Genomic DNA, 57,671 nt, shown 5'->3' on the forward strand with positions numbered 1-57,671 from the left:
GGAGGCCTATGCTAACCAGGAAATACCGTTTGAGAAAGTAGTGGAAGCAGTGGTCCAAAACCGGGACTTAAGTCGTAATCCCCTTTTTCAGGTGATGTTTATTCTGCGTAATACCCCCGATGTTCCTGAGCTTCGTTTAGGAAAGATAGAGTTATCCCGCACAGGTTATGAGCATAGTACCTCGCTTTTTGATCTAAGCTTATATCTTACAGAAACCGATCGTGGTCTTCACGGAGCCATAGAATATAGTACAGAACTCTATGATAGGGCTACCATAGAACGAATGTCCGAACATTTTAAGGAGTTACTGCAGTCGATAGTCGCCCAGCCTGATGAAAAGATCGGGAAGCTTAATCTCCTTAGTTCATCGGAAAAAGAAACATTACAAACACACTTCAACAATACGTCATGTGATTATCCCCGGGAGAAAAGTCTGATAGATTTGTTTGAAGAACAGGTCAGTAAAACGCCTCAGGCCACAGCGCTGGTTTTTGACGGGGAGCTACTAAGCTACCAGGAACTAAATGAGCGGTCAAACCGATTGGCCCATTACCTTTTAACCCAAGGTCTAAAACCAACAGAACTTGTACCAGTTTGTATAGAGCGGAGTCTGAATATGATCACCGGCATCCTGGCTATCCTGAAAGCCGGAGGAGTGTATGTTCCTATTGACCCTGAATACCCATCCGAACGCATCCGCTTTATGCTTGAAGATGCGGGTGCAACCCTGGTAGTAAGCAGCAGGGAAAGCAAGCCTAAGTTAGGCGATACAGTGGGGCTGAAAATTATAGAAGTAGATGGATCCGACCAAGGAGCTATCAGCACTCAACCTTTAATGAAGCCGGCAGCTGGCGTAGCACCCGATCAGTTGGTGTATGTCATCTACACCTCTGGGTCAACCGGCAGGCCCAAAGGCGTAAGAATGCCCCAAAAAGGAATGGTTAATTTATTACACTGGCAAGAGCAACAGTTTGAGCGTAAGAACAGGCGGGTTCTGCAATTTGCCAGCTTAACCTTCGACGTTAGTTTCCAGGAAATATTTTCAACCCTTTGTTTCGGAAGTACCTTATACCTGATAAACGAAACCCGGCGAAAAGATATGTCTGCCCTGCTGCAGGACATCGAAACATATAAGATAACACATTTATTTGTCCCCTATATTGTATTAAAAAGCCTGCTGGAATTTTCTTCTACCTTATCATCAGAGCCAGCAGTTCCTGAGGAGATCATTGTAGCAGGTGAGCAGTTAAAATTAACTGAAGATATACAGGCGCTGATACAGAAAAGGGGCGTTAAGCTGATTAACCAGTATGGTCCTACAGAGGCGCACGTGGTAAGCAGCTATAGGATCAGACCCTCTCATTTATCACCATTACCGCCCATAGGAAAACCGATAGCCAATACACAGCTATATGTTCTGGATGGCAGGCAGCAATTATGCCCTATAGGGGTTGCGGGCGAGCTGTATATTGGCGGAGTCCAGGTAGCACAAGGTTACCTGAACCGGCCAGAGCTTACCCGTGAAAAGTTTCTTGCTGATCCCTTTACAACTGAAACCGGAGCCCGCTTATACCGCACAGGCGACCTGGCCCGTTGGCTTGTCGATGGCAATATTGAGTATCTGGGCAGGATAGACGAACAGGTGAAGGTTCGGGGTTACCGGGTCGAGCCGGGAGAGATCGAGAGTGTGCTTCAGCAGAGTGGCCTGGTAAGCCAGGGTGTAGTTCTGGCAAGAGAGGACAGCAGCGGCAATAAGCGGCTTGTGGGTTATGTGGTAACTGAAGGAGTATTCGATAAAGAGGCAGTAAAGAATTATCTTCAGAGTAAGCTTCCTGAATATATGGTACCCGCCTTATGGGTAGAACTCGATAAATTACCTGTTACACCTAATGGGAAAATTGACAAAAAAGCCCTTCCCGAGCCAGATATAAACGGAGACGCGGACTCAGTCTATGAAACTCCGCGGAATTATCTGGAAGCAAAGATGGCCCAGATATGGCAGCAATTTTTAAAGATAGAGTCGATAGGCATAAACGACAACTTCTTTGAACTCGGCGGGCATTCGTTATTAGCTGTAGGTTTGATATCAGTGTTAAAAAAAGAATTAAAAGTTGAATTGACGATAAAAGAGCTATTTTTAAATCCATCTATAAGCGAATTGTCGGGTTTCTTACTGGGCCAAAAAGACGAAAAAATACAAAGTTCTATTTATCTTAAGTATCTTATTCCGATAAAAGATACCGGAAGTAAATTGCCGCTTTATATCGTTAGCGGCGGTGGAGGAACGGTCTTTAAATTTAAAAAATTTGCCGACATGCTGGACCCGGACCAACCTGTATACGGAATACAACAACCCACATTAATTGAAGATATTGAAGACTTCCCGGTAACAATTAAAGGCATAGCCGAACAATACGTTGAAGAGATGCTCATCCAAAATCCTGAAGGGCCATATGCTCTATCAGGGCATTGTCTGGGAGGCACAATAGCGTATGAAATGGCCAGACAATTGGAAGCATTAGGTAAAAAAGTGTCCTTACTAGCACTTTTTGACACGCAAGCGAAAGAAAAGAAGAAAGCCGATGCTGCCAGTATCAAAAATTTCTATCATATCCCGGCATTAATAAAATATTATGCTTCAAAGTTTGTGCTAAAAATGAATTTTGAACTGTTTCTTTTAAGAAAGCATACCAGGCAAGCCATACAATATAAGTTAAAAACGATACAGGTACTACTGGGCGCTAAACCCAAAACTTCCGAGAACGAAGATCTTGGTATCTTTGACAAGATGACCAACACATTTAAACTAGCATCGACTAGTTACACAATGAAACCTTATGATGGCAATCTGTTGGTGTTTTATGCAAAAAAACATTATTACTTTATGGATAGAGTGAATAAGGTAGTTTATAAAGAATTCAGTTTTAGTCCGATTGTTAAGAATGCCTGGAACAGGTATGCTAAGTCTGTCACTATTTATGAAGTAGAAGGCGAACATTCAACAATTTTTGATCCGGTAAATGCCACAGAATTTGCAAAAATTTTACAGGAGCATTTAGATAAGGCAGAATTTAAGGAGCCCGCAGCATAGATCTGAGGTAAAAGTGATTTATTGAAATTGGCGGTTCATCAATTTGACATGTTAAAGAAGTTTTGGAATAATATATTTAATTCAGAAGGTGACCCCCTAAAAAAGGCGGAGAGGTTAACGATGAAGGACCGGATTACAGCCTACCGCAATCTTCCGCAATTCTTTAGGCTTGTATGGGAAACTAGTCCCCGGTTAACTTTTTGCAGCATTTGTATCCGCATTTTTCAGGCATCGCTACCTATTTTGGTGCTTATTGTGGGTAAGCATATCATTGATCAGGTGGACCTTCTCAGGCAGAATAAAAATCTGGAGCACGATTATCTGTGGAACTTGGTGGCTGCAGAGTTCTTGTTAATAATCCTTATAACAGTTTTAAGCAAGTGTATAGTTCTGATAGATGATTTGCTTGGAGACAGGCTCACGAACCGTAGTTGCATAATGATAATGTCTCATGCAGCTACTCTTGACCTGGACCTTTTTGAAGACTCAGTTTTTTATGACAAGCTCGAAAGAGCGAGACAACAAACTGTAGGCCGGACAGTGCTTTTGTCACAGATGTTTAGCCAGTTACAGGATTTAATTACAATTGGCGGCATGGCTACCAGTTTAATTATTTTTAGTCCCTGGGTTGTCCTGATATTGTTGGTCTCGATTATACCATCCTTCCTGGGCGAAGCCTATTTTAACGCTAAGAATTATTCTCTTATCCGGAGTCAAACTCAGGGCCGGCGTGAGCTGGATTATCTGAGTTTTGTAGGGAGCAGTGATGAAACAGCAAAGGAGGTAAGGCTGTTTAATCTGTCAGAATTCTTTATAGAAAGATATCGTAACATTTCAACTAAGTTTCATAATGCTAAGCGTAGTTTGGGTGTAAACAGGTTCTTAATGGGTTCGGCGCTCACCATTCCCGGATCAATCGGATTCTATCTGGTTTTTATCTATATAATTCAACAGATACTTATCGGGGCACTGTCTTTTGGCGGACTTACCTTTTTACTTGGTACTATACGGCAAATGGGAGCACTGGTGCAAAATGTCGCTAAACGTTTCAGTACAGTAGCTCAGGGAGCTATATTTTTAAAAGATTTTTTTGATTTCTTCGAGATCAAGCCAAAGATAAGTATTCCGAACGATCCCAGACCTTTTCCAAATCCAATTCAAACAGGCTTCACTTTTGAAGATGTTGGCTTTAAATATACAAACTCCAATCGATGGGCTAATCGCCACCTGAACTTTACACTTCGTCCCGGAGAAAAGTTAGCCTTAGTTGGTGAGAACGGTGCAGGAAAAACAACGCTGGTGAAGTTGTTGGTCAGATTATACGATCCGACCGAAGGGCGTATTCTTCTGGATGGTTATAATTTGCAGGATTACGATCTGACAGAACTGAGAGCTGCGATGGGTATTATTTTTCAAGATTTTCTTCGCTATCAGATGACCATGGCTGAGAATATTGCGGTAGGCAACATCGCCGAAATTGGTAATTCTGCACTTATTGCCAATGCAGCTAAAAAAAGCCTGGCGGATTCTATTATAGAGAAGTTACCCAATAAGTATGAGCAGGTTTTGGGCAAACACTTTAATAAGGGAGTTGAACTGTCCGGTGGTGAATGGCAAAAAGTTGCGCTGGCGAGAGCGTATATGCGTGATGCCCATATAATAATACTGGATGAACCCACCGCAGCTCTGGATGCAAGATCTGAATATGAAGTTTTTCAACGATTTGCTGAGGTCACCCAGAACAAAACCGCCGTACTAATTTCTCATCGATTTTCCACTGTTCGAATGGCGGATCGTATCATTGTATTAGATAAAGGGGAAATACTCGAAGTTGGAAGCCACGAAGAATTGCTGAAGAATGAAGCCCGATATGCCGAGCTGTTTCATTTGCAGGCTTCCGGCTATAGATAAAATAACTTACCATCCTGATGAGTTTAAGGTTTTTTCAGACGCTATAGAATAGAGTAAGAGTAATTCATACGGCTCAAAGTAAAATACTACTTTAAACATCTGAGGCCGGTCATGGATATTTAATGGATTTAAATCTGGGTAAAAAAAAACCTCATGCCTGTCAGCATGAGGTTTGATGATGTTTAAAAACCTGATCAATTAAGGCTTTGTTTCTTCCACCTGTTTTGCTCTGGATTTTTTATTGGTAAAAATAGCATGATCCCTTGGTATAAAAGAGGATTTTTGACTGCTTGATGATTCCTCTATTTTGTGTGGCGACTCTCCTTTGCTTGTAGTTTGGTAGGATTCTTTTTTCGTGTGTTTTTCGGTAAAACTTCTGGATCCGAAAGTATACGTGAGGCCTATTCTACCAAACAAGTTGCCTTCAATGGTATTTTTAAACAAGTCCTTATTTACCAAATTATTCTGATCAACGGTATACAAATTATAAAGGCCTAGCGCTCCCTTCAAATGCAGGGCAGATTTTTGAATACCAAACTGCAGGGCCGCCGAGCTACTTGCAGCATATGTCGCTTTAACATCTCCATTTAAAATCATATTTGTAGCGATAGCGTGATTATAGGTTCCACCAGGGTGGGCACGGTCATAGTCTCTCCTCCATTCCCGGTTTCCGGTTTGAGAGGTGCTTCCAGGAGTGATTGTCCGGTTTCTGAATCCAGTATTGTTAGTCTCGCCCGCCATGTCAAGATCCAGAGTCAAATTAGTTCCATTTCCCTGATCCGTTTTGCCTAAACCAAAATTAAAAATATGCGTTAGAAAACTAAATCTATATAGGGTCATTCCCTGAGATATATCGAAAAATTGTTCATTCGGAGTTTCTCCAGATTGTGAAGAAAGATAAGTCGCATCGGCTGCCAGCAAGAATGGTCCTCCATTGAGCCCAAAATGCCCGCCCCAGTTAACATAAATACTCTTAAATTGTGGAACCGCGCCGTGCTGTCCTAATGTTGTACTATTGTCATAACCAACCTTTCGTCTCCCTACTCCTGCAATAACCCCAAACTGTGGAAATATTCCGGGTTTAACACCCTTGTCGATAATTCTTTGTGGGTTTGAGAAATACAAATCAGACTCAATACGCATTTCGACTCCGTTCTGCGAGATCTTGGATCCTCTTTGATTAATTTCTTCACCGTTCACTATTTCAGGAATGTATTCAACAGGATCGAAGGCCGCTCTATATTGAGTGTGCCGACTAGCCAGAGTAATTCTGGGACTAAACATCACTATGTTTTTAGTTTCCACAGTAGAATATTGATTAAAGATACTCACACCTACCATTTGCGTGGTTATAAATGCAGTGGGAGTGATTTCAACTGGAGTCTCCGGAGCCGATACCGCTACCAGAACAAGGTCTGAACTGCTCATATCCCGAGTCTTATCAGGTCCATATCCCAGAGACTTCAGCTTTTCTGTTCCATGATCGGTCAACTCTGCCAAACGCTTGGGAGTAAAATCTCCGGTCTGTTTAGCGGGAGCGGAACCATTTCCGTTGATTAACTGCCTAAAAAGTTTTACAGCATCCCGTTCTCCGTAATGTAATGCGGTAAGCATAATCAATTCCATAGCCTTTGCTTCAGCATTATTACGAACTTCCTCAGGACTGATGACCTGATCTTCTGTTAGTAACACCGGGCCGAGATTGCCGGGAACATTGGCGTCAAAAAACGGGTTGTTTTTTAACGAGTTTATTACGTTGCTTTCTTTCCCCTTTTTAAGGTCGTTTGTAAGATCCTCAACTAATTTTCTGGTTAGAGGATGTTGTCTGATATCCCCTTCCTGCAAGCGGATTAACTCGAAAAGCGCCCGTTTATAGTTTTCATTGGCATTAGCTTTCGAAATTCTTGAGCTTGGAAAGGTTAAAGCACGGAATTCTGCGACAGCGGCTTTTTCTGCTTCATATTTATTTGAAGTACCCGCCTGGTGTTTTTTCAGAATTTCGGCAAGTGTTATAGTTCTTCCATCAAAATTGATGATTTCGAGTCCGGGAGTTTCACGGATTTCTCGTGTTGCAGAAGTAATCGTAATGGTATTATGCAATTTCGTTCCATAATCGCGAGCCATGTAGGCGTGATAAACATTTTCTTTCCATTGCTGTGGATCATGGATGGTTGCCGGCTTTGATGCTACCATGGCACGTAGATCTTTAAGTACCAAAGGATTTTCAGCAATCTTTACATTTTGTTGTTCTTCGGTCCGAAAGGTAATAGTCTGATCATCAGGAAGGTGTTTATTAACCAGTTCGAACAAGGCTACAATAGTATTTACGCCCTGCGAAGCTAAATACTCGAGATCTGTTTTCTCAATAAGCGTCTCAACCAAAATACCTTTCTTTTGATCGTATTTAGTGGTATCCTTAAGCATTGACGCAACCTTAACTGCGATTCCGAGTATATGTGAATTTGGACTGCCAGGCTGAGTGATTGTTTTGTAAGATGTGATCGACTCGCCAGGGCTACGTTTAATTTTTACAGTGTCCTGTGGTGCTACATAAGGCTCGGATGTTTGTGCCTGTGAATTTACCATTAAAACAACAAGACAGAAGACGGTTAATACCGCTTTTATCATTGGTCTGTTGTTATAAAAATAATAGCAGAGAGTAGAATGTTTTATCATATGAATTAATTTATTGGTTTTGAAGGAATGAATATGTCTCTAATGTCAAATATCGGGCCAAAGGCCGTTTTTATGTAATATACAATATGTTTTTAAATTTTAATAATTTACAATAAAACAACTTTTAATAAATGCGATATTGGGACATGCTCCAGGAAAATTAAAGAATTTATGACGAGCAACCAATCAGGTTTAAAATTGTTACTTGCCTGGAGGTTCCCAAACTTAAGGGTAGTTTATAGTTCTTGCATTTTTTACGAATAGAGATTATTTAATTATTATCTTCCGAAATTCAAACAAAGAGTGCAAAGGATTACTTTACCAATGAAATTATGTAGAAAATACTTCACCTTTTGAAGTATTTTTTTCTAATTGAGACTGATAAAAGATCAATGCGAGCATTGAATACTGGCGATAAAATTGATCAGAATGAAGAAGAGAGTTTTGCTAATTAGTTATAATTTTAGTCCTGAACCGACTGGGATAGGGAAATATAATGGCGAAATGGTTGACTGGCTGGTGGGAAATGGTTACGACTGCGCTGTAATTACTACATATCCTTACTACCCTTTTTGGAAAGTACAGCCTCCCTATCATAAACAGCGGTTTAGTTATATGACAGAAAGAACCACTATTTCTGGTTCTGAACTTATAGTTCACAGGTGTCCTCAATATATCCCTTCAGCCCCATCCGGCTTAAGGAGGATTCTCCAGGAGATATCATTCTTTATTTCTGCTCTTTTAAGGTTACTTCCGATGCTTTTTGGAAAGAAATATGATCTGGTAGTTACAGTGTCCCCGTCTTTTTTGCTTGGATTTTTAGGAATATTAGCGAAGAAGATCTGGAAAACTAAATTCTTATATCATATACAGGATTTACAAATAGAAGCTGCACGAGATCTAAAAATGATAAAATCTGACCGGGTGATCAAATATCTTTTCAAGTTGGAGAAGTTCATTTTGAGTAAGGCCGATTTTGTTAGCAGTATTTCAGAAAGCATGGTCGCAAGGATTGCAGCTAAGGCAAACGATAATGTTTTGTTATTTCCAAATTGGGCCGATACTAATCTATTCTATCCGATTGAAGATAAATTAAAAGGAAAGCAGGAATTTGGGTTTAGTAATTCGGACAGAATAATTTTATATTCAGGAGGAATTGGCGAGAAGCAAGGTTTGGAGGCGATTTTATATGCCGCCAATGAATTAAAATATCATACCGATCTGAAATTTCTTATTTGTGGCTCTGGTCCTTACAAATCAAAGCTTGAGGAAATGGTTAAGGAAATGAAGCTCGTCAATGTTATTTTCTTTCCCTTGCAGCCTTTTGAAAAATTCAATGCTTTTTTAAATATGGCCGATGTTCATTTAGTTATACAAAAAGCGAATGCGTCTGACCTGGTGATGCCTTCAAAGTTAACAACCATTTTGGCTGTGGGCGGGCTGGCCCTGGTAACTGCTAATGAAGGATCGGGTTTACATTCAATGATTAAGAAGCATAACATGGCTATTGTTGTCGATGCAGAAGATCAGCAGGTATTAAATCGGAGTATTTTAGAATCAGTTACAAACAATAATGACGAATTTAGAAGAAACGCAAGAGTGTATGCTGAAAAATATCTTTCTATTGAAACAGTAATGCATGATTTTGAAAATAGCGTTTTAAATAAACATGTAAAGAAACCAGGGTATTCAATCCTTGGGTAGACCGTAAATGTTTGGGTTTTGCGAAGTGTCACCTTAAGCTCTTCTGATTCCATAATTGAGCTATTTCCAGAGAAGCTTTTAAGTATCCGGTTCCTTATCCCTTTTAGATGGACCGGTTTCTGCTCAGCAGTATAAATATATTTTCATTTTTCCCGAAAAACTAGTCCCTGGATTCTCAATGAAACAAATCATTCAAGAACCAGGAATTATAATGTTTGATTTAACAATGGGTAATCCGTCAATAATCTATAAACATAAGGTTGCTGCAATGCTAGTTTTAATGCTGCAGCGTGTTTTAAATGGTGCATATCAGAACCCAGAAAATCTATCAGCATATTATCGACGAGTTCTTCAGCAGCTTTCTGGACAGGTTTGCCATAGTATCCTGTTAATGAAATAGTATTTAATTGAAAGTAGCAGCCAGCATCTTTAAGCCGTTGATAATCGGTAATCGATCCGTGTAAGTAAGAATACCTTTCAGGGTGCGCCAGTATCGGCACATATCCTTTTTTGATGATCTTTTCGATGATATCGAAGATGTTGAGAGGATAAGTACTGAACGGTATCTCAAATAATAGATGGTTATTTCCTAAGGTTAGAATATCCCCCTGCTCTATTTTATTCTCGAAATCCTCATCAAAATAATATTCAGCTGCTGCTTCAATCAGTACGTCAATTTTTTGATTTTTGAGTTCTTCCTTAAGAATTGCCAGGCCGGTATTAATAGTTTCAGGTGTATTACGATAATAATCTATCATAACATGTGGGGTCGTTATGATTTTTTGAAATCCAGCACTAAGCAGACTCCGGACTAACTCGATCGACTGTGTCAAATTCTGAGCGCCATCGTCTATTCCCGGAATCAGATGAGAGTGCATATCTGTTCCAAGTTTCGCGAAGTTAATTTCCGGTATTACAGGTTTTGATTTGAAAAAAGATAACATTAATTATATTCAGTAATATTATCAAAAGTATGTTTGAATTCTAAGGTCTAAGTTGATTAATACGTTGCGGCTTTCAGAAAGTTCTATTATTCTGGAATAAATTAACCCGGGATCTTTATTTACCGCTATTCGCAGAAAAGCCAATTGTTGGCTTTCCAATGGATTTGTATGAGCCGTTCCCTTGCAATATTGAAGAGTATGTGTTTGAATTTCCTAAGGTATTAAAAGCGGTTTTCAAATCCGTATCATAGTTAAATCCATTTTCAAGACGTCCTTTTTGAAAATAATAGCGGCTCGAAATTTCATTTTCAAGAAGCTGTCGAATTTCGTCTTTAAATTGTGAAAGGTCGTTTTTTTTGCTGACAGACACCTTGTTTTTAAGTGCATCATATTCTGCCTTGATCTCAGATAGTTTTTGCTCTTTTTCTGCTTCAGCTTTTAATTCCGTTAACAAACGTTCTGTGCGTGTATTGTAATTATAATCTTTGTCGGACAAATAATTCACAAAATCGGCATACTCTGCATCGCTTAATTTAAATATCTTAGGATCAGGGATGCTGGTTTTCTGCTTCCGGTAAAGAGTGGCATAGTCGAAAATATAGAACTTACTTAGTAAGGTTTGGCTTATCGGACTAAGCTTTAATGCAGGTACCATAATATCAGGGTAGATCCCGCTACCATCATAAACTGAACGGTTCCCTTTAGTTTTATATTCGGTTATTAAGCTATCCGCAACTTTTTCAACTGTACCGTCGGAGTTTCTGTGGGTGTAATCAAGTGCCTGTATGCATCTTCCAGAAGGAGTATAATATTTGGCTACGGTAACTTTAACAAGAGTATTGTAAGGTAAATTGAAGGTCTGCTGCACAAGACCCTTCCCATAACTGCGCTGGCCGATAACAACTGCCCTGTCGAGATCCTGTAAAGAACCTGCTACTATTTCTGAGGCCGAAGCTGCCCTGTTATTAATTAACACTACAAGCGGGGTGTTTGGAGCCAGAGGCTGGGAAAAGGTTTTATACGGGATATTTTTTTCCCGATTTTTTCCTTTTTGGGTTACCACTGTAATATTAGGGGCGACAAATAAATTAACAATTTTTACTGCTTCCTGTAAAATTCCCCCGCCGTTAGATCGAAGATCGAGAATGATTCCGGATGGATTGCTTTTTTGTAACTGAACGAGTGCATCCTGTACTTCTTTGGCAGAACTTTCTAAAAACTTATCCAGTTTAATATATCCAATGTTATTATTAAGAATTGCTGAGTAACTAACATTGGGTTGGGTAATCTCATCTCTGTTGATGTTTTTTACTATATTTTCACCGTACCGGTTAATCACTAACTTTAAAGGAGTGCTTTTGGGACCCTTTAACAATTGGCTTGCCTGTTCATATTTTTTGCCTTTCAGAATAACGCCGTTTATTTCTATAATCTCGTCTCCAGCTCTTATATCTGCTTTTTGAGCAGGGAAACCTTCGAGGGTTTCTGAAACTATGATTTTGCCATTGCGTAAAAAAGTCAATGTGCCAATACCCCCGTATTGGGTACTCACATATTTCATTTTATAGTCTTCGATTTCTGATTCAGGTACAAATTCTGTATATGGATCCAGGCTGTTTAACATCGCGCCAATACCCGTTTCCATTAACTGGGAGGAGTTTACATCATCAACATAGCTGATGTTCAGCTCTTTATAAAGGGCCGAGAATATATCCAGGTTCTTAGAGGCTTGAAAAAGGTCTTCACGAAATGAGAACGACAGTATGCCCGTTAAAAGTAAAACCGGAACTGCCAGTTTTTTAAGTTTATTTCTCAACCTTAGCATAGTATAATAAATTAATTAGTATAACGCCTGTATCCTTAAAAAGATACATGCGCATGAGTGGATGAGTATTTAATCATTACAGATACTCAAAATACTCTGAAGTTTTACCTAAAAATAAGAAAATTGGTTTATAAATAGCTGGTTAAGTTTGATCTTTTTACTGTTACAGTCTATTATTATCAATATTGGCCAAGCCTTTTTTTAAAGTAAACAACACATATTCCCTGCTTCGCTTCAAGCGTGCCATAAGCCTTGTAATCAGTTGCTCCTCTTCTCCGGGTAAATAAGCTAAATCATCGTCGCTAAGATCGCGGTATTTGCGTTGTACCTTCAATTTAAGTCTATCCCAATCCTCTTTACTGATAGTTATATCTGCCATAATTTTCTTTGTTACAAAAGTATGAATTTATACGTCTTCTCTAAACAGGATTTCATCAGCAACATTTTAATAAATTTGCTGTTTGAAATAACACACACACATTAATCAGATTATGAAAAAGAGTATTTTATTAGGTTGTATGCTGCTGGCAGCAGTAACAACATTTGCGCAGTTACCGTCCTTTCATCTTGGCTTAAAAACGGGAGTCAATATGTCAAGCTTAAAAGGAAATGTAGGAGATGAAAGTAACCGTTTAGGATATCAGGCCGGGGTCTGGGCCAGGGTAGGTGGGGCTGGCTTTTATGTACAGCCCGAAGTATATTTAGGAAGTAAAGGCGGTGAGTTCGGATCAATACAGCAGGACGGAACCACATATGAGGGTGATGCTAAGGTGAATTTTACCACTCTTGACATTCCTGTTTTGATCGGGAATAAATTCGGTTTTGATAAATTGAATTTCAGAATTATGGCAGGACCGGTTATTTCATTTCTTTTAAATAAAGATTCTAAAGAAAATTACGCGGTGGCTACAGACTTCGACAATTACAAAAACCAGACTATTGGCCTGCAAACTGGTGGTGGTGTAGATTTAGGGAATCTGTCTTTTGATCTGAGGTATGAAAAGGGTTTGTCAAACATTGATAAGAGTGGCAAATACGATCAAAAGCAAAATTTGTGGCATTTAAGTTTAGGATACAGGATCTTTTAACCTTAATGCAGGTTAAGCCACAAATTATTGTGGCTTAATCTTTATAGATAAGTCTCAGGTAAGGATTTCCTATTCGGGCAAAGAAATTTTTCCCATCATAACTCTTGGTCCGGCATTTGTTTCCAAAGCCGATCCACAAATAGTTTCATTAGCAAGTAGAGCAAAGAGTACCGCTTCTTTAGCATCAGCTGAAATACCTAACTCTTCCAGTTTTTTCACCGCGTTTTTCGGAAATTTCGCGACTATTTTTTCCACCAGGAATGAGTTGTTGACACCTCCTCCACTCAGGTATAAAGTGCAGTCAGTATCCCCAATGGCCTTTTTTAAAGCAAGCGCAAGGGCTTCGACCGTTAGTTGGGTAACAGTGGCGATTAAATCTTCATTACGTATGTTTTCAATATCTGCTGACATTAAAGACTGTTGAATGAAGGTCTGATTAAATAATTCTGGTCCGGTTGTTTTTGGGAGATCTTCATAAAAGAAAGGATGTTTCAGCATCGAATTTAATAAACCGATGTTTATTGTCCCTTTTTGAGCTATGCCCCCATCTTTATCGTAAGAAATGTTAAAATGTTTTTTGCAGAGGCCATCAATCAGGGTATTACCCGGACCTGCATCTGTACAGATAATAGCCTTGTTACTACCTGTTTCAGGCAGGTAAGTAAAATTAGAGATGCCGCCAATATTCAATAAAACTCTGTTTTCTGAGTTCGAAGAAAATAGAATATAATCTCCGTATAAAGCTAATGGCGCGCCTTCGCCGCCTGCCGCAATATGTTTTTGCCTGAAATCGCTAAGAGTGGTGATTCCGGTTTTAAGAGCTATATGATCCGCATCGCCGATTTGAAGTGTTGAATTCGGGTATTCTTTCAATTGATGTAGGCGTTTAGGAGCATGATATATTGTTTGTCCATGGCTGGCTATGCAATCGATATGTTCACGAGGTATATTGAATTTTTTTAAGAATCTGTTTATCAGTTCTGCATGAATAAGTCCGATTTTCGAATTAAGTAAAGTCACTTTTTCCAGATCTGCCTGTTTTTTCGAAAAGATGGTTCTTAAATCTTCCTTGAACTCATCAGAATAATCCGCCGTTTCAAATTGAAGAACCTCGGCTCTTGTATTTAAACCACTTCCACTAATTTTACACAAGGCAATATCTAGTCCGTCTAATGAGGTTCCGGACATTAAACCAATAATCATACGCGATTCTTTGCGAAATAAATTTGCCAGGCGGTTTAAGGATTCATTCATTTTTGTAAATTGAGACGGTAAACAAATCTGTTTTATGCGAATATCCTACATTTATAACGGTTTTATCACATGAAAGAAACATTGCTATGAAAAATTCAAGATTACTTTCTCTCGATGTTTTCAGAGGTTTAACAGTAGCCGCTATGATCCTGGTTAACAATCCTGGCGATTGGGGAAATATTTATTCACCTTTAAAGCATTCTGAGTGGCACGGTTGCACTCCAACTGATCTTATTTTTCCATTTTTCTTATTTATTGTTGGGGTATCTATAGCTTTTGCTTTGGGAACTAAACGGGCGACACAAATCGCAAGCAAGGAGGTTATTCTCTCCATTGTGAAACGTTCTATTATTCTGTTCGTTTTGGGGATCGTCCTGGCCCTTTTTCCTGACGTGTTTTTAGATCCGGTTAAAACGTTTAGTACTGTAAGAATTCCCGGGGTTTTGCAGCGAATTGGAGTTGTATTTCTGGTTTGTGCTATCCTTTTTTATAAAACGAATGCAAAAATTCAGCTAGTCGTTTTTATCCTAATTCTTTTCGTGTATTGGGCTCTTCTTACTCTTGTTCCGGTACCTGGGGGAATAGAGCCGAACCTTGAGAAAGAAACAAGCTTGGCTGCGTGGATTGACCGGGCATTATTTTCAGAAAATCACTTGTGGAAATTATCCAAAACCTGGGACCCTGAAGGCCTTCTCAGCACATTGCCTTCTGTTGCAAGTGGTTTGTCAGGAACACTTGCAGGAATCTGGCTGAGGAAAAATGATATCAATAATTATAAGAAAGTTGTTTGGATGATTGTTGCCGGAGTTCTTTCGGTTGCTGCTGGGCTGATATGGAATTCTTTTTTTCCAATGAACAAAGCATTATGGACAAGCTCTTATGTATTGTTTACAAGTGGATTAGCTGTCATCATTCTTGCTGCATTTTATTGGCTCATCGATATTAGGGAATTTAAAAGTTTAACAAAACCCTTTGTTGTGTATGGTGTAAATGCCATTACGGTATATTTCATGTCAACGATCATGGCCAAGTTGTTTAATTTTATAAAAGTTTCGCAGACCGATGGTACCGAGGTGAGTTTAAAGACCTGGTTGTTTCAGTCGTATTTTGCTCCGAACCTATCGCCGCTAAATGCTTCTCTGGCCTGGGCACTATGTTTTGTTTTATTTTGGCTGATAATTTTATGGTGGATGTACAATAGAAAAATAATTATAAAGGTTTAAAATTTAATTACTCGAATGAAACTAATAAGCAATCACCTTATCTAATTAATATGAAAAAAATCATTGTTCTGTTTTTAGTCAGTATCACCGTGTTTTTTGCTGAGTACGGGCTGGCTCAAACAAAAGCACCTGTTACATCAAAAGCAGCAAAAGCCGAGATTCTGCCACTCGATACGGCGATAAAAACCGGTAAACTCAAAAACGGGTTCACATATTATATCCGTCGTAATACCGAACCTAAAAACCGTGCTCAATTATATCTGGCTGTTAAGGTTGGTTCTATACTCGAGAATGATGACCAGCGCGGGCTGGCCCATTTTATGGAGCATATGAGCTTCAATGGAACTAAGAACTTTCCTAAAAATGAGCTGGTAAACTATCTTCAAAAATCTGGTGTTCGTTTTGGGGCTGATTTAAATGCCTACACCAGCTTTGATGAAACGGTATATCAGTTACCTATCCCAACCGACGATCCGGAGTTATTTAAAAATGGAATGCAGATTATGCGCGACTGGGCCCAGGATGCAAGTTTGGATCTTTCCGAAATTGAAAAGGAAAGGGGAGTTGTTTTAGAAGAAAAACGTTTAGGGAAAGGTGCGGGAGAAAGGATGCAAAACAAATACCTGCCGATGATGCTGAACAATTCCCGGTATTCTAACCGGCTGCCTATAGGAACCGAAGAAGTATTAAAGGGCTTTAAGCCCGCAACATTAAAACAGTTCTATAATGACTGGTATCGTCCCGATTTACAGGCTCTGATTGTTGTTGGAGATATTAACGTTAAAGAAGTTGAACAGATGATCATTGCTAAATTTTCTGATCTTGCGAAACCTTCAAATCCCCGTCCGCGTACCGAATACAGCATCCCGCTTTTAAATAAAAATCAGTTTATCGCTGTCACCGACAAAGAGTTTCCGTATACGGTTGTCCAAATCCTTATTAAACATCCGGAAACGAAATTAAAAACCACGACCGATTTAAGGAATGGAAACATTCGGTCGTTATATAATCAAATGATGGGAGCTCGTTTTTCGGAATTAATGAAACAGGCTAATCCTCCTTTTTTACAGGCAGGAAGCAGCATCGGTAGTTTCCTTGCTGGATTGGATGTAGCTTCTGCTGTAGTTTATGCGAAGCCAGGGGAACTGGAAAAAGGTTTGAAGGCGGTGCTTGCCGAAACGGAAAGGGTTAAGCTTTATGGCTTCACACAAACAGAGTTGGACAGGGCAAAGCAGTCCTATCTTACTTCGATGGAAGCTTCATTTAAAGAAAAAGATAAAACGTCATCGGAAACATATGTTGATGAATATGTTCGGCTTTTCCTTGATGGCGAAGCGAGTCCGGGTATCCAGTATGAATATAATTTCGCTAAGGATGTAATACCAGGTATAACGCTGGGCGAGATTAACGCTCTTGCTAAGAAATATTTGGTGGATAAAAACCGCGATGTGCTTATTATGGCTCCTGAGAAGGACGCGGCTTCTCTGCCAACAGAGGCTACAGTTAATAAATGGCTTTCGGAAGCTAAGAACGACAAATTAACAGCCTATGTTGACCAGGTATCTGATAAGCCATTACTTGAAGTAAAGCCCAAAGCCGGAAAGGTAATTTCTGAAAAAAATATCAAAGAAATAGGTGTTTCTGAGCTGACATTGAGCAATGGTATAAAGGTAATACTAAAGCCTACTGATTTTAAAAACGACGAAATTAACTTTAACGCGTTTAGTCCGGGAGGAACATCTTTATACTCTGATGCCGATTATCAATCTGCAGCATTTGCTTCGACTATCGTTGCACGCGGAGGAGTGGGAGAGTTTAATTCAATTCAGCTGCCTAAGTTTCTTAGTGGTAAAAGAGCATCGGTGAGTCCGTATATCAGCGAAAGAACGGAAGGGATAAACGGTTTTGCGGCACCTAAAGATTTGGAAACAGCTCTTCAGTTAACTTATCTGTATTTTACCGCACCAAGAAAAGATGCAGAAATGTTTCAATCAATGATCTCTCAGCAGAGGGGTGCTTTGGCAAACAGGAGTTCTGATCCCAACAGTGTTTTTGCTGATACAATTTCCGCCGTTTTAGGTAATTATAATATCCGCCGTACCGGGCCTACACTTGAGAAACTTGAGCAGATCAACCTTGACAGGGCATTTGAGATCTATAAGGATCGTTTCGCGGATGCCAGCGATTTTACTTTCACTTTTGTCGGAAGCTTTAAGATAGAGGAGATAAAACCTTTATTAGAGCAGTATTTGGGTTCCTTGCCATCAAAAACCAGAACAGAGGCAGCCCGGGATCTTGGCATAGTTCCTCCTGCGGGAAAAATTTCAAAAGTTGTTTATAAGGGTCAGGAGCCAAAGGCGACGGTTAGACTTATATTTAGTGGCGATTATATTTATAATGAAGATACCAATAATCAGTTAGATGCTTTGGGTGAGGTCCTTCAGATAAAATTAATCGAGCGTTTACGGGAAGAAGAAAGTGGTGTTTATAGCCCCGGAGCCCGAATGAGTTATTCCAAATCACCCCGCAACAGATATTCATTTACGGTTTCGTTTGGTTCTGCTCCGGAAAATGTAGATAAATTAGTATCCGCAACTTTAGATGAAATTAATAAAGTAAAGGCAAATGGCGCTCAAGCCGGAGATATAGAAAAATTCATAGCAGAAGAAAGAAGAAGTACAGAAACCCAGTTAAAGCAAAATGGTTTCTGGTTAGGATATTTATCCAGTCAATATCAAAATAATGAATCGCCTGTACAGGTTTTAACGTATTTGGATTCCCTAAAGAAAATTACCCCCGCTGGCTTGAAGGATATTGCTAATAAATATCTAAGCGGTAACAATTTAATAAAGTTCGTTTTGCTGCCGGAGAAGTAATGATCAGATATACTGCTCCTCTATGATAAATACAAAGCCGGTTAACTAACCGGCTTTTGTGTTTATGACAATGTCTGCTAAGTTACAATGCAATTCTTGTTCAATAAAATATCTGTCTAGACAGTCATTCAACTCAGGCATCAAAAGCCCTTTTTCGCTTCCAAGTACGCTAAATAAAGGTCGTTTTGCGGCGTAATTAAATTCGGAAAGCGGTGTGGGAGTTATCAGGTTGGGATCATAGTCTCCCCGTTTTGCAACTTGCATTGCAAGGGAGGCCCAGGAGATTTGTCCCCTGTTTGCAAGATGCCATATACCGCATTCATCATCCAGTAACAAATCGAGACTCGTATTTACCAGATCCGGAATGTATGTTGGAGAAATGAGAACATCATTGGCCGCTTTAACAAATTGCTGATTTTTTAAAGAGGATAATACATTAGTTATAAAGTTATAGTTATCCCAGGGACCGAAAAATGCACTGGTTCTAATAATTAATGCTGAAGGATCTTTATTTAGTACGAATTCTTCAGCTCTTGCTTTGCTTTTGCCATAGATATTGAGAGGGGATACTGCATCGCTTTCAAAGTAAGATTTGCCTTTTGACCCATCAAAAACCAAATCAGATGAGAAAGTCAGGAGTTTAAAATTATATTTTGAGGATAAATTGGCTAGGTTTGCCGGTCCCTGGGTATTGGCTATGTAGCAGGTGTTTCTATCATCTTCGGCATCATCTACGCGCACATAGCCTGCTGCGTTCACAATTGCCCAGGGGCGTTTTTCTCCAACAACCTTTTCTATTTGATGTGGGTCACCTAGGTTAAGGTCATTTCTATCCAATAATTGATAACATATCCCCCTAAGCTCACATAAACGGGCAAAGGCATTCCCTAAAGTGCCCGTTTTTCCCAGGATTAATAAGGGTTGGGACGTTTTTAGTTCAGCGCTTATTTTCCGGATATTATTTCGGAAATATAAAACCCGTATATCTTTTTGCCACCAGCCTTTGCTTTCCAATACAGGATGTTTAAAATCCTCGCCCATGGATAATGATTTTAGCATTTTAGCAAGAGCTGTAGGGCGCGGTTTTCCGAGGCTTAAATCAAATATCCCGGTTTCATATTTTCCCTGAGGTGTGGTAAGCAATTTATTCCATCCATAACAACCTAACATTGCCCATGCAGTTACTGCCTGTATGTTAATCCCTTCCGATTTAAGTTTTAAACCGGTGTTCCAAATTTCTTTGAACCAGCGCAATTGCTCGTCCCGCGTGCAGCCCAAATGTACTTCAGTAATTGCTATAGGCAGTTTAAAATATTCCCAGGCCTCTTTTAACAATTGATACGCGCCCGTTTTGGTCTCCAGATCTACCCGTACGGCTTCCACATCAGCATAACGATGTCTTGAATTTCCGCCACGATTTTGGTTTGGATATTTAAATACATTCTCATCAATAAATCGTTCTGATGTTATGTAATAATTAAAGCCAATTATATCAGGTGGACAGGGATTTTTTAGAAAAAAATCGAGTTCTTTTTCACTTATGCCTCCCTGAATTGTAAGATATTTCCATAAAGGATGTTTTTTACCTACTCTTCCCATAAGTAAATCTAAACTCAGCCAGCGACGTTTATTTTCAAAATTCGCCTGATACCTTAATGACGGAGTACTGTAGGTTTTACCCAGGTCTTCCGTTTGAATAAGCTTTGCCGCAGGGTTTATTTTGCGAATAGCCTGCATAGAAAGCACGGTGGCTTTTGTTTCATTTAGTAATAAGCGAATAAAGCTGTGGTCTGACTTTAAGTGCGGGTACCAAAAGCCATACAAGCCACAGAAGCGAGCAGTGGTTAAAGGCTCATTTACGGGCGTATAGTATTGAATCCAGGGAAACTTTTGAGCTACCCTGAATGCATATTCTGCTAACTTTATCGCAAATGTTTCGCTTTCAATCGGGGCGTAAACAGGGCCGCTACCATGGTGTACCAAACCAGCAATAGGATCAATCCCTAATTCTTTGAGGCGATTAAGGGAGGTTTCTGTTGCTGACCAGTCGATCTCAGTATCCGATGCAGGTTGATGTTTTTCCCAAAGCACCGGATATCTGAATTTTTTTATTCCCAGGTCAGCACAAAGGTCGATATCGGTTTGCCTGTCATAATGACCTGAGAATTCAAGTTGATCAAAATAAGAGTCCTTTACACGGTTTATTGTGCATTCAATTCCGCCCCAGATCTCTACATCTGTAATCGTACCCATAAAATTTGATTTAATTAAGCACTTAGCGGCACAGAAACTTTTCTGCCCATCGCTTTACGTATCAAATCCATCATGTCAGATGCTGTTTGATCCCAGGATTTCTTAGCGAGGAAGATATCTACATCTGCCAGCCACTCTTTTTTAGGAGCTGTCAAAGCAATTTCGGCTGCTTTAACTAATTCTTCGGCCTTTGTTATAATACTTACCAGGTTCTTTTTCCCGTATGGGTTTACAACGTCTCTGATAGGAGTAGAAATAACCTGAATACCTGCTGCCAGGTATTCCGGCGTTTTTGTTGGGCTGATAAAACGGGTTGATTCATTAAGCAGGAAAGGAATCATTGCGATATCCCAACTGGCTAAATAAGAAGGGAGCTCATCATATGATTTGCCGCCTAAATAATGGATATTTTTGTTTTTCGGTAGAACTGCAGGGTCGATTTTTACTGTCGGGCCTATTAAGATGAATTGCCAATCGGGACGTAATGTAGCCGCATTGCCAATTAATTCATAGTCAAAGCGCTCGTCAATTACCCCATAAAAACCAAATTTGGGGCCTGTAATAGCTTTTTGGTCCGCTGGTTCAGCGATTTTTTTACGTGCTTTTGCGAAATGATCTTTATCTATACTGCTTGGAAAAGGATAAATATTTTGATGTTGATGTTTTTTGGCTTCATATAATGACTGACCGCCTGTAAATACTACATCAGCGCGCGTTAATAGCTCTTTCTCCAGATGTATTAATTCTGGTGGTGCATATTTGAATGCTGAAAGCTCGTCCATGCAGTCAAAAATTGTTATATCCGGATTGTAATCTCCGGAAAATTCGAGGGCCATGGGGGTATAGTACCAGAAAATAAAATCTGATAATGATTTGTTGGTGAGAAACGACTTGAGGATTTCTTTTTGAATCTTTAAGCTTTCTTTTTTATTTATGTCCTTTGGCAGATGCGGAACAAGTACCCATAATTTATCAGAACGTTTACTGATAGAAAGGTGACTATCCTCGTTTTCCTGAACGTCATGTATCGGTTCTTCGAGAAAATATACATTAAACTCTTTTGAAAAACGAGTCAATAAGTGCTGAGGGCGCTGGAAAACAAAATCCCATCTTAAATGGGAAAACACTAGTAGATTTTCAGGTACACGTTTCATTGATTCATTGTTTTTTTGTACAAGATTTAACACGAATCGTAAAAAAACGTTTTTGATTTTACATAGAATGTTGAAAAATAAATTAGGATTTCATTTTTATTAACTGTAGTATAAAAGATTTTTTTTAATCATTTCAGGATTTTCTGCCCGGGAAATATTTTTAAGGAACGAACGCGTGCGCAATATTAGAAGGCAGGCTTTCATTCTTCAATCTGTCGATGGCCGTTACGAAATAATTATACTGGGCACCTTTTTGAGCTGTCTTATCAGAGTATGTAGTGACACTATTGTCAAAACTGATTTTAATGATTTTAGAAGCATCCTGAAAATTAAGGTCTTCACCTGCTTTAAAGCGATAAATTACATATCCATATGCCGTTTCCCCATCCCTTGCTTTTAGGGGCTCATCCCATTTTAATTGTATAATATTCGGAAACTGTAAATAGGCAGAGAGCAGTAATGGCGCATGCGGTGTGACATCATCTATCCATAGCATGGCGGGTTGCAGCGCAGGATACCGGTATAAATCATACCTCAGCGAATCGCGAAATCCGGCAAGGTTATTTGTTAAAGATTTTGAACTAAAATAAACACTTCCCTGAACTCGGGAATTGTTTCTTAAAGCTCTGACCTGGTTCGGAAGTTCACGGCGATTATTGAAGCCCTGGACTTTCTCAGCTGCCCGGTAAGCAGCCTGACCTATATACAAATGTCTTCCGTAGGCATTATTACTCCACCAGTCAAGAAGGTTTTCAAATGGAGCCAGTCGATGTTGATTTGGCCAGTAAATTTGTGGGTTTATATAGTCTATCCAACCTTTTTGTAACCACTTTCTTGTATCTGCATATAATTCAACATAGGAAGATCCCCCATTTGTAAGTGAGCCCTCAGGATCCTGGCTTTTATTTTTCCAGATTCCAAACGGACTGATTCCAAACTTTACATGTTTTTTTGCAGTGTGAATGCTGTCATTTAATGTATGGATAAGAGAGTCTACATTGCTTCTTCTCCACTCCGTTATATTTTTAAATTCACTTCCGTATTTTATATATGCCTCAGTATCCGGGATTGGCCGCCCACTTTCAGGATAAGGATAGAAGTAATCGTCAAAATGTACACCGTCTATGTCATAATTTCTTACAACATCCATAATTACCTGCACAATGTAAGCCCGGACTTCGGGTAATCCAGGATTAAATAGTTTTTTACCTCCGTAATTAAAAAACCACTCAGGTTTTTGCCTGGTAATATGTTTGGGACTAACTTCTTTTTCGGACAAACTAAACGCTGCTCTATAAGGATTAAACCATGCATGTAATTCCATGCCTCGTTTATGTGCTTCCTTTATAGCAAATTCAAGCGGATCGTAAAATGGAAATGGAGCCAATCCCTGTTCTCCTGTAAGCCATTTACTCCAAAGTTCTCTTCCCTTAAAATAAAAGGCGTCAGTGGTAGGTCTTATCTGAAACATTATTGCGTTCATTCCTGACTTTTGATGTTCATCAAAAATTTGCAATAATTCTTGCTGCTGAGTGCCCGAATGCAGCCCCGGTTTACTAGGCCAGTCTATATTGGTAACCGTAGCAACCCAAACACCCCTGAACTCTCTTTTATGGGCTATTTCCTGGGCTGAACTTTGTGTTGTGACGAAAATGTAAAATGCAAACAGTAAAGTGGTAAATATTCTTTTAGACATATCTTTTTAACTGGTCAAAGATACTTAAGAAACAGTACGGAGACAGTTTTATTATGTCTCATTTTAATTTGTGACGATTAATTGATGACTAGAATCAATGTGCCGTTGTTTATAAAATATTATATTTGTGATAATTGTGAGGATGTTTTTGTAGTTGAAATGCAATAATCCACTTATTTAAAAGTTATAAAAAACGTAAGAAAATTTTAGTGTCACGTCTTTTTATTAACTGTAATTAATTTATTTTGCTCATAATGGAAAATACCTATCCCGATCAAGCCCCCAAAAGAGATTCTAATAAAATTTATTTTTTGATTGTTGTAATTATCGCCCTGGTTGGTACTAACGCCTATCTTTTTTTCCGGGATAAAAAAGCTAATGAACGCATCGTAACTATTACAGATGAAAAGTCAAGGATGGATGTTGAAATAGATAAAATTGAAGCAGAACTTGACAAGGCAACAACCGCAAATATACAGTTAACGGCAAATATGCAGGAGGAGCAGGATTTGGCGCGTCAGAAAATTTCTGAATTAAGAGAGCAGCTGCAGAAGGGCGAGTTAACTCAGGGAGAACTGGCTAAAGCAAAAGAGGATGTAAAGCAATTAAAATATTTTGTTAATAAGTATACCGCCGATATCGAGGGATTAAGGAAAGAAAATAAATCATTATCTGTGGAGCGCGACAGCCTGCGAACAACCGTAGGCAATGTCACAGCCAAAGCAACCCAGCTCGAATTGCAAAATACTGAGTTAAGTTCCAAAGTGCAGGCTGCCTCGGCTTTAAAGGTTGCTAACATAGCAGTTACCTCTTTAAGAATTAAAAACAGCGGAAAGGAAAGCGACGTGACTCGTGCCACTTCTGCGAAGAAATTACGTGTAAGCTTTACAGCAGCGGAAAATCCTATAGCTTCTAAAGGAATGCATGATATTTATATAAGAATAATGGATCCGAGCGGCAACCTTATTATCTCTGACAACAGTAGTTTGTTTTCCGCTGATGGAGAAGAACTGCAATATACTTATAAGACGGCTATTGAATTTGCTAACGATGGAAAGGTGTATAATATTGATTGGACCAATCCTTCAGAATTTCAAAAAGGTACATATTCTATTGTGCTTTATTCTGATGGGTATACCATGGGAAGAAGCTCTATTACCTTGAAATAGTTTTGGCAAAGTATAAGGTCAGGTTGTCTCAAATTTGACCTCATGCTGAATTTTAGCATCTTCTTATGATGATTCTTAATTTATTGAGCCCCTCTGAAGTGAAGTAAAGTTATAGTCTACTTCATTCATGATCTTTCTACCTGGGGCAGCCACAAGCATGGAATCACCTGCTTGTGTGATTTTAATGTAATGCCTTAATCTTTAGCTGGTAGCTAAAGGCAGTGTAATATAAAATGTAGTACCCTCATTTGGTACGGTTTCAAAACGTATTGTGCCATACATGTTTTCAATTGCTTGCTTTACAAATGCAAGACCTAATCCCGTACCTGAACTTTTTGTGGTAAAGTTGTGATTGAAAATACTTTTCTGTAATTGTTCGTGAATTCCTTTTCCGTTGTCAGAGATTTCTATAAGCACATTTTTCCCGGTTGTTTCCAGATTGATTTGAATCTTTCCTTTCCGGAAATCGGGGATGGCTTCTATTGCATTTTTGACCAGGTTATTAAATATTCTCAATAAATGATCCTTGCCCCCTCTTACAATTACATCTTTATCGGTATTAACAGTATAGCTTATTTCTAAATCTTCTGTCTGATCGAAGACATTAATAGTTTTTTCAATTAACTTAACCAGATCCACATTTTCGAAAGGAGTATCAGGCATTTTAGCGAAGTTCGAAAACTCAGAAGCAATAAGACTTAAGCTGTCTATCTGTTCAATAAATGATTTGCTGAATTTTTCGAACTTTTTATCAAAATTAGGATCATTTTCTCTCCATGATTTATCTAGTAGCTGAACTCCTAATTTTAGTGGCGTAAGAGGATTTTTAATCTCATGTGCTACCTGTTTAGCCATTTCTCTCCAGGCACTTTCTCTTTCGGACCGGGCTAGCTTCTGGGCGCTTTCTTCCAGGGCAGCTATCATTTTATTATATTCCTGAATAAGAGAGCCAATTTCGTCGTTGCTTTTCCAGTGAATTGGTTCGTGTTTATGGCCAATAGCTATCTCGCTCAGGTTTTTGGCTACCAACGATAGTGGGTGGGTAATTTGATTGGCTAAGAAGATACCGAAAAGAGCGATAACCAATAACACAAGCGCATACACATTTATTAAAGCATTTAAAAAAGAGCCAATTCTTAGCTGATATTCTTTTTCATTCGAAAATTGCGGTAAGCTTAAGTAAGCGACGGTTTCGTTATTTTTGTTCCTCACAGGTTTGTATGCTGCAATATATTTCATGCCGCCAATGCTCTCGTGACTTAAAAATTCTGAGCGCAGGTATTTATTTAAATAAATAAAGGATATTTCATCCATTCGCCTTTCAATAAAACCCAGTTCATAGATTTTAGGTTGGGTTGAAAAAATTAACCTTCCGTTTATATCGTAAAGATTCAAATCGGTGGCGTTTATTTCTGCAAACGACTTTAAGATAGTTTCATTAGTGGTTAATTGCGTGGTATTATAGGTGTCATTCGTTTCCAGTGCTTCATTAATGCGGGTAGCATGAATAAGTAAATCTTCCTCTTGCTGCTTTCTGAACTGATTACCAATACTAAAATAAGTAATACCCCCCACAACAATTAAAGTGAAAATTATGGCGATAACCATTGATGCCTGAATGCGTGTTTTATATAAGATTTTATTTCTCGATAGCAAATATTCCCAACTATAATTATTCAGCCTGAAATTATCATCATGAAAAACTATCCATAACTGGTGCGTTATGACCAGTATTACAGAAAAGGTAATTAACACCAGAAAAAGAAATGAAACAGATGCCAGCTGCATCACCGGAGTTGTAATCGGTCTGCTTACTATAACCAGTTTGTTTTGATTCGGTTGATAAAGAAGGTGATTAAATCCTTGAGCTTCGATAAAAACAAACTGATTTTGCTTTCCTATAAAATTATTGTTTATAAGGCTGTAATTGTAATTACCTTTCTGGCTAAGAAGTTTTCCATTTTTATAAAATGCAAAAGAATAATCATTCAGTTCAGGAGTGCTGCTTATTTTTCCGTCAGCAAGAATTTCTGGAAATGAGCCAGAATCTGCGAACGTTTTGGCTTTAAGTTGAATAACTAATGTTCCAAGATCTCTATTCCCCTCTTTAATGGGTAAAAGCGCAAAATAATTTTGATAACCGAATGTGTTGTTCACCCGGTAAAAATATTTTGAAACCTTAATGGAACCTTTAAGGACCAAACTCTTAAAGCTGTTTAAGCTGGTACTGTCATTGAAAAAATATTTCTGATTCTGTGTGAAAGGAAGTGATGTAATCTCATATCGGGACAAATATCCGTCAAAGTACGACTGGCGTAATTTATGCTGAAGCAGGGATTTGTCTTTAGGTTGTGCTTTAAAAAACTGGGTCAGAAATTCATCTTTCAAAATGGCTTGTTCCACAGAAAAAAACAATAAAACAGCATTGGGGTCATCAGCAGACTGAATTTGTTCTGCCAGAACCTTTCTGTCTTCTTTTTCTTTTATAGATTGGAATGTTGAAAGCTTAATGGAAGAAATAATAGAATACAACAATAAGCTAAAGAGGAATATCGCAAGCTTATAATTGTGATTTTTATAGTAAAAGGACCAGCCCCTTAAATAGATAATGATGGCAAAGAATGTTATAATAATACTGAATCCATTAAAAATAGCGGTTACAACAAAAACAACAGATAGACTCAGGGTGAAAATTCTAAAGCGCTCTTTGTTTGTTAAAGGCAGTAAGTCACCAATTACTAAGGCAATTTCTAATAACAGGTAAATATTGAAAATTGCAATGCACATTAAAAGAATACCCAGCCAGCTGTATTTATTGAGATACAGGATGTTTGTAACATCAAAGTTTATATCCGAGAGAGTAATGAGCTGATAAAAAATTTCATTATGCTGATAGGCAATTAAATAAAGTATTGTTTCAAGCAGAATAAAAACTAAAATCCCGCCCAGTTTTGAAATTGGCTGATCAGTAAGTCTGATTTCATAACGGTAGCTATAGATAAATGCTAAAAACCAGCTTACCATGATAGCATTCAGAAGGAAATCTCCTAAAGAAGGGAAAAAATAACCCGCATTAAAATGACGGGTATCGAATATGGGGAGGTTGAAATACGTATCAATCCAGGCATATTCCAGCGTGAGGATGCGGATAGCCAGAAAATAGAAAAAGAAGATTGATATGGATGATTTAACATATCCATGATTCGCCAGGGAAATACATAAATAATTGATAAATACTGTACCGATAACAACAGAAATCATCCAGAGCCATAATTCTAATTTAGAATAGAAGGAATTGGTAATGGATGATTTAAGCTTTACCGAGAATAAATATTTTCCGTCAATATTCCGGATATTATAAGTGTTTTTATCGTTTATGGTAGCTATATCAACATTGTTTTCTTTGATAAGATCTCTAGAAAAGGTATTGCTTAAGTGCTGGTTCTGATAATTATACTCTGATTTTAAAGGAATAATCGCTAAAGCAGAGAAGTTGCCTGACGTTCGCTTTATAGCTTCAAAATACCCATTTTCGGTGATTAGTAAATTGCTGCCTTCTTTTAAACCCGCATCAGTTGATGGGGCAATTCTAATGGAACCCCATAGAGTGAGCTGATGATTGAAATAGGTATGGATATAAATTTCACGGTCATTCCTGAATTCAGAAATTAAATTAACAGCTTTACCGGGTAGGTTATGGAGGGTTTTCAGTGAATCGAAGGCGGGGCTATTCAAAAAGCTCTTAATAAACTTTTCTTTAGTGTGGAGTTTGCCTTCAATGTATTTACCATCAAATTCTAAAACTTCATCTTTATCAAAAGTGAAATTTATAGTTACAGCTGTAAAGGCGAAACTCACCGTAAGCATGAAGAGTAAAAGCCTTATTTTAAACGTAGCACTCACAAATAAAAGTGTTTTAAGAAAAAACTTAGAAGGTTAAAATGCCATCTAATTACACTGCTTAACTAAGTGTTGCGCTTTTAGTTTCAACAGAGCGGTTAACTTTTTTAACTAATCCCTGCAAAACGTTGCCGGGCCCCACTTCTGTAAAAGATGTAGCACCATCTTCAAGCATCTTTTGAACAGTTTGTGTCCAACGAACCGCCCCGGTCAATTGCGCACTTAGATTATGTTTAATACTTTGCGGATTAGAATACGGCCTGGCATCGATGTTTTGATAAACCGGGCAGACTGGTTCTTTAATTATGGTCGATTCGATAGCAGATTCTAATGCTGCTCTGGCTGCTTCCATTAAAGGTGAATGAAACGCACCTCCCACGTTTAACTTCAGGGCTCTTTTGGCGCCGCGTTCAGTTAAGAGTACACACGCTTTATCCACACCCTCAATACTTCCGGATATTACTAATTGTCCCGGGCAATTGTAGTTTGCTGGGACTACAATTTCGCTAACCATCTGGCAAACATCTTCTACCGTGAAATCGTCAAGGCCTAAAATTGCGGCCATGGTAGAAGGTTGTATCTCACAAGCTTTCTGCATAGCATTTGCCCTTGCTGCAACCAGCCGTAAGCCATCTTCAAATGATAAAGCGCCAGCTGATACAAGAGCTGAAAATTCTCCAAGTGAATGTCCTGCAACCATGTCCGGTTTAAAATCTTTTCCAAGTGAATCAGCTAGAATAACAGAATGAAGAAAAATTGCGGGCTGTGTTACATTTGTTTGTTTTAGGTCTTCTTCTGTGCCATTAAACATGATATCTGTTATTCTAAAACCTAAAATTTCATTAGCTTTTTCAAATAATTCTTTAGCCCGGTCAGAATGCTCGTAAAGATCCTTACCCATACCTGGAAATTGGGCTCCTTGTCCTGGAAATATATATGCTTTCATACGTTTATTTTACACAAAGGCATAAAACTTTACTGACGTTTTTTGCCTTCGATGTCTGTTAAAAGTGTTTATAAATTAGTTTTTTGGTGGACTTGATCCGCCAATTAATCCAAACTTGCAGTAATTAATCTTAAAAATTCAGCCCGTGTTTTTTCGTCTACGAATGCACCTGTAAATGCCGAAGTTGTGGTTACTGAGTTTTGCTTCTGAATTCCCCGCATTGACATGCAAAGATGTTTACATTCAATTACCACAGCTACACCAAGGGGTTCTAAAGTGTTTTGAATGCAGTCTCTTATTTCGTTAGTTAAACGTTCCTGTACCTGTAGCCGTCTTGAGTAAGCATCCACCACACGCGGGATTTTACTAAGGCCAACGATATGTCCGTTTGGGATATATGCCACATGTGCTTTCCCGAAAAACGGCAACATATGATGCTCACACATGGAATAAACTTCTATGTCTTTTACTACGACCATCTGGCTGTATTCTTCTTTAAACATAGCACTTTTCAAAATCTCTTCAGGTTTTAAATCATAACCGTGAGTTAAAAATTGTAAAGCCTTGGCTACACGTTCGGGGGTTTTGATAAGTCCTTCACGGGATGCATCTTCACCCAGATCGGTTAAGATTGCACCGTAATGATCTGCTATCCGGTGAATCTTGTCCGGATTATACCTGTCAATTTTACTATAGCCATCCAGTTCATTACCTTCAGCAGTTTGATTTATCTGGTCTTCGTTCATTCTTTTAAATGCTATTCGCCAAAATATTCAACATAATTATTCTCTGTTTCACAAAGTTTAATTTTATGCATTTGCACTCCTAATGCTTCGATATGTGGTTTCAGCTGATTGAAAATTTCAATAGCTAAAATTTCTGTAGAGGCCATTTTCCCTTTCATGAAATCCACATCCAGATTAACATTTTTATGGTCAAGTTTATCCGTAACATATGTAAGTATAATCTGCTTAAGCACTTTTAAATCAATCACAAAGCCCGTTTTTGGATCAACTTCACCTTTTACAGTAACGAAAAGCTCATAATTATGTCCGTGCCAATTAGGATTTGAGCATTTGCCGAAAACTTCCATGTTTTCTTCAAGGCTCCATTCTTCTCTGAATAGTTTGTGCGCAGCATTAAATCGTTCTCTGCGTGTAATGTATATCATTTTTTTCTGTTAAAGAGGCAAATATACTTAAACTGTACCCAAGCATGGCAAATCAAATATCTGCATTTTGTAAATTGCGACCTGAAATCGTTAAATGCATACCGCTTGCGCCACCGACAAATACAGAGTGCAAGTAAACGAATGAGTTTTTTGCATACAGCATAAGCTTAATAATTATACTTTGAGATGAAAATATTGCTGGTAGCAGCCACGGCTTTAGAAATAGACCCTATTTTATCGGATATAAAATCTTTGGAATTAAATGGCAACATAATTGATTCGCTTATAACAGGGGTTGGAATGACGGCTACTGCATATGCCCTGGGGAAAACCCTGGCTTTAAGTAAATATGATTTAGCCATTAATGCGGGTATTGCCGGTGCTTTTGATCGTTCATTAAAAATCGGGGACGTCGTTTTGGTTTCTTCGGATTGCTTTGCGGAGCTGGGAGCAGAAGATGGAAATGATTTTTTGACACTTGATAAGCTTGGTCTGGGTAAATCTGATGTAGAGGGATTGCTCCCTTTTAAAAATTCCTTTACAGCTAGCTTGCAAGAGGTTAAATCGATTACCGTAAATAAAGTTCACGGCAATGATGAAAGTATTAATTCTACAATTAGCCGGTTAAATCCGCATATTGAGAGTATGGAGGGTGCCGCTTTTTTCTACTCATGTAACCAGGAAAGCATTCCTTGCATACAATTGAGAGCAATTTCTAATTATGTAGAACGCCGCAATTGTAATAATTGGAATATACCTCTTGCAGTAAATAACCTAAATGATACCTTAATGGACTTGTTAAAAAAGATGTGATGAAATTAACTTTAGGATTTTCTCCCTGCCCAAACGACACCTTTATTTTTGATGCTTTAATTCATAAAAAAATTGATACCGAAGGACTGGAATTTAAGATATCTTATGATGATGTGGAAACCCTTAACAAAAAGGCTTTTGGCAATGAACTTGATATTACCAAACTCAGTTTCCATGCGTTTGCTCATGTTGCAAACAATTATGCCTTATTAGACGCCGGGAGTGCATTGGGTTTTGGTGTTGGGCCACTCTTGCTCTCTAAGCGTCCGGTCAGCGATCACCAGTCTCTGGTCTCCAGTCTTAAAGTAGGTATTCCAGGGAAGTATACTACCGCTAATTTTCTTTTAAGTTTGGCATATCCGCAACTTACTGATAAAGTAGAGATGGTGTTTTCTGAAATAGAGGATGCCTTGCTCAATGGTGAAATTGATTTGGGACTAATCATTCATGAAAATCGGTTTACATACCTGGAGAAAGGCCTCTATAAAGTTCTTGATCTGGGAGAGTTTTGGGAAAAAGAAACAGGAGGCGCTATTCCTTTAGGTGGTATTGTGATAAAACGCGAACTCCCGGAAGATGTTAAATTAAAGGTAAACAGAGTTTTACAGCGTAGTGTTGAATTTGCGTTTGCAAACCCGAAATCAGGCCTGGCATTTATTCGTTCTCATGCCCAGTCCATGGATGAAAGTGTGATGTATAAACATATAGAACTATACGTGAATAAATATTCCATAGATTTGGGGCAGGAAGGCCGAAAAGCAATTGAACTCCTTTTTGAGAAAGCTCAAAGTTTGGGGATTATTCCGGAAATTAAAGAAGACTTATTTTTAAATCACTCTCCTTTTAAGGGGTTATTGAACTTATGATAATAATTACAGGTGCTGCCGGATTTATAGGAAGTTGTTTAGTGCATAAACTTAACAGCGAAGGGTACAATGATTTGGTTCTGGTCGACGATTTTTCAGATGCGGAACAAAATAAGAATTTTGAAGGCAAACGTTTTTCAAAAAAGGTTGAGCGCGATGATTTTGTAGAATGGCTCAAAGAAAATCATCTTCATGTACAGTTTGTATTCCACTTAGGCGCAAGAACAGATACTACCGAATTTGATTATGATTTATTAAACAGGTTGAATCTGGACTATACAAAGGACGTTTGGCGCACCTGCGTTCAATTTGGGCTCCCTTTAGTTTACGCATCTTCAGCAGCGACATACGGTTTAGGTGAAGAAGGATATGATGATGATGAATCCAGACTTGAGCAATTAAAACCGCTTAACCCTTACGGTGATTCAAAAAATGATTTTGACATCTGGGCTGTAAAGCAAGAGCGTAAACCATTCTTTTGGGCTGGATTAAAGTTCTTTAATGTCTATGGTCCTAATGAATATCATAAGGGCCGCATGGCTTCAGTTATATTTCATACCTATAATCAGATAATTAAATCAGGAGAGATGAAACTGTTTCAATCTCACAATCCTGAATTTAAGGATGGGGAGCAAATGCGTGATTTTGTTTATGTAAAAGATGTGGTTGAGGTGATGTATTTCCTTATGCATCATCGTAAGGATTCTGGGATTTATAATCTTGGTTCCGGGAAGGCCCGTACATTTTTAGACCTGGCTAAGAATACTTTTAAAGCATTAGGAAAAGAACCAAAAATTCAATTTATTCCAACACCAGAAGATATCCGCGACAAATATCAGTATTTCACTGAGGCAAAGATGGATAAACTTACCGTGATCGGATATCATAAGCCTTTTTCAAGCCTGGAAGAAGGCGTTGATGACTATGTTAAAAATTATTTGAGTGAAGGCAAATATTTATAAATTGTTTGCCTTAAGATTGTAATCAGCTGAATTTGAGGTAATAAAAAAGGGAAAAATGATTTGTCATTTTTCCCTTTTTTATTCAAAGTTTTAAGTGTTATTTAATTTTTTTCGGCGCTTTAGAAGCGGGTTTTGAAAATTGGGGTTTCCCTTTAGAACTGATCTCAGCTGATCCAACCATACTCATAGCACAACGGAACCCGATTTCGGCGCTGGTTTCATCTTGTTGTAAAAAGCGGCGTGTTCCAGGATTTAACCAGTATGCTCTATCGTTCCATGATCCTCCTTTGTAAACTTTAGAACGATCATTTACAAGAGTTGTAACTCCATATAAATCCTGGTTAACAGAATCCACATGTCCCCTGAAATCAGGATTGTAGGCTTTACCTGCAATTGCTGACTTAGCAGCCGTACTATCAACACCGCCGTTCAATTCGGCCCATGTTTGTTTTTTTCGGGATGGAGCAGGATCTTTTATAGGGCGTCCGTATTTATCCTTAGCATAAATGCCTTTGGATTTATCCTCTAAACGCTTGTCTACATACTGATTTCCCCTGAAAGGGTTAAAATCTTCAACATCTTCAAAGGATAGCTTGCGATAGGTATCGCCTGTCCATTCGCTGACATTTCCTGCCATGTTATACAGCCCAAAATCATTTGGCATAAACGCGGTAACTGGTCCGGTTATTTCAAACTTATCATTCAAATAGCCTCCGGTTCCCATGTTATCACCATTACCACGTTTAAAGTTGGCCATAATTAAACCCTGGGTTTTCTTTTTATTAGACCTGACACCAAGACCATTCCACGGATAAATTTTTCCGTCTTCAATGTTTTCAAATTCTGTATTTCCGGCAAGTGATAAAGCAGCATATTCCCATTCAGCTTCAGTTGGTAAGCGGTAAGGTTGCTTTAATACACCATCCTCGAGCCTGACAGGTCTGCGGGCTCCGCCTTTACCTTGAGCTGCAGCACTTGGATTAAGATCTTTAGGCATTTTTTTACCATCAATACCTTCACCCTGATATTGCCCATTTAAATAGATGTCTGTATTGAAAGGTTCTCCGGATGCAGAAGCGGTAGTAGTAGATTTGCCTTTACCCCCGCCAGCCAGCGTTTTATAATCAACTAGAATTCCTCTCTCCCTTAAAATGTTTTCGTTAACCCGGTCTGTCCGCCATTCTGTATAAGCATTAGCCTGTTCCCAGCTGATACCAACTACAGGGTAATCCTGGAATGCAGGGTGACGCATATAATTATTTACATAAGGCTCATTGTATGAAAGAGGTCTGCGCCAAACCAAGCTGTCAGGTACCGCATTGTAATAGTATTCAAGATCCTCAGGAAAGGTCCTTTTAATCCAATATAAATATTCCAGCCAGTCAACATTCGCTACTTCTGTTTCATCCATATAAAAAGAAGCCACTGTTACACGGCGCCTTAAATTATCGTATTCGTAAGCCAGATCCTGATTTAAACTTCCGCCCATAACAAAAGTACCACCTTCTATGGCAATTAATCCCGGACCCGGCCCTGGCTTCGTTTTTTTAGCTACCGAAAATCCACCATTATACTTGTTGTTGTATTTCCAGCCGGTTTTTGAAGAGCTTTCACTACTTTTTTTGCTTTTACACGCTGTTCCCAAAATCCCCAATATCAGCAGTCCCGTGGTAAAAATTATAGATATTCTTTTCATCTTGAATAAATGAGCATTAATTTTTTAAAAATAACCATTAATCATTGAGCTACCAAAATTGATAAATTATTGATATTTCAGTTTAATAGAATAACTTATACGACTGAAGCGTTTGATGAGTTACAAATAATCCGATTTAAACATTTTGTCCAAAAAAAGGGATGATTTTGCAGCATATGCTTAAGTTTGGGTGCTAGTTATAAATTTAATACTTTTAATGCATGATTATTCCTTATGTGAAACTTTTAATTAGTTTTTCGCTTTTAATTGTTTCTTTTAATTGTTTCGCACAAGTTGGTGGACCAGATGAGCCTGAAACGGATGGTAGAACAGGTTCTGGTCTCATTATCACAGGAGTTCCCTTTCTGTTAATTGCTCCGGATGCCCGTTCGGGAGCAATGGGAGATGCAGGAGCTGCCCTGTCTCCGGACGCAAACTCCATTCACTGGAACCCCGCAAAGCTGGCTTTTATCGAAGATAAAAATGGGATATCGCTGTCTTATAGTCCCTGGCTTCAGCGTTTGGTACCTGATATTAATCTTGCATATCTTTCTGCTTACCATCGGATTGACGACAGAAATACTGTTGGAGCGTCATTACGTTATTTTTCGCTTGGTCAAATACAATTAACTGATATAAACGGTACTGCTACCGGGGAATATAACCCTAATGAATTTGCACTCGATGGAACTCTGGCACGGCAGTTCGGCGAGAATTTCTCACTGGGTACCGCGATCCGGTTTATTTATTCAAATCTTGCTAACGGACAATTTTCTTCGGGTCAGCAGACTAAGCCGGGAACTGCTTTGGCTGCAGATGTCTCCGGTTATTTTAAAAAAGAGACTTTGCTTTTTGGTTCCGATGCCAGAATCGCTCTTGGACTTAATATTTCTAATATCGGGAATAAGATAAGCTATACAGATGGAGGACAGAAAATATTTCTTCCCACCAATTTTAAATTGGGAGGTGCAACTACCTTTCTGAATGGCTTAAGTGAATTTACACTTGCACTGGATTTCAATAAATTATTGGTCCCCACGCCACCCATAATTGACAATGAAGGAAAAATTATTGCCGGAAAGGATCCTGACCGATCTGTACCTGCGGGTATATTTGGCTCCTTTTCTGATGCACCTGGCGGCTTTTCTGAAGAATTACATGAAATAAACTATTCGCTTGGTATGGAGTATTGGTACAATAAGCAATTTGCCTTACGCACGGGTTACTTTTATGAACATCCAGATAAAGGAAACCGTCAATATGTGACAATAGGGGCGGGGTTGCGATACAATGTGTTTAATCTGGATTTCGCCTATCTTTTGGCGAATCAGCAAAAAAGTCCGCTGGCCAATACCCTGCGTTTTTCCCTTGTCTTTAATTTTTCCGCCGATAAAAATGCGAATTAAAGTAGGTTTCGGATTTGATGTACATCAGTTAAAGAAGCATCACCCTTTTATTTTAGGCGGCGTTAACCTTGAACATCATTCAGGGGCATTCGGTCATTCTGATGCTGATGTATTAGTACATGCCATATGCGATGCTTTACTGGGGGCTGCAAATCTTAGAGATATCGGGTACCATTTTTCAAATACCGATGATCGGTGGAAAGGTATAAGCAGTTTAATCCTCTTAGCTGAATGTGTTAGACTGCTTGATGAAAAAGGCTGGAGAGTAGGCAATGTGGATGCTATGATCTGTCTTGAAGCCCCAAAAATCAATCCTCATGTTCCTGAAATGAAAAAGAACATTTCTGAGGCTATGAATTTATCTTTAGATGATATATCAATAAAAGCAACAACCAATGAAACGATGGGTTTTGTAGGCAGACAAGAAGGGATTGTAGCTTATGCTGTTTGCCTTATAGAAAAATAAGGATAAGCCGGAACCACTTACAAATCTTCCTTTAAATCATAAATCTTATTGACACTGAGCCTTGAAGAAATACCTGATGCTATGATTGATATTAGGGTAACCGTCAAGAATACAAGTCCGAAATCCCTTACTTTTAATGCTACGGGATAAAAATCAGTGATAAATGAATCCTCTCCCATTGTAATCATGCCAAATTTTTGCTGAAGTAAGCAGAAAATAAGTCCGGAAAGCATTCCTGTCAGACATCCCGTCAGAGCAATCATCATCCCTTCGATAAAAAATATTTTACGGATAAGTGAAGTTCCTGCACCGATGCTGGTGAGGATGGCGATATCTTTCTTTTTATCAATCACCAGCATAGTTAAAGTTCCAACTATATTAAAGATTGCGATAATCATGACAAACGTAAGGATAAAGAAAATAGACCATCTTTCTATATTCAGCGTTTTATATAACTGCTGGTCTTGCTGAATGCGGTTTTTAACAATGAAATCTTTCCCCAGCTTATTTTCAATATCATCCTGTAAGTCGTCAATATCTTCTCCCGGTTTTAAGTAGAGTTCAATAGCTGAGATTTCTTTTTCTTCTTCGAGTAACTGCCTGCTGAATTCTATAGGGACAATTACCGATTCATCAAATGCTTGCTGAATCTGAAAAACACCTACAGGATGGATGGTTCGTGCCATGAATTCTTCAGCCGGGTTTATGGAAATACCCGCGTTTTTTCTGGGAGAGAATACCTGCAGATCTTTGAAATCATCGTTTATATTTACAGACAAGTAAAGCTTTACGGCAGATCCTATGGCAGCGTAATAAGTACTATCTGCTTTTAAACGAAAATCTCCTTCTACTAAAGTGCTGTCGAGTTTTTTACGTTTGAAGAAATCTGTACTCACACCTTTTACCAGGCCTATGAATTGAGCATCACCATATTTTAGTAATGCTTTTTCCTGTAAAACTTCTGTATAGTTGGCAATGCGATGGTCTTTTTTTAAGCTATTAAAGACCGGGGTATTTGGATTAAAGGTTTTGCCTAGTGCAGGCTCGATTTTTATTTCCGGAGTGAAATTGTTATACATTGAAAGCACTACATTTTCAAAACCGTTAAATACAGATAAGATTATAACCAAAGCAGCGCTTCCGACAAATACACCAAGCATAGAAATGCCCGATATGAAGTTAATCGCGTTCAGCGATTTTTTTGAGAAAAGATAACGTTTGGCTATATAGAAGGAGGTATTCAATCCGTTTATTTCAAGTAATAATTATGAACTCTTTCAAATCCGATGGTTGTTTCACCTCCATGACCAGGATATACAGTAACATCATCAGGAAGAATTAAAATTTTCTCCTTTATGTTTTTTATCAGTGTATCATGGTTCCCTCCCGGTAAATCTGTTCTTCCGATGGAACCATAAAATAATACGTCACCCCCAATTAGAAATTTATCAGCTTTGCTGTAAAAGCACAGATGAGCAGGGGAGTGTCCGGGGGCAAAAATAAGTTCTAAGATGCTTGTTCCGAATGTGACTTCACCTTTTTCTTCCAGGAAATTTTCAGGAACCGGTGATATATCGTACCTGATTCCCATTTGCGGTGCATATGCGGGTACAGCGGTTAATACCGGTAATTCCCCTTTATGGAACTGCGGAATCAGGCCGAAGGTGTCATAAATAAACTTATTGCCCAGAACATGGTCGATATGACAATGAGTATTTAATAATAATACGGGTTTTAAATTTTCGGATTTAATATAATTCAGCACTGCATTTTGTTCCGGGCCGGTGTACATTCCCGGATCAATAATTACGCATTCCTTACTATCGTCAAATAATAAATAGGTGTTTTCCTGGTAAGGGTTGCAAACAAAAGATTTAACCTGTATCATGTTGTTCAAATTAACAACAAAAGCAGCAAACAAGAGATATCTTTGTTTTAATAAAAACGGATATTCTTAAAAAATGAATATTGTCTTTCAAATAAGATCTCATATCTCACAACTATCTCATGCGCAGAACAATTGTTTTTTTTGATAATACATGCTCAATGTGTGTTGGAGTTACCGGCTGGCTTAGTAAAATAGATCATCAGAAGCAGTTTGAACTGATTCCTTATCAGGATTCGGAATATCTTAAGAACCATTCTGAATTAACTCCGGAGAATATGGAAAAGCAAATTCATGTTGTCACATCAAAAGGAAGAATCTTAAAAGGCGCGGATGCTATGATGGAAATATGGAAAGAAACCGGTCATTTTACGAGTTTTTTGGCCTATATATTTAAAATTCCTCCATTTATTTGGCTTGCGCGCCCCTTATATAATCTTATTGCAAAATATAGAAGGGAGCTTTATCCCAACCGCTGACCAAATTTTTTATCATTTATATTTAAATGTATATTCGAACTTAATCTGCCAAGAGAATGCCTGTAAAAACCTTTGGAAGTTCTGTTTACGGAGTCGAAGCGACAACAATAACTGTAGAAGTTAATATAAGCAGCGGAACAAAATATTTTATTGTGGGCTTGCCTGATAATGCAGTTCGTGAAAGTTTATTGAGGGTAGAAAGTGCAATAACTAATTCGGGGTATCGCATGCCCAGGCAAAAAATTGTTGTCAATCTGGCCCCGGCCGATATCAGGAAAGAAGGGTCTTCCTATGATCTGGCTATTGCCATTGGTATACTTGCCGAGTCAGGTCAGATAGAAACTGCATTACTCGATAAGCATCTGATTTTAGGTGAACTGTCACTGGATGGTGATATTCAATCAGTAAAAGGAGCTTTGCCTATTTCCATTCAGGCAAAAAAAGATGGCTACAATGGTTTATTAATACCCAAAGCAAATGCTCGTGAAGCTGCAATTGTAAAAGATTTGCAGGTTTATGGAGTAAGCACTCTCAATGAAGTTGTGGATTTTTTTAATGGTGATACTTCACTTAAAACTACTGTTGTTGATGCCCGGGATGAGTTTTTCCATAATATAAATAGCTATGACAGCGATTTTTCGGATGTAAAAGGTCAGGAAAATATAAAGCGTGCTTTGGAAATCGCAGCAGCCGGGGGGCATAACGTTATTTTAATTGGGCCTCCGGGAGCGGGCAAAACAATGCTCGCTAAAAGACTGCCTACCGTTTTGCCTCCTTTAAATTTGCATGAAGCGTTAGAAACAACCAAAATACATTCTGTGGCTGGTAAGCTTGCCGCTTCAGATTCTTTGATGACAATCCGGCCATTTCGTTCACCGCATCATACCATAAGCGATGTGGCGCTTGTTGGAGGCGGCGCGCATCCACAACCCGGAGAAATATCGCTGGCTCATAATGGCGTATTGTTTCTGGATGAGTTACCTGAATTTAAGCGCACCGTTCTTGAAGTAATGCGCCAGCCACTTGAAGAACGAAGGGTAACTCTTTCGAGGGCCAAATTTAGTGTTGATTACCCGGCAAGCTTTATGCTTGTCGCTTCTATGAATCCCTGCCCGTGCGGATTTTATAATCATCCTGAAAAGGAATGTGTTTGTGGTCCGGGCGTTGTACAGCGATATCTTAGTAAAGTCTCAGGGCCATTGTTAGACAGAATTGATTTGCATGTAGAGGTTACTCCGGTTGACTTTAATGAATTATCTTCTGACCGTAAAGCTGAGGCCAGCGAATTAATACGTGAACGAGTAATTAAGGCCAGAGAAATCCAGACCGAAAGATTTAAAGAGAAAACAGATGTGTATTCAAATGCGCAAATGAGCCCTAAAACTGTAAGGGATATTTGCAAAATTAATGATGCCGGTCAGCTACTCTTAAAGAGGGCTATGGAACGATTGGGACTCTCGGCCAGAGCATATGATAGAATTCTGAAAGTTTCGAGGACCATCGCTGATCTGGATGCAAGTGAGGATATTAAGATTGAACATTTAGCCGAGGCAATTCATTACCGTAGTTTAGACCGGGATAGTTGGGCCGGATAAATCCGGGTACGTCCTTATTTTAATGTTATTTTATTTGATAATTATTAGCCGGCTTGTATACTTTTTCGGTTTTTATCCAGTTAAAGTATAGATTGTTCATCTTGAAAAGGATGTTTTCATAAGTAGAAGTCAGGTTTTAAACCTGGCTTTTTTTATTCTTCTAATTCACTGAGTATTCTTTAAATGAAATCAAGGATATCCAGCTCAATCTGAAATCTTTTATCTTCTCATATAGTTTTTTCTGAAATTGAATATAATGGATGTAAACTTTAAATATGTTAAGCTATTTTTAGGCCTTGAACAGAGCCCAGCAAATTTTCTTGCATTTCATTATATGGGTAGCTATACTTGTTTGCTTTGTTTTTCTAAGCAGTAGAAATGGTAGCTTTCATCAGGCTATAATCATTTTTGTATACTTCGGCGCTTTTAATATCGCCATTTTTTACTTTAACTACTTGTATATCCTCCCCAATTATTTAAGCCTGCGCAAATATTGGGAATGCACGACCATTATTCTCCTTCTAATATTAAGTTCCGGATTATTAAAGTATGGACTTGCCCTTCTTTTCAAGGACATTATTCTGTTAAGAGATGAGAGCGAAATATCTTTTAGTCAGTATTATATAGCTACTATCCTTACAGGCATATTTTTTGTTTTTCTCAGTACTGCTTTTAAATTCTCTGTAGACTGGTTTTTAAATGAAAAGGTTAAAAAGAATCTTGAAAACGAAAAGCTGGTTGCCGAACTTGCCTTTTTAAAGTCTCAGATAAATCCGCATTTTCTTTTTAATTCGCTTAATAATATCTATTCACTGGCATACCAGAAGTCGGATAAGGCACCGGAAGCAATTATGAAGCTTTCTGAAATAATGCGGTATATGCTTCAGGAAAGTAACGAGTCGAGGGTGAAATTGTCCAGGGAAATCAGATATCTGAAAAGCTATATGGAATTGCAAAAGTTGCGTTTTAAAGGCGAAGCATACATAGATTTAACAATTACTGGTGATTATCTGGATCAAAGTATCGCGCCTTTAATTTTAATTTCATTTGTCGAGAATGCATTTAAACACGGGGTCGCTTCGGATCCGGAAAATCCTATAAGCATTCTTATTGCAGTTGAGGATAAATACTTGACATTCGATATTTCTAACAAAAAAAGTCTGCTTAATAAAGATGAAAGTAGTGGTATTGGCCTGAGCAATGTCAGGAGACGTTTAGAGTTACTTTATTCCGGAAAGTTTGATTTGACTATAGAGGAAAACGAAACTATGTATTTTTGCAAACTATCTTTAAGTATTTAGATGTGTATACTATTTATTGGATTATAGGTGTTAAAGATTGAACACAAATCCATTTTCTGAATGTTAAGAAATCGTTTTGTACAGTTTTGCACATATAGAGGTTCATATATCTAAAATCAATACCTTCGCGCTATGATGAAATTTGCTGAAGAATTTCTGGAAGCTTCTGAAAATAAAGCATTTAATTTAGACCACAGACGCATAATAAATTTTAACATTGGCCGCTATGATACAGCCGTTAAGCGCGGCTTGTCACGATTGGCAAATCTTGACCATTCAAAACGGAAGGCTCATGTGATCAAATGGAAAGTAATGGAAAATCTTGATAAGCTTTTACCAGAGTTTGAGTCAAATTTCCAGAAAAGGGGAGGTAAAGTTATTTGGGCGAACGATGCAGAAGAAGCTAATACAGAGATTTTAAAAATCCTTCGTAAGGCAAATGCAAAAACTGTTATAAAAGCAAAATCAATGACCACAGAGGAAATTCATTTGAATGAATTTCTTGAAAAAAATCATATTGAGTCTTTAGAAAGTGATTTAGGAGAATATATCGTTCAGCTTCTTGGACAAAAACCCTATCATATAGTAACTCCTGCAATGCATTTAAGTAAGGAGGATATTGCTAAGCTTTTTCATGAGAAGTTTGGAACGCCTGCAGATGCAACTCCTGAAGTTTTGACACAGAAAGCAAGAGAGCTACTTCGGGAAAAGTACACTTCTGCCGATGTGGGCATAACCGGCGGAAACTTTTTGATTGCAGATACGGGGGGTGTTGCGCTAACAGAAAATGAAGGTAATGCCCGTTTAACCACAACTTTTCCGAGAATACATATCGCTATTGTTGGAATAGAGAAAATAATCCCTTCTCTGAGCGATCTTGATCTTTTCTGGCCTTTACTTTCCACACATGGAACCGGGCAAAATCTTACAGTGTATAATAGCATCATGAGTGGTCCCCGCCAGGATGATGAAACTGATGGTCCGGAAGAAATGTATGTTGTTCTTCTGGATAATGGGCGTACTAACCTGCTTGCGCAAAAAGAGCAGCGACAAGGTTTATATTGCATACGATGCGGGGCCTGCTTAAATGCCTGCCCTATTTACAAGAATATTGGTGGTCATACTTATGAAACAACTTATAGCGGACCGATTGGCTCGGTAATAACTCCTCACTTACGTGGGATGGAAGATTTTAAGCATTTAAGCTACGCTTCAAGCCTGTGCGGAAAATGCTCGGAAGTATGCCCTGTGAAAATCGATATTCATAAAATGCTCTTGTTGAACAGGAGAGACGCTGTGACCGAAGGATTGACATCTAAAGCAGAAACACTTGGTTGGAGGGCCTGGAAGACCGGAATGTTGAAAAGGAAATTTATGGATTTTGTGAGTGGCAGATGGAAGAACATTTTTCTAAAAACGTTCTTTAGAAAAGCCTGGGGAACCCATCGTCAAATGCCGGTTGTGAATAAGAAATCTTTTAGCCAGCAGTGGCAGGAGAAGGGCATTGACTGATGATGTTTATCAGATGGGACACTACTGTTCTGTAAGCCATACATGTTTCGTAATATTTGGTGTGACGCCCTTATTTATTATCCTTTGAGGTAATATGTTATCTTATTCCCCTATAATCGCATTAATCAGTGATTTGGCATAAAGTTTTCTTGTTAGATGGCAATGCGCCTTTCTATTAAGTATAATTTGTTCCCTTGGGTTTTATTGATAGGTTTTAGCTCTTCTATAGTTTCCTGCGACAGAAATTATTCCTGCCAGCATTCTGGGGAGGAACAACGAATTCCTTTAGTGGGAGACTTATCAACCGAGCAGGAAATAGAAGAGTATGCTGATTCCATAAATTTACTGTTATCCTCTTGTGAGGAAAAGACTAGCATGGTTTATACCTTAAATACCTATACTTTTCAGGTTAGAAAATTCGTGCATAACGGAGAAACGGTTTTGTATAGTGAGAGAGGTGATAATGGTGAATACGGGTCTATTCACAGACTCTATTTTATTAAAGATGATATGCCCGTTCTTTTAAAAGAGAAGTCTGTTAATAAAAACAATCTTAAGCCTTTCCGATATACCCATGTCTATTTTCACGGCGGGAAAGCATTTCACTCTGAATATAAAACAGGGTCGACTGCATTAACAATTCAAAAAGTCCCATTTGAAAGTAGCAGCGCCTACATAGATCATAGCTTAGCCTTAGAAACGTATGAAGATGCGCTAAACCAGCGAAGAAAATTTGATTTGGTTTTTGAGGGCATCACCGAGTGTCCTAAAGCAAAGTATCTCATCCTTTCCAGAAAAGAAATTAACTCCTACCGGGCTCCTGTAAAAGTTGAAAAGGAGGATGAATTTATTCGGGAACTATGCTCAAATCCTATGCGCTATAGAGGCGAAAAACTTGAAATTAACTGGAGTACAAATGGTAGTGAAATTGTTTACGCCAAAGGACGGCTTAAAAACAGAGATTAATCCTCCTTTACAGGAAAAACTTCTGCCATAGGGCTGAACAAGTATATTCTTCTGGTAGTTAATTCAAGGCATTTAAATCGTTTCCTTACTAATTCATCTTTTCTGAAGGTTCTTCCATCCTTCAATTTAAAAACAGTGTTCATAGCCAGCAATTCTACAGGAACCCCATGTGAAGCCGTGTCATACCTTTTTAATGCTCTGAAAAGGTTTAAATCACTGCAGCTTGATGCTGCCGGGTTTTCCAAATAAAGATTGATAGCGCTTTTTAAATCAGTCGGAAATACCTCTTTCTCAAAAAATGGCTTCATCATTTTTTTAAAATTCGACTTCCATTCAAAGCCGTGAGGCTTGGCTTTTCCCTGATGTTCGTTCCAGGTTTGCAAGTGTGCGAACTCATGCACGGTGGTTACAAGAAATGCATATGGGTTAAGATTGAAGTTTACTGAAATGCGGTGGTTATCTCCATCGTAAGGAGGCCGGTAGTCGCCGAATTTTGTGTTTCTCCCTTTTGAAATTTTAAAGTCGCATTTGTAATAATCTATCCAACGGGCAATAATTGGAGCCGCTTCATCAGGGATATATTTAGCCAGAATTTTCGTTTTATCCAACATTCAACCTGATTATTTTAATATGTTATATACAAGCAGACTCGCCAGATAAGCAAGAGCGGTCATATAAATCAGCTGAATTAAAGGCCATTTCCAACTCTTCGTTTCCCGGTAAACTACGGCAAGTGTACTCATACACTGCATCGCGAACGCATAAAAAATCATTAAAGAAAAAGCAACAGCAAAAGTAAATACAGGTTGCCCGGTTTCGGGATTTTTAGCCTGCCGCATTTTGTCTCTCACCGACTCCAGTTGAGAATCATCGCTGCTTACGCTATAAATGGTCGCCATGGTCCCAACAAAAACTTCACGTGCAGCAAAAGAGGTAATTAAAGCAATTCCAATTTTCCAGTCAAAACCTAAAGGCTTTATGGAAGGCTCAATAGCTTTACCAATCACCCCAGCATAAGAGTTTTCTAATTTGTCTGCGGCTTTAAAACGTTCGAGCTCATCGGGTGAATAGCTATCGGTATATTCTTTAGATTGATATTTCGCGGTAATGGCGCTTTGTTTGTCAGAGGGGCCGTAAGATGCTAATACCCACAATATAATTGAAATAGCAACTATTACCTTTCCCGCTTCAAATACAAAAGCCTTTACTTTCTCGTACATAGTATAAAGTACATTATCCCATCGAGGCATGCGGTAAACAGGTAATTCCATAATGAAGTACCCACGTTCTCTTGATTTAATCATGAACTTCATCACCCAAGCAACCAATATTGCAGAAACAATGCTTAAGATATAGAGTCCCATCAGGGCTAATGCCTGATAATTTAACAGTCCCAAAGCTTTTTGGTCAGGAACAACAAGGGAAATTAAAACCGTATAAATGGGCAGTCGGGCAGAGCAGCTGACCAGGGGGGTCACCATAATTGTTATAATGCGGTCCTTCCAGTTTTCGATATTTCGCGTACTCATTATAGATGGAACGGCACATGCAAATCCCCCGATTAAGGGTACAACTGATTTCCCGTTCAGTCCTACTTTCCGCATAATTTTATCCATCATAAATGTGACCCTGGCCATATAGCCGGTATCTTCCAGGATGGATATAAAGGCAAATAAGATTGCAATTTGGGGTATAAATACAATTACTCCACTTAACCCGGCTAATATTCCGTCTACAAATAAATTTGTTAGTACACCTTTAGGTAATATGGCATGAGCGGTTTGTGTCATCCATACAAAAAGATTTTCAATCAATGTCATCGGGTACTCTGACCAGGCAAAAATTGATTGAAAGATCAAAAATAAAATGACAAAAAATATGATGAACCCCCAGATTTTATGGGTGAGTATCCGATCTATTTTATTGCTGAAGGTTTCTTCCTGCGCTGCTCCCGGCCGAAACTTAACCGTGTCAAAAAGGACATCATTAATAAAATTATACCGTGCTATGGTTTCTGCAGCTTGTGTTTTTTGAGAGTGGAAAGAAAACTCCTGTTCAATCTTTTCTATCCTGTCGCTTTCGGCCGGAGAGAGGAAATTAAGATTTTCGTGCTGATGGGCTAACTGTAAAGCTGTATAGGGAAGATCTACCTGCAATTCTTCCCTGATTTTATTAATTAACCCGGGTGCCAGAACCTCAACCTCTATAGTATCTGTTTGAAGAGCGACAGAAGATGTAAAAGCGATAGCCTCTTTGAGTTTTTGGATGTTGTCACCCTGCCTGGCGCAAATTGGTATAATTTGGACGCCTAATCGTAGAGCCAGCTCATCAATATTAATTTCTGTACCTGCTTTTTTGGACAGGTCAATCATATTTAAGGCGATAAGGACGGGAATTTTCAGATCAGCAACCTGTGTGTACAACAGAAGATTGCGTTTCAAATTAGATGCATCGGCAACTATTACTATGATATCAGGGTGTGATGGATTGTTTTTGTCCGCAAGAACTTCAAAAACGATAGTTTCGTCTTTGCTTTTTGGGTAAAGGCTATAGGTTCCCGGGAGATCTGTTATTTCTACATTTCTGCCGTCCGGTAATTTGCAGTGGCCGGTTTTTTTGTCAACCGTTACACCGGCGAAATTCCCAACTTTTTGGTGCAGGCCGGTTAATCGATTAAATAATGTAGACTTTCCAGTATTGGGATTTCCAACCAGCGCAATTCTTAACTCACCCTTCACTGGTAATTACTAATGCAAAATGATTGTTGAAGCTTCCATTTTACGGAGACTTAGCTGATAGCCCGAAACGGTAATAGCCATTGGGTCGCCGAGTGGAGCAAAACGTTCAACAACTATAGATTCACCAGGCAAACAACCCATCTCCATTAGTTTTACAGACATTTCAAGATCTGTAAACTCTTTTATTACTCCAGTTTCGCCTGGTTGCAGTTGTGAAAGCTTCATGAATAAATTTAGTTCAGGCAAAAATAGATCTTATTTTTAATAAATCCAAATAAGCTTAAGATAATGAATCACTGAAATTTTTATCGCTGTAAAGAAGTTTCCGGGTAGTCTTTACTTTTAAATTTGGGACAATTACAATCCTTTTTGAATAGTCTGCAGGATGAGAATGAGAGAATTCCTGCCAACAACAATACTTTAAATAAATTTTTCATGCCCCGTCCTATGTAAAAAGATATAACTGAATATTCCCATGCCGACGCCTGTCATATCTGTAAAAAAATCCCAGAAATCGGCAGACCGGTAGGTAAATACTTTCCATTGTAAAATTTCAATTCCTGCACCTAAAAAAGATGTGACTAAAAGTATTTTAACAATGGTCATTATACGGAAGGAATAACTGTGTTGTTGTCTGATTTTTCCATAAAATAACAAGACAGTCAGCACAAAGAAAAAACCGGTATGAACCAGCTTATCAAACCCTTCAAACAGGGGAAGATCTCCGGGTACACTGTTTAAGGGCATATCACAAAGGATAAGCACAATAATCGCCCAGATAATTGCAAGGTATTGGTGCTTTAACGTATTCAGCATTAAACTCCTATAAGCTCTTTGTATTGATCTGCAGAAAGCAAATCACCAACTTCTACAATAGATTTAACAGAAAGTTTTACCATCCATCCTTCTCCATAAGGATCCTGATTAACCAGTTCCGGAGCTGCATCTAACTTTTTGTTGATCTCCAGGATCGTTCCGGCAACTGGCATAAATAAATCAGAAACAGTTTTTACAGCTTCTACAGTTCCGAAAACTTCATTTTCTGCGACTTCCTGACCTACAGTATTAATATCGATATATACAATGTCCCCCAGTTCTCGCTGAGCAAACTCTGTAATACCAACCGTAGCTTCGTTGCCTTCAACTTTGATCCATTCGTGATCTTTAGTGTATTTTAATTCTGATGGGAAGTTCATGCTTTTTTATTTTCGCCAAAAATAGGAGTATATCATGGTATAAGCAAAGTTTATAACGGCTATTGCAAAGTAAACCTTAAACTCATGCCAAAATTACTAAAGGATGTATTAAAGGTTTGCGAGGTATAGGGTTTCGTGACATTTCCATCGTAAAATATTCTCAGGTTAAAACGCTGATTTAACACGTAATCTATTGAAGGACGAACGGTAATATTTTTTGCTCCTGACGATATTTCAGGGTCTTCAACATCTGCCCTGTAAATTACAGTCTTGCGATCGTTTAAGGCGAAATCCATTTTAAAATTCATATCATTATTAAGTTTCCTGCCACTGAATAATCCGAGTGGAAAACGGAATTTGGTGGTACGGAAGCCCAGACCGAACGTAATCCCATTATCTCGCTGCTGTGCAAGCTGACTGTTAGCAAGACTAAGACTTAAGAGCCTGGATTTCCTGTATTCAAAATTCGCGGTCAGGTTGTTTTTTAGTCTGAAATCTACTCCAAGCAAAGGAAGAAATTGTTCTGCAAGCGTTATTTGTGAAAACTGGTATGCAGGCAGGAAATTGTTGTTTACATCTTTAAGGTTTGAAAATCCATTCAATTCCTGATATCTGGCAAGCGAATTGAAACTATTGATATTATAGCTGGATCTGTAAGTATGGTTTACATCAAATGAAGCAAAAAGATTATTAAAGAAGTCGTATTTGGTTAGCCCATTATAGGTAAGGCGCCAGTTAGGTATAGGGATTTTCGGAAATCCGCTTAGGCGGACTTTGTCAGGATTTTTGCCGCTATATGCAGCCATGAAAGCTGCGATGACAACATCCTGTGAGTTTTTGCCATAGCCATCTGCATAGGCTCCGTTCAGGCCTGTAGAATTAGGATTCAAAGCGCCCAGTTTTCTTGAAATAACCTCCCGGTTCGCTTCAAACTGTCTGAACAATCTCGATCCGCTGTTTTTATCATCTTTGGCAAAAGCTGTCCGAAATAATATGTGAGAAATACTGAAATCGCCTGTAGTAATCGGACTTTGATTTTCGAAACTGTTGTTTGTCGGACTAAAGCGGAAATTAGTTGAATAATTAAAGCTTTGACTTTTCGATGCGGTTAATTCAATTCGTAAATCTGCTATCGGCTCGATTGTTCCTCTGATATTCAGATCCTCTTTTTGAGTGGTTATATACAACTGATTCATTAAACTGTCACGGGTTATCCAGCCATTTGTAATTGCTCTTCCTCTTATATCCTGCTGGCCTCCAAAAATAAAATCCCAGCCTGGCGCATTGGCATCTAAATCGTAACCTAAAACTTTGGTGTTGGGCAGATAGCCCGGTAAAAATGTTCCCTCGGTTTTGGTATAGGCTCCGGTTACATTCTTGAGACTGGTTAAAATACCCACCAAATATCTGCCTGCGTTTTTATTGTTGGGGTCATTGGCTTTACGTACAAAACCAAATTTGTTGTATAATGAAATAAAGTTCAATGATGGGTTAAGTTGAATGGTCCGGGCATTCTGTATGGTATTACCAAGATCAATTTTGGGGTTTCTTAGTGTTGATAATGGTTCGGTCCTCCAGTTAAAATTCGTTCCATAGCGTGCAACCAGATTGGTCCAGCTTAGTCCCGGTATTTTATTAATAGGAACTGTATAATTAAGATTAAGGGTATGATTATAATCTGTGTTTCTGCCAAGCTTTTTAAGATTGTTCCATACAGTATCACGTTTTAAGCCGTCTATCCTGCCTTCAGGCTCGTCAATTACAGAATAATTGGTTGCATTGAAATCTAATTTTAATGATTTTGAGAGATCCCAGCTTATGCCGTAAAGTCTCGACATTTGGAAGTTTTTATTAAAATTAGTAGTAACGGGAATAAAGTTATTCGGATCGTTATTTCGTAATGTATTTTCCGAATATAATCTGTCCACATCTATCCGGAAATTTAACATTGAGGGTAGCAGGGAAAAATTAAAATCCCTAAGCAGAGTTAACATGTTTGATTTAATAATTTTCTCGAAGGGAGCATAGCTTTTTGGCTGCCCTGCAAAATTATATGCTAACCCGCCCCGATATGTTTTTTGCAATGCCACTTCAGTAATGAAATCTCGATGATTATATTCTGTGTAAGCATAATTGGCACTCAGGTTTTCGATGTCCCAAAGCCTCGATTTACTATTCGGATCGGTTTTGATTTTTCTGACGTTGGTGAAATTAATACTCCGGCGCTTAGTAAAATCATTTACAACACTATTTATTTCTCTTTTTTCATTCCTGGATAATCCCTCAAGAGCAGTGTTTAATTCAATATCCTGGGATCTTGGATCAAACTGTGGTGTGCTTAGCTGTCTTGAGAAGTTAAAGAACATCGGAACTTTAATTCCGGTGCGGGAAGGAAAAAATTTACCAAGCTCCAAACTTGTTGATAAGTCGAAGAACATGTCCTCGTTCCTGTTACGTTCGCTTACTTTTTTATCGATTGAGCCAAAACCCACGGTACTTGAACTGCCGGAAATAGTAACATCGCCAAAGTCTGCAAGTTTTGTATTCATTCTGGCAGTAGCTGCCCAGCCACCGCGTTCGTCGAAGTCTGTCAAACGTAATTCATTAAACCAAACCTGCGCATTTTTGTCCAGACCATCGTCAACACCCGGACTCGAGGAGCTCCTTAATGGATTTAGAACTCCTACCATGTAAATTCTGACTTTACTCAAATCGGGTTGTCCAACAATAGTGATGGTGTTTTTCCCATCTCTGAATATAAAAGGAATATTTGTGCCAGGATGAATCCCTCGTTCAATTGCGGTGTTTCTTGCAGCTTTTGCTGCCTGGAATAATTTCAGCTCAATATCCAGTTTATTAACCTCAGGCCAGATGGCGTTAGCATCTCTGGAACCAGGTACTGTCACTTTTAAAGGAATTTGGTATTCATAATAATTATCCTGGTTGTCAGTTCCTATACGCAGGAATGCGCTTACATCATTGTCATTTAACTGCTCACCTTCCGCATGGACAAACATTTCGATTCTTCTGTAAGAACGGAAATCGTTATAAGTGGTGCGAAAGGAAGCTCTTCCATAGCCATCACGCAATGTTTTTACATTCAGAGCAAGCGACTGTTCATTCTGCCTTGTGTCGCCTCTAAAGTTGCTGAAGTCGCGCTCACGCTCTATCCCTGGCGGAACAACATAGGGGATAGGAGTGCGTCGGCCATTTTCTTCGATATTAACCGTGCTTACATCAAGCGTTGAATTATCTAATCCCGGATTTGTGCCTAAAGCCGGATCGGCTATTACTTTTGTAGGTGTGTTTTCAGAATTATACCTGCGCCATTCTCCGCGTACTAATTGCAGTTTTGCCATTCTCAAAATGGTTGTATCCGCGAAATCTGTCATAAACATTCTGGCGAAACGTATGGATTTAAAATCCTGAATATTGCCAACTTTTTGCTGGTATTGGGCAATAGGAATTTTAAACTGGTACCAGGATACCTGCTGACTTAAACCGTTCGGTAGTTTTACTGTGGACGTTACCTTATCTGTGATATAGTTTTGGCCGACAAGCATATCTTGAGGGCGAATGGAAACTTTATACTGGAAATATTCATCGGCTAAAGATGAGTTATTGTCGCGGTTGATATCTTCACCATCGGGCAAAGAAGTAGAAGCAGAGTTATCTATGCCTAATTCAGATTGCGATTGTGCATTGGTTTTAGAGTTGCCTTCGGTTCCGTTATAACGTTCGTATCTTTTTAAGATTCCTGCATTAATATTATCCAGATCGCTACCGCGATAATATTGAAAATCATCCGAAGAAGGATCACTTTGTAACTGCGCAGCAGCCTGGGGATTTAACTGGTTTAGAAAAGGTGAAAAAAACTGACGCTCATCTGTGCTGCTCAATCCATCCAAGCCCACATCCTGAAATTCTCTGGCCGATGGATCGTTATCGAAAGCCTGAATAACCGGCTGTAATTTTGGAATTCTTCCCCATGTGGTCTGATCCGTTTTAGCTGCATCGCCATCACCAGGCAGGCCGTTTTCCAAAGATTTTCTTCCGTCTTTTAAAATGTCTTCAGAAATACTTCCAAGGTTAAAATACAAGTCTCCTCCTAATGATCCGGGTTTATAGATAAAGGGGTCCATAACCCACATTTCAATAAACTCAATGTTAAGAGCTTCGAAATCGGTACTCTCCAGTCTCCGGAAAATCCCTCCCCAGCGGTTTCTGGGATTATTCAAGGTTCCATTCGGGTTGATTCCTGAGGTAGTGTAGTTATACGGACCGCGGAGCATCGGATAATAAGCGAGGTCGAAGGTTGGAAGTGTTAAAGGTTGTCCGGTTGTCGATTGTTTAAATGGAAAAACTTCCTGTTCAATAACCTCTCTTACAAAATGATTCGATTGCTCATTCTTGTTGTTTTTGATATTGTCTGGTGTGAGCGAGTTATTACGGTTAAAAAATATGGGGTCAATATTATAAAATGCTAATCGGGCCCTGTTAAAACCATAAGCTGTGCTTAGATCCTGTGATTCGGGGAATAATTGCGGCGTGCCTGCAATTTGCCAGCCTGTGGGGCTTTTGATATCAATAATGGATCGGCTGCCTTCGAAATCATCCAGGTAACTGGCGCCATTATTACTTCCTGCAAAATTTAAAGCATTTGGATGTCCGGGAATAAGTTTCGCAAACTCTCCGGTAAAAGTCACTGATGATGCTTCCTTAGTACTAAGGAATGGGAGTTTATCAATAAGCTTGGTTAACCACCTGGAATCAGAACTGTAATTAGCATCCATACCCCAAATGGTATTGGAAATAGCTTCTTCTCCAATGTTTATTTTAGGGGTCAGCGGTCTTTCGGTAAGGTTCATAATAGTACCCCCAAGATTTAGTTTATTGCTTACGCGATAATCGAACCGTGATCCAAATAATGAGCGTTGCTGTAAGCCAAACAGCTCATTGTTTTCCATTTTGATTTTTATTTGCTGGCCAGAGCTTAAGAGAGCCTGGTTAAGGATCCTTACTCTTCCGCTATTATAGTCTACCGTAAAATCAGCGCCTTCAACTAATGGAAGCGTTCCGGCAGTAACCTGCACAGATCCGGGCGGGACATTTATGGCGTTTAATTGAAATTCTGAGCTTACTTCTGATTGATAAGTACCTTTGAACACATACCTGTTTAACCTCGGAAATAGTTGCTGGGCAATTACCCTGGTTGAATCGTATAAAGGTTGGTAGACATATTTTTCTATAAGGTTTTGTTCTGTGACAGGGTTAAATCGTTTTGCCAGATCAGAACCAAAAGGTTCAACGAGAGGAAAGGTTATACGGCCGTTAAGCGGATCAATTGTTACCCCTTCAACGAAGTCAAAAAAACCATCGGCGCGGGCATCTCCAACCTGATTGAGACTATCCAGACGGGTTACCTGGATCCACAGTTTAGCTCTGGTATTTTCTCCTTCGGTAATCACGGGCCGTTCAACGCCTGTCTCTTCATCAAGTCTGAAAATATTCAGATTAAACGCATTTCTGCTGATCTGGTATGCTCCTAATGAATAAATGTTTTTCATCATGAGATCCCAGGTAGGAAGATTGGTCTTCAGGATTTCATTTTTAAGCAGCTTTACAAACAAAAGTTGCGGATTGTTCGGGTCAACAGGAACATCTGTAGAAAATTCTCCAACCTGATATTCCACGCCATTTACGTTATAACGAAAAGCTACAGCCAATACTTCGTCGGCATTTAATGACGAGTTTAGTGAAATATATCCCAGACGGGCATTTAGCTTATACTCTCTTTCTTCAGTAAGCTTTCTGGCATAGGTAAGTTTAGAGTAATTATCAGTGCCACCAGTTCCCTGAAAATAGGAATTTATAGTGTTAGAATTTGTTAAACGGGCGTCCGCCGGAATGTTTTGTAACAGGTTATTAGACTGTTGAGGAAAGCCCGGGCCCTGAAAACCTGCGGGAAGACGTGAGCCTCCGCCCTGAAATAAAGTTGTATTATAAGGGTTGTTTTCACCCAGATCCATAAAAGCCAGAACATCCCTTGAATCTGTCGTGCTGTTACTGCGGTTGGTTACCCAAACTTCAACTTTTGTAATGGTGGCATTAGAGGTTATAATGGGAATGTTTTGTAAGGATTTATTGTAATTGTTCCTGAAATATTGGGAAAGAAAATAGTGTTTATTTGACTCGTAATTATCAGCAGTAATTCTGAATTCATTTTGTTGAGAACCATTGCTGATGTTTATTTCGCGCGGTTGTGATTTTTGCTGCGAGAAAATACTGGTCACATTCAGCCTGCCAAACTGAAGCTGAGTTTTTAAGCCAAACAGGGCCTGGCTACCGGTTATCAGGCTGGAATTTAAAGGTAAACTAACATTGCCCGCTTCGATTTTTTGTATGATTTCATCAGGTTTTCCAGTATAATCAAGCTTCATTTGATTTTCAAAATCAAATTGCGCTTCGGTATTGTAGTTTGTGGTAATCCGGAGTTTTTCTCCTATCTGACCAACAACATTCATTTGAATTCTCTGGTCAAAATCGAAGTTTCCCTGTTTCCTCTGCCGTTCGTTGAAAAGAGGATTTTCATTTTTATTGAGTCTGCCAGCAAGGGTTAATTCAGCGCTCCCCTGTGGCCTGATGTCAATAACAGAGCCTCCGAATATTCGTTCGAAGGACTTATTATTTACCGATACAGAAGGAATAAAACCGGGTTTATGCGATTCACTTATTGGAGCATCCGACAGCTGCCGCCAGTAATCCTTTTTTACCTGGTTGTTTTCATATTTCTGGTATTCAGCTATACTTAAATATTGGGGAGCACGGTAAGGTCTGTCGCCGATTTTTTCCTGGATGATATACCGCCTGGTTACGGGGTCAAAGTCAACGCTGCGCTTTATATTAGAAGGATTTGGGAGATACAAACCCGGTCTGGGCTTAAGATCTAAAATCCTTGAATCTTTAAAGGGGTATTTGACTTTCAGACTATCAGCAGGATTGCTGTTTTGAGCAAATACTCCTCCCGACACAATAATTAGAAAAAAACAGTATGTCCTGATAAAGGAAAAGGCAGATAATCTTTTCAACGCCTGTTAATTTATATGTAATTATAAGGTTTTCAAGGCAATCTTTATCAACTGTTCAACTGATAAACTTTCAGATGACATTTTTATTGCCTGGTCTATATTCTTTTCTGCCGCATTTTTTGCAAAGCCTAACATCACAAGTGCTGACAGGGCTTCATCTTTTGCAGTATAATATTGTGGTGCAGAAGTTAGGGTTTCCAGTCCTTCTTTTTTAAGCTTATCCTGAAGCTCCAGAATCAGGCGCTGCGCAGACTTCGGACCAATTCCTTTAATGCGCTGCATTTGCGATACATCACCTTTTACAATAGCGGTCTGAATTTCATCGGGTGTAACAGATGATAAAATCATTCTGCCTGTTCCTGGACCAATGCCTGAAACCGAAATCAAATGCAGAAACAGGCGCCTTTCGCCTTCTTCTGCAAAGCCATACAAAGTATGAGCATCTTCCTTCACATGTAACCAGGTAAAGAGCTTGCATTTTTCCAGATTAGCAAGTTTTGAATAAGTACTAAGTGAGATGTTAATATGATATCCAATGCCGTTTGCATCTAATACCACATATGTGGCACACTTAAAAACTAATTTTCCATCGATGTATGCGTACATTATATTTTTTTTCTCCGGCTAAAAATACCTTTACGTTTTTTTGAATTCTTGAACTCCTGTTTCGACTGTGCGTCAACCACTGCTATAGTAACCATATTCACTATTTCGCGTACCGAGCTTCCCATTTGTAATACATGAACGGGTTTGTTTAAGCCCAGCAAAATAGGCCCTACAGCTTCAGCTTCTCCAAGTTCCTGTAATAGTTTATAGGCGATGTTTCCTGATTCTAAATTGGGAAAAACCAGGGTATTGGCAGGGGCATCTGCCAGCCTGCTAAATGGGAAATTATCTTTTAGCAGTGAATTGTTGATTGCAAAATTCGCCTGCATTTCTCCATCCACTATGATATCCGGATAGTTTTCATGCAGAATCCGTACCGCTTCCCGTGTTTTGTCAGGGATAATGTCTTCATTTGACCCGAAGTTGGAGTAGGAGAGAACTGCTATTCTGGGGGTAATATTAAATTTCCTTACCGACTTATCCAATAAAATTGTCAGATCCACCAGTTCTTCAACAGATGGGTCTTTATTGATGGTGGTATCTCCAAAAAAGACCGGGCCCTTTTTAGTGAGCATCATATACATTCCTGCCACCCGGTTAACACCTTCCTCAGTTCCTATTACCTGAAGTGCGGGCCTTACTGTAGCGCCGTAGTCTTTTGTAAGCCCGGAAATTAAGGCGTCCGCCTCTCCGAATTCTACCATACAAGCGCCATAATAATTTCTGTCACGAAGCATTTTTCTTGCCTCATAAAGGTTTACCCCTTTACGCTGACGCTTTTCATATAGAAACTGTGCATACATCTCCAGTTTTGAATTTTCTTCGGCAGGGTTAATAATTTCTACGCCGTCTAATTCAAGACCTGTTTCTTTTAGAATCGCTTTGATTTGTGCTTTATTGCCTAATAATATAGGCCTTGCAATGCCCTCATCCTTTACAATTTGAGCTGCTTTTAAGATTTTATAGTGGTCCGCTTCAGCGAAAACTATGCATTTTGGATCCGATTTCGCTTTACTGCTTAGGCCGCGTAAAAGTGCGTCCTCTGTTCCAAGCCGTCTATTTAATTCGTCTGCGTAGGCATCCCAGTTAGAAATGGTTTTCCTGGCCACACCTGATTCGATCGCAGCTTTTGCAACCGCCAGGGAGACAGAGGTGATTAGCCTAGGATCCATCGGTTTAGGAATTATATAATCCTTACCAAAGCTTATATTTTTT

At 38.9% G+C, this 57,671-nt stretch carries 40 protein-coding genes (1 of these 40 running past the window's edge); 17 read left to right on the forward strand and 23 right to left on the reverse strand.

The genetic code is table 11. The annotated features are described in order from the left end of the window. Together WG906_RS18555 and WG906_RS18560 are read left to right on the forward strand one after the other, a co-directional pair. Positions 1-3,091: non-ribosomal peptide synthetase (locus tag WG906_RS18555; RefSeq protein ID WP_339994384.1), on the forward strand; the 3,091-nt coding region annotated here is incomplete at its 5' end. 48 nt (positions 3,092-3,139) lie between these two features. Then, positions 3,140-5,002: an ABC transporter ATP-binding protein gene (locus tag WG906_RS18560; protein ID WP_339994386.1), complete on the forward strand. Its 1,863-nt coding sequence runs from the start codon at positions 3,140-3,142 to the stop codon at positions 5,000-5,002. A 198-nt stretch (positions 5,003-5,200) separates the two neighbouring features. On the opposite strand, the gene WG906_RS18565 is transcribed toward WG906_RS18560, so the two are convergent. Then, complete coding sequence (locus tag WG906_RS18565) at positions 5,201-7,630, reverse strand: hypothetical protein (RefSeq protein WP_339994387.1); 2,430 nt, start codon at positions 7,628-7,630, stop codon at positions 5,201-5,203. Between the two features lie 477 nt (positions 7,631-8,107). Here WG906_RS18565 and WG906_RS18570 point away from each other — a divergent pair, with 477 nt between their 5' ends. Next, a complete protein-coding gene (locus WG906_RS18570) occupies positions 8,108-9,382 on the forward strand; it encodes a WcaI family glycosyltransferase (RefSeq protein ID WP_339994388.1) in 1,275 nt (424 codons plus the stop codon). Positions 9,383-9,588: 206 nt separating this feature from the next. Here the strand turns inward: WG906_RS18570 and WG906_RS18575 are convergent, their stop codons facing one another. The 3 genes from WG906_RS18575 to WG906_RS18585 all read right to left on the reverse strand — a co-directional run bounded on the left by WG906_RS18575 (position 9,589) and on the right by WG906_RS18585 (position 12,530). Next, on the reverse strand, positions 9,589-10,326 hold the full coding sequence (locus WG906_RS18575) for a tyrosine-protein phosphatase (protein WP_339994389.1): 738 nt from the start codon (positions 10,324-10,326) through the stop codon (positions 9,589-9,591). Between the two features lie 115 nt (positions 10,327-10,441). Beyond that, the gene (locus WG906_RS18580) at positions 10,442-12,151 is read right to left on the reverse strand and encodes a S41 family peptidase (RefSeq protein WP_431844496.1); all 1,710 of its coding nucleotides are present in this window, start codon (positions 12,149-12,151) and stop codon (positions 10,442-10,444) included. Between the two features lie 163 nt (positions 12,152-12,314). Next, complete coding sequence (locus tag WG906_RS18585; RefSeq protein WP_339994391.1) at positions 12,315-12,530, reverse strand: CsbD family protein; 216 nt, start codon at positions 12,528-12,530, stop codon at positions 12,315-12,317. A gap of 112 nt (positions 12,531-12,642) precedes the next feature. Between WG906_RS18585 and WG906_RS18590 the strand changes: the two genes are divergently transcribed. Beyond that, entirely contained in the window at positions 12,643-13,239 is a 597-nt protein-coding gene (locus WG906_RS18590; protein ID WP_339994392.1) for a porin family protein, read from the forward strand. A gap of 69 nt (positions 13,240-13,308) precedes the next feature. On the opposite strand, the gene WG906_RS18595 is transcribed toward WG906_RS18590, so the two are convergent. Beyond that, positions 13,309-14,493, reverse strand: a complete 1,185-nt coding sequence (locus WG906_RS18595) for an anhydro-N-acetylmuramic acid kinase (RefSeq protein ID WP_339994393.1) — start codon at positions 14,491-14,493, stop codon at positions 13,309-13,311. A gap of 86 nt (positions 14,494-14,579) precedes the next feature. Here WG906_RS18595 and WG906_RS18600 point away from each other — a divergent pair, with 86 nt between their 5' ends. Beyond that, entirely contained in the window at positions 14,580-15,716 is a 1,137-nt protein-coding gene (locus tag WG906_RS18600) for an acyltransferase family protein (RefSeq protein WP_339994394.1), read from the forward strand. Between the two features lie 50 nt (positions 15,717-15,766). Then, positions 15,767-18,592 (forward strand): M16 family metallopeptidase, encoded by a 2,826-nt coding sequence (locus tag WG906_RS18605; RefSeq protein WP_339994395.1) that lies wholly within the window; start codon positions 15,767-15,769, stop codon positions 18,590-18,592. A 45-nt stretch (positions 18,593-18,637) separates the two neighbouring features. Here the strand turns inward: WG906_RS18605 and WG906_RS18610 are convergent, their stop codons facing one another. The 3 genes from WG906_RS18610 to WG906_RS18620 all read right to left on the reverse strand — a co-directional run bounded on the left by WG906_RS18610 (position 18,638) and on the right by WG906_RS18620 (position 23,695). Next, complete coding sequence (locus WG906_RS18610; RefSeq protein WP_339994396.1) at positions 18,638-20,845, reverse strand: SDR family oxidoreductase; 2,208 nt, start codon at positions 20,843-20,845, stop codon at positions 18,638-18,640. Between the two features lie 14 nt (positions 20,846-20,859). Then, complete coding sequence (locus WG906_RS18615; RefSeq protein ID WP_339994397.1) at positions 20,860-21,999, reverse strand: glycosyltransferase family 1 protein; 1,140 nt, start codon at positions 21,997-21,999, stop codon at positions 20,860-20,862. A gap of 160 nt (positions 22,000-22,159) precedes the next feature. Continuing rightward, positions 22,160-23,695 (reverse strand): glycoside hydrolase family 10-like protein, encoded by a 1,536-nt coding sequence (locus tag WG906_RS18620; RefSeq protein ID WP_339994398.1) that lies wholly within the window; start codon positions 23,693-23,695, stop codon positions 22,160-22,162. A gap of 254 nt (positions 23,696-23,949) precedes the next feature. Here WG906_RS18620 and WG906_RS18625 point away from each other — a divergent pair, with 254 nt between their 5' ends. Continuing rightward, positions 23,950-24,864 carry a DUF8428 domain-containing protein gene (locus WG906_RS18625; RefSeq protein WP_339994399.1) on the forward strand — a complete coding sequence of 305 codons (915 nt, stop codon included), beginning with the start codon at positions 23,950-23,952 and terminating at the stop codon, positions 24,862-24,864. Between the two features lie 201 nt (positions 24,865-25,065). On the opposite strand, the gene WG906_RS18630 is transcribed toward WG906_RS18625, so the two are convergent. The 4 genes from WG906_RS18630 to WG906_RS18645 all read right to left on the reverse strand — a co-directional run bounded on the left by WG906_RS18630 (position 25,066) and on the right by WG906_RS18645 (position 30,881). Beyond that, positions 25,066-28,767 carry a sensor histidine kinase gene (locus WG906_RS18630; RefSeq protein ID WP_339994400.1) on the reverse strand — a complete coding sequence of 1,234 codons (3,702 nt, stop codon included), beginning with the start codon at positions 28,765-28,767 and terminating at the stop codon, positions 25,066-25,068. Between the two features lie 58 nt (positions 28,768-28,825). Further along, entirely contained in the window at positions 28,826-29,710 is an 885-nt protein-coding gene (fabD, locus tag WG906_RS18635) for an ACP S-malonyltransferase (RefSeq protein ID WP_339994401.1), read from the reverse strand. A 104-nt stretch (positions 29,711-29,814) separates the two neighbouring features. Next, positions 29,815-30,456 carry a GTP cyclohydrolase I FolE gene (gene folE, locus WG906_RS18640; protein WP_339994402.1) on the reverse strand — a complete coding sequence of 214 codons (642 nt, stop codon included), beginning with the start codon at positions 30,454-30,456 and terminating at the stop codon, positions 29,815-29,817. Between the two features lie 11 nt (positions 30,457-30,467). Continuing rightward, positions 30,468-30,881, reverse strand: a complete 414-nt coding sequence (locus tag WG906_RS18645; RefSeq protein ID WP_339994403.1) for a 6-pyruvoyl trahydropterin synthase family protein — start codon at positions 30,879-30,881, stop codon at positions 30,468-30,470. A 186-nt stretch (positions 30,882-31,067) separates the two neighbouring features. Between WG906_RS18645 and mqnB the strand changes: the two genes are divergently transcribed. The 3 genes from mqnB to rfaD are packed head-to-tail and all read left to right on the forward strand — an operon-like array spanning position 31,068 to position 33,522. Then, positions 31,068-31,694, forward strand: a complete 627-nt coding sequence (gene mqnB / locus WG906_RS18650) for a futalosine hydrolase (RefSeq protein ID WP_339994404.1) — start codon at positions 31,068-31,070, stop codon at positions 31,692-31,694. Then, complete coding sequence (locus WG906_RS18655; RefSeq protein ID WP_339994405.1) at positions 31,694-32,560, forward strand: menaquinone biosynthesis family protein; 867 nt, start codon at positions 31,694-31,696, stop codon at positions 32,558-32,560. The genes mqnB and WG906_RS18655 overlap by 1 nt, the downstream gene beginning before the upstream one ends. After that, the gene (gene rfaD, locus WG906_RS18660; protein WP_339994406.1) at positions 32,557-33,522 is read left to right on the forward strand and encodes an ADP-glyceromanno-heptose 6-epimerase; all 966 of its coding nucleotides are present in this window, start codon (positions 32,557-32,559) and stop codon (positions 33,520-33,522) included. The genes WG906_RS18655 and rfaD overlap by 4 nt, the downstream gene beginning before the upstream one ends. 97 nt (positions 33,523-33,619) lie before the next feature. Here the strand turns inward: rfaD and WG906_RS18665 are convergent, their stop codons facing one another. After that, complete coding sequence (locus WG906_RS18665) at positions 33,620-35,218, reverse strand: SUMF1/EgtB/PvdO family nonheme iron enzyme (protein ID WP_339994407.1); 1,599 nt, start codon at positions 35,216-35,218, stop codon at positions 33,620-33,622. Positions 35,219-35,439: 221 nt separating this feature from the next. On the opposite strand from WG906_RS18665, the gene porV reads away from it, so the two are divergent. Both porV and ispF read left to right on the forward strand, forming a co-directional pair. Then, positions 35,440-36,624 carry a type IX secretion system outer membrane channel protein PorV gene (gene porV, locus WG906_RS18670; RefSeq protein ID WP_339994408.1) on the forward strand — a complete coding sequence of 395 codons (1,185 nt, stop codon included), beginning with the start codon at positions 35,440-35,442 and terminating at the stop codon, positions 36,622-36,624. Then, positions 36,614-37,090, forward strand: a complete 477-nt coding sequence (ispF, locus tag WG906_RS18675; RefSeq protein WP_339994409.1) for a 2-C-methyl-D-erythritol 2,4-cyclodiphosphate synthase — start codon at positions 36,614-36,616, stop codon at positions 37,088-37,090. The genes porV and ispF overlap by 11 nt, the downstream gene beginning before the upstream one ends. A 17-nt stretch (positions 37,091-37,107) precedes the next feature. Here ispF and WG906_RS18680 read toward each other — a convergent pair whose 3' ends face one another. After that, the gene (locus WG906_RS18680; protein ID WP_339994410.1) at positions 37,108-38,334 is read right to left on the reverse strand and encodes an FtsX-like permease family protein; all 1,227 of its coding nucleotides are present in this window, start codon (positions 38,332-38,334) and stop codon (positions 37,108-37,110) included. Between the two features lie 5 nt (positions 38,335-38,339). Further along, complete coding sequence (locus WG906_RS18685; RefSeq protein WP_339994411.1) at positions 38,340-38,978, reverse strand: MBL fold metallo-hydrolase; 639 nt, start codon at positions 38,976-38,978, stop codon at positions 38,340-38,342. Positions 38,979-39,097: 119 nt separating this feature from the next. Here WG906_RS18685 and WG906_RS18690 point away from each other — a divergent pair, with 119 nt between their 5' ends. The 5 genes from WG906_RS18690 to WG906_RS18710 all read left to right on the forward strand — a co-directional run bounded on the left by WG906_RS18690 (position 39,098) and on the right by WG906_RS18710 (position 44,828). After that, positions 39,098-39,454 carry a thiol-disulfide oxidoreductase DCC family protein gene (locus WG906_RS18690; RefSeq protein ID WP_339994412.1) on the forward strand — a complete coding sequence of 119 codons (357 nt, stop codon included), beginning with the start codon at positions 39,098-39,100 and terminating at the stop codon, positions 39,452-39,454. Between the two features lie 56 nt (positions 39,455-39,510). Further along, complete coding sequence (locus WG906_RS18695) at positions 39,511-41,049, forward strand: YifB family Mg chelatase-like AAA ATPase (protein ID WP_339994413.1); 1,539 nt, start codon at positions 39,511-39,513, stop codon at positions 41,047-41,049. A gap of 320 nt (positions 41,050-41,369) precedes the next feature. Further along, complete coding sequence (locus WG906_RS18700; protein ID WP_339994414.1) at positions 41,370-42,350, forward strand: sensor histidine kinase; 981 nt, start codon at positions 41,370-41,372, stop codon at positions 42,348-42,350. 132 nt (positions 42,351-42,482) lie between these two features. Further along, positions 42,483-43,862 carry a LutB/LldF family L-lactate oxidation iron-sulfur protein gene (locus tag WG906_RS18705; RefSeq protein ID WP_339994415.1) on the forward strand — a complete coding sequence of 460 codons (1,380 nt, stop codon included), beginning with the start codon at positions 42,483-42,485 and terminating at the stop codon, positions 43,860-43,862. Positions 43,863-44,024: 162 nt separating this feature from the next. Beyond that, positions 44,025-44,828 carry a hypothetical protein gene (locus WG906_RS18710; RefSeq protein ID WP_339994416.1) on the forward strand — a complete coding sequence of 268 codons (804 nt, stop codon included), beginning with the start codon at positions 44,025-44,027 and terminating at the stop codon, positions 44,826-44,828. Here the strand turns inward: WG906_RS18710 and WG906_RS18715 are convergent. The 8 genes from WG906_RS18715 to WG906_RS18750 all read right to left on the reverse strand — a co-directional run. Then, a complete protein-coding gene (locus tag WG906_RS18715; protein WP_339994417.1) occupies positions 44,825-45,439 on the reverse strand; it encodes a sprT domain-containing protein in 615 nt (204 codons plus the stop codon). The two genes, WG906_RS18710 and WG906_RS18715, sit on opposite strands and share 4 nt — an antisense overlap. A 9-nt stretch (positions 45,440-45,448) precedes the next feature. Continuing rightward, positions 45,449-47,566, reverse strand: a complete 2,118-nt coding sequence (gene feoB / locus WG906_RS18720; protein WP_339994418.1) for a ferrous iron transport protein B — start codon at positions 47,564-47,566, stop codon at positions 45,449-45,451. Between the two features lie 9 nt (positions 47,567-47,575). Further along, a complete protein-coding gene (locus WG906_RS18725; RefSeq protein WP_339994419.1) occupies positions 47,576-47,791 on the reverse strand; it encodes a FeoA family protein in 216 nt (71 codons plus the stop codon). A gap of 195 nt (positions 47,792-47,986) precedes the next feature. Beyond that, the gene (locus WG906_RS18730; protein WP_339994420.1) at positions 47,987-48,382 is read right to left on the reverse strand and encodes a VanZ family protein; all 396 of its coding nucleotides are present in this window, start codon (positions 48,380-48,382) and stop codon (positions 47,987-47,989) included. Further along, positions 48,382-48,762 (reverse strand): glycine cleavage system protein GcvH, encoded by a 381-nt coding sequence (gcvH, locus tag WG906_RS18735; RefSeq protein ID WP_339994421.1) that lies wholly within the window; start codon positions 48,760-48,762, stop codon positions 48,382-48,384. Before gcvH ends, WG906_RS18730 begins: the two co-directional genes overlap by 1 nt. A 59-nt stretch (positions 48,763-48,821) precedes the next feature. Continuing rightward, positions 48,822-55,850, reverse strand: a complete 7,029-nt coding sequence (gene sov / locus WG906_RS18740; RefSeq protein WP_339994422.1) for a T9SS outer membrane translocon Sov/SprA — start codon at positions 55,848-55,850, stop codon at positions 48,822-48,824. Between the two features lie 21 nt (positions 55,851-55,871). Continuing rightward, positions 55,872-56,456 carry a Holliday junction branch migration protein RuvA gene (gene ruvA, locus WG906_RS18745; protein ID WP_339994423.1) on the reverse strand — a complete coding sequence of 195 codons (585 nt, stop codon included), beginning with the start codon at positions 56,454-56,456 and terminating at the stop codon, positions 55,872-55,874. Beyond that, positions 56,456-57,671, reverse strand: the 3' portion of a protein-coding gene (locus WG906_RS18750; RefSeq protein WP_339994424.1) for an NADP-dependent malic enzyme. The gene runs 1,106 nt beyond the window's last position; the window shows 1,216 of its 2,322 coding nt (coding positions 1,107-2,322); its start codon lies off the right edge, out of view; the stop codon is at positions 56,456-56,458. The genes ruvA and WG906_RS18750 overlap by 1 nt, the downstream gene beginning before the upstream one ends.

Origin of the sequence: Pedobacter superstes, from assembly GCF_037622515.1 — a bacterium.
Classification (GTDB): Bacteria; Bacteroidota; Bacteroidia; order Sphingobacteriales; family Sphingobacteriaceae; genus Paradesertivirga; species Paradesertivirga superstes.

Excerpts from the sequence above, each read along its gene's own strand:
- WG906_RS18560 (WP_339994386.1), top strand. The coding sequence starts at position 3,140 with ATGTTAAAGAAGTTTTGGAATAATATATTTAATTCAGAAGGTGACCCC.
- WG906_RS18565 (WP_339994387.1), bottom strand. The coding sequence starts at position 7,630 with ATGATAAAAGCGGTATTAACCGTCTTCTGTCTTGTTGTTTTAATGGTA.
- WG906_RS18570 (WP_339994388.1), top strand. The coding sequence starts at position 8,108 with ATGAAGAAGAGAGTTTTGCTAATTAGTTATAATTTTAGTCCTGAACCG.
- WG906_RS18575 (WP_339994389.1), bottom strand. The coding sequence starts at position 10,326 with ATGTTATCTTTTTTCAAATCAAAACCTGTAATACCGGAAATTAACTTC.
- WG906_RS18580 (WP_431844496.1), bottom strand. The coding sequence starts at position 12,151 with ATGCTAAGGTTGAGAAATAAACTTAAAAAACTGGCAGTTCCGGTTTTA.
- WG906_RS18585 (WP_339994391.1), bottom strand. The coding sequence starts at position 12,530 with ATGGCAGATATAACTATCAGTAAAGAGGATTGGGATAGACTTAAATTG.
- WG906_RS18590 (WP_339994392.1), top strand. The coding sequence starts at position 12,643 with ATGAAAAAGAGTATTTTATTAGGTTGTATGCTGCTGGCAGCAGTAACA.
- WG906_RS18595 (WP_339994393.1), bottom strand. The coding sequence starts at position 14,493 with ATGAATGAATCCTTAAACCGCCTGGCAAATTTATTTCGCAAAGAATCG.
- WG906_RS18600 (WP_339994394.1), top strand. The coding sequence starts at position 14,580 with ATGAAAAATTCAAGATTACTTTCTCTCGATGTTTTCAGAGGTTTAACA.
- WG906_RS18605 (WP_339994395.1), top strand. The coding sequence starts at position 15,767 with ATGAAAAAAATCATTGTTCTGTTTTTAGTCAGTATCACCGTGTTTTTT.
- WG906_RS18610 (WP_339994396.1), bottom strand. The coding sequence starts at position 20,845 with ATGGGTACGATTACAGATGTAGAGATCTGGGGCGGAATTGAATGCACA.
- WG906_RS18615 (WP_339994397.1), bottom strand. The coding sequence starts at position 21,999 with ATGAAACGTGTACCTGAAAATCTACTAGTGTTTTCCCATTTAAGATGG.
- WG906_RS18620 (WP_339994398.1), bottom strand. The coding sequence starts at position 23,695 with ATGTCTAAAAGAATATTTACCACTTTACTGTTTGCATTTTACATTTTC.
- WG906_RS18625 (WP_339994399.1), top strand. The coding sequence starts at position 23,950 with ATGGAAAATACCTATCCCGATCAAGCCCCCAAAAGAGATTCTAATAAA.
- fabD (WP_339994401.1), bottom strand. The coding sequence starts at position 29,710 with ATGAAAGCATATATATTTCCAGGACAAGGAGCCCAATTTCCAGGTATG.
- folE (WP_339994402.1), bottom strand. The coding sequence starts at position 30,456 with ATGAACGAAGACCAGATAAATCAAACTGCTGAAGGTAATGAACTGGAT.
- WG906_RS18645 (WP_339994403.1), bottom strand. The coding sequence starts at position 30,881 with ATGATATACATTACACGCAGAGAACGATTTAATGCTGCGCACAAACTA.
- mqnB (WP_339994404.1), top strand. The coding sequence starts at position 31,068 with ATGAAAATATTGCTGGTAGCAGCCACGGCTTTAGAAATAGACCCTATT.
- WG906_RS18655 (WP_339994405.1), top strand. The coding sequence starts at position 31,694 with ATGAAATTAACTTTAGGATTTTCTCCCTGCCCAAACGACACCTTTATT.
- rfaD (WP_339994406.1), top strand. The coding sequence starts at position 32,557 with ATGATAATAATTACAGGTGCTGCCGGATTTATAGGAAGTTGTTTAGTG.
- WG906_RS18665 (WP_339994407.1), bottom strand. The coding sequence starts at position 35,218 with ATGAAAAGAATATCTATAATTTTTACCACGGGACTGCTGATATTGGGG.
- porV (WP_339994408.1), top strand. The coding sequence starts at position 35,440 with ATGATTATTCCTTATGTGAAACTTTTAATTAGTTTTTCGCTTTTAATT.
- ispF (WP_339994409.1), top strand. The coding sequence starts at position 36,614 with ATGCGAATTAAAGTAGGTTTCGGATTTGATGTACATCAGTTAAAGAAG.
- WG906_RS18685 (WP_339994411.1), bottom strand. The coding sequence starts at position 38,978 with ATGATACAGGTTAAATCTTTTGTTTGCAACCCTTACCAGGAAAACACC.
- WG906_RS18690 (WP_339994412.1), top strand. The coding sequence starts at position 39,098 with ATGCGCAGAACAATTGTTTTTTTTGATAATACATGCTCAATGTGTGTT.
- WG906_RS18695 (WP_339994413.1), top strand. The coding sequence starts at position 39,511 with ATGCCTGTAAAAACCTTTGGAAGTTCTGTTTACGGAGTCGAAGCGACA.
- WG906_RS18705 (WP_339994415.1), top strand. The coding sequence starts at position 42,483 with ATGATGAAATTTGCTGAAGAATTTCTGGAAGCTTCTGAAAATAAAGCA.
- WG906_RS18710 (WP_339994416.1), top strand. The coding sequence starts at position 44,025 with ATGCGCCTTTCTATTAAGTATAATTTGTTCCCTTGGGTTTTATTGATA.
- WG906_RS18715 (WP_339994417.1), bottom strand. The coding sequence starts at position 45,439 with ATGTTGGATAAAACGAAAATTCTGGCTAAATATATCCCTGATGAAGCG.
- WG906_RS18725 (WP_339994419.1), bottom strand. The coding sequence starts at position 47,791 with ATGAAGCTTTCACAACTGCAACCAGGCGAAACTGGAGTAATAAAAGAG.
- WG906_RS18730 (WP_339994420.1), bottom strand. The coding sequence starts at position 48,382 with ATGCTGAATACGTTAAAGCACCAATACCTTGCAATTATCTGGGCGATT.
- gcvH (WP_339994421.1), bottom strand. The coding sequence starts at position 48,762 with ATGAACTTCCCATCAGAATTAAAATACACTAAAGATCACGAATGGATC.
- ruvA (WP_339994423.1), bottom strand. The coding sequence starts at position 56,456 with ATGTACGCATACATCGATGGAAAATTAGTTTTTAAGTGTGCCACATAT.